The organism is Streptomyces sp. NPDC051921, from assembly GCF_040680975.1.
GTDB lineage: Bacteria > Actinomycetota > Actinomycetes > Streptomycetales > Streptomycetaceae > Streptomyces.
Map to the genome: position 1 here is coordinate 1 of NZ_JBFAXU010000015.1, position 55,546 is coordinate 55,546.

Annotated in this window: 52 protein-coding genes, 1 tRNA gene, 2 pseudogenes and 1 riboswitch (1 of these 56 cut by a window edge); of the genes and pseudogenes, 18 read left to right on the forward strand and 37 right to left on the reverse strand. The window is 72.9% G+C overall.

Annotated features, from left to right (window positions below; translation table 11 throughout):
* Positions 1-174 precede the first annotated feature (174 nt).
* The 5 genes and pseudogenes from AB0M16_RS20490 to AB0M16_RS20510 form a co-directional block, all read right to left on the reverse strand.
* Positions 175-3,693: a CHAT domain-containing protein gene (locus AB0M16_RS20490; protein WP_365344800.1), complete on the reverse strand. Its 3,519-nt coding sequence runs from the start codon at positions 3,691-3,693 to the stop codon at positions 175-177.
* Positions 3,694-3,696: 3 nt separating this feature from the next.
* Positions 3,697-3,846 carry a hypothetical protein gene (locus AB0M16_RS20495; protein ID WP_365344802.1) on the reverse strand — a complete coding sequence of 50 codons (150 nt, stop codon included), beginning with the start codon at positions 3,844-3,846 and terminating at the stop codon, positions 3,697-3,699.
* Positions 3,843-4,490, reverse strand: a complete 648-nt coding sequence (locus AB0M16_RS20500; RefSeq protein WP_365344804.1) for a DUF6338 family protein — start codon at positions 4,488-4,490, stop codon at positions 3,843-3,845. The genes AB0M16_RS20495 and AB0M16_RS20500 overlap by 4 nt, the downstream gene beginning before the upstream one ends.
* 119 nt (positions 4,491-4,609) lie before the next feature.
* Positions 4,610-4,774, reverse strand: a pseudogene (locus AB0M16_RS20505) (FAD-dependent oxidoreductase); the annotation flags it as partial.
* The gene (locus AB0M16_RS20510) at positions 4,771-5,187 is read right to left on the reverse strand and encodes an arsenate reductase ArsC (protein WP_365344806.1); all 417 of its coding nucleotides are present in this window, start codon (positions 5,185-5,187) and stop codon (positions 4,771-4,773) included. The gene AB0M16_RS20510 and the pseudogene AB0M16_RS20505, both read right to left, overlap by 4 nt.
* A gap of 109 nt (positions 5,188-5,296) precedes the next feature.
* Between AB0M16_RS20510 and AB0M16_RS20515 the strand changes: the two genes are divergently transcribed.
* The 3 genes from AB0M16_RS20515 to AB0M16_RS20525 are packed head-to-tail and all read left to right on the forward strand — an operon-like array spanning position 5,297 to position 7,468.
* Positions 5,297-5,605, forward strand: a complete 309-nt coding sequence (locus AB0M16_RS20515) for a metalloregulator ArsR/SmtB family transcription factor (RefSeq protein ID WP_150504754.1) — start codon at positions 5,297-5,299, stop codon at positions 5,603-5,605.
* Positions 5,606-5,639: 34 nt separating this feature from the next.
* Entirely contained in the window at positions 5,640-6,410 is a 771-nt protein-coding gene (locus AB0M16_RS20520) for an MIP/aquaporin family protein (RefSeq protein ID WP_365344808.1), read from the forward strand.
* Positions 6,407-7,468: an ArsO family NAD(P)H-dependent flavin-containing monooxygenase gene (locus tag AB0M16_RS20525; protein ID WP_365344809.1), complete on the forward strand. Its 1,062-nt coding sequence runs from the start codon at positions 6,407-6,409 to the stop codon at positions 7,466-7,468. Before AB0M16_RS20520 ends, AB0M16_RS20525 begins: the two co-directional genes overlap by 4 nt.
* An 87-nt stretch (positions 7,469-7,555) precedes the next feature.
* Here AB0M16_RS20525 and AB0M16_RS20530 read toward each other — a convergent pair whose 3' ends face one another.
* Entirely contained in the window at positions 7,556-7,918 is a 363-nt protein-coding gene (locus AB0M16_RS20530) for a metalloregulator ArsR/SmtB family transcription factor (RefSeq protein ID WP_365344811.1), read from the reverse strand.
* 252 nt (positions 7,919-8,170) lie between these two features.
* On the opposite strand from AB0M16_RS20530, the gene AB0M16_RS20535 reads away from it, so the two are divergent.
* Both AB0M16_RS20535 and AB0M16_RS20540 read left to right on the forward strand, forming a co-directional pair.
* A complete protein-coding gene (locus AB0M16_RS20535; RefSeq protein WP_365344813.1) occupies positions 8,171-9,550 on the forward strand; it encodes an NAD(P)-binding domain-containing protein in 1,380 nt (459 codons plus the stop codon).
* Positions 9,551-9,587: 37 nt separating this feature from the next.
* The gene (locus AB0M16_RS20540; protein ID WP_365344815.1) at positions 9,588-10,058 is read left to right on the forward strand and encodes an ArsI/CadI family heavy metal resistance metalloenzyme; all 471 of its coding nucleotides are present in this window, start codon (positions 9,588-9,590) and stop codon (positions 10,056-10,058) included.
* A gap of 177 nt (positions 10,059-10,235) precedes the next feature.
* Here the strand turns inward: AB0M16_RS20540 and AB0M16_RS20545 are convergent.
* Positions 10,236-10,309, reverse strand: a tRNA-Pro gene (locus AB0M16_RS20545).
* Between the two features lie 125 nt (positions 10,310-10,434).
* Here AB0M16_RS20545 and AB0M16_RS20550 point away from each other — a divergent pair.
* Positions 10,435-11,154 carry a transketolase gene (locus AB0M16_RS20550; protein WP_365344817.1) on the forward strand — a complete coding sequence of 240 codons (720 nt, stop codon included), beginning with the start codon at positions 10,435-10,437 and terminating at the stop codon, positions 11,152-11,154.
* 61 nt (positions 11,155-11,215) lie between these two features.
* Complete coding sequence (locus AB0M16_RS20555) at positions 11,216-12,109, forward strand: transketolase C-terminal domain-containing protein (protein WP_365344819.1); 894 nt, start codon at positions 11,216-11,218, stop codon at positions 12,107-12,109.
* A 19-nt stretch (positions 12,110-12,128) separates the two neighbouring features.
* Here the strand turns inward: AB0M16_RS20555 and AB0M16_RS20560 are convergent, their stop codons facing one another.
* Entirely contained in the window at positions 12,129-12,500 is a 372-nt protein-coding gene (locus AB0M16_RS20560; RefSeq protein ID WP_365344821.1) for an MmcQ/YjbR family DNA-binding protein, read from the reverse strand.
* 563 nt (positions 12,501-13,063) lie between these two features.
* Here AB0M16_RS20560 and AB0M16_RS20565 point away from each other — a divergent pair.
* On the forward strand, positions 13,064-14,263 hold the full coding sequence (locus AB0M16_RS20565) for an acyl-CoA dehydrogenase family protein (RefSeq protein WP_365344823.1): 1,200 nt from the start codon (positions 13,064-13,066) through the stop codon (positions 14,261-14,263).
* A 233-nt stretch (positions 14,264-14,496) separates the two neighbouring features.
* Here AB0M16_RS20565 and AB0M16_RS20570 read toward each other — a convergent pair whose 3' ends face one another.
* From AB0M16_RS20570 to AB0M16_RS20605, 8 genes are all read right to left on the reverse strand, one after another.
* The gene (locus AB0M16_RS20570) at positions 14,497-15,066 is read right to left on the reverse strand and encodes a GAF domain-containing protein (protein ID WP_365344825.1); all 570 of its coding nucleotides are present in this window, start codon (positions 15,064-15,066) and stop codon (positions 14,497-14,499) included.
* Positions 15,063-15,698: an ATP/GTP-binding protein gene (locus AB0M16_RS20575; protein ID WP_365344827.1), complete on the reverse strand. Its 636-nt coding sequence runs from the start codon at positions 15,696-15,698 to the stop codon at positions 15,063-15,065. The genes AB0M16_RS20570 and AB0M16_RS20575 overlap by 4 nt, the downstream gene beginning before the upstream one ends.
* A complete protein-coding gene (locus AB0M16_RS20580) occupies positions 15,676-16,047 on the reverse strand; it encodes a DUF742 domain-containing protein (protein WP_365344829.1) in 372 nt (123 codons plus the stop codon). The genes AB0M16_RS20575 and AB0M16_RS20580 overlap by 23 nt, the downstream gene beginning before the upstream one ends.
* A 2-nt stretch (positions 16,048-16,049) precedes the next feature.
* Complete coding sequence (locus AB0M16_RS20585) at positions 16,050-16,484, reverse strand: roadblock/LC7 domain-containing protein (protein ID WP_365344831.1); 435 nt, start codon at positions 16,482-16,484, stop codon at positions 16,050-16,052.
* Positions 16,485-16,490: 6 nt separating this feature from the next.
* Positions 16,491-18,494, reverse strand: a complete 2,004-nt coding sequence (locus AB0M16_RS20590) for an ATP-binding protein (protein ID WP_365344833.1) — start codon at positions 18,492-18,494, stop codon at positions 16,491-16,493.
* A 484-nt stretch (positions 18,495-18,978) separates the two neighbouring features.
* Positions 18,979-20,178, reverse strand: coding sequence for an MBL fold metallo-hydrolase (locus AB0M16_RS20595; RefSeq protein WP_365344835.1), 1,200 nt, complete (start codon positions 20,176-20,178; stop codon positions 18,979-18,981).
* Between the two features lie 1,054 nt (positions 20,179-21,232).
* Positions 21,233-22,063, reverse strand: a complete 831-nt coding sequence (locus AB0M16_RS20600; protein WP_365344837.1) for an SIMPL domain-containing protein — start codon at positions 22,061-22,063, stop codon at positions 21,233-21,235.
* A gap of 119 nt (positions 22,064-22,182) precedes the next feature.
* Positions 22,183-23,328, reverse strand: coding sequence for a hypothetical protein (locus tag AB0M16_RS20605; protein WP_365344839.1), 1,146 nt, complete (start codon positions 23,326-23,328; stop codon positions 22,183-22,185).
* 193 nt (positions 23,329-23,521) lie between these two features.
* Between AB0M16_RS20605 and AB0M16_RS20610 the strand changes: the two genes are divergently transcribed.
* The 5 genes from AB0M16_RS20610 (at position 23,522) to AB0M16_RS20630 (ending at position 28,875) form a co-directional block, all read left to right on the forward strand.
* Positions 23,522-24,478 (forward strand): STM4015 family protein, encoded by a 957-nt coding sequence (locus AB0M16_RS20610; RefSeq protein WP_365344841.1) that lies wholly within the window; start codon positions 23,522-23,524, stop codon positions 24,476-24,478.
* On the forward strand, positions 24,475-25,605 hold the full coding sequence (locus AB0M16_RS20615; protein ID WP_365344843.1) for an STM4014 family protein: 1,131 nt from the start codon (positions 24,475-24,477) through the stop codon (positions 25,603-25,605). Before AB0M16_RS20610 ends, AB0M16_RS20615 begins: the two co-directional genes overlap by 4 nt.
* 182 nt (positions 25,606-25,787) lie before the next feature.
* Entirely contained in the window at positions 25,788-26,648 is an 861-nt protein-coding gene (locus AB0M16_RS20620; RefSeq protein ID WP_365345139.1) for an STM4013/SEN3800 family hydrolase, read from the forward strand.
* Positions 26,645-28,003 (forward strand): STM4012 family radical SAM protein, encoded by a 1,359-nt coding sequence (locus AB0M16_RS20625; RefSeq protein ID WP_365344845.1) that lies wholly within the window; start codon positions 26,645-26,647, stop codon positions 28,001-28,003. Before AB0M16_RS20620 ends, AB0M16_RS20625 begins: the two co-directional genes overlap by 4 nt.
* Positions 28,004-28,014: 11 nt before the next feature.
* The gene (locus AB0M16_RS20630) at positions 28,015-28,875 is read left to right on the forward strand and encodes an STM4011 family radical SAM protein (protein WP_365344847.1); all 861 of its coding nucleotides are present in this window, start codon (positions 28,015-28,017) and stop codon (positions 28,873-28,875) included.
* A 52-nt stretch (positions 28,876-28,927) separates the two neighbouring features.
* Here the strand turns inward: AB0M16_RS20630 and AB0M16_RS20635 are convergent, their stop codons facing one another.
* Positions 28,928-29,722, reverse strand: coding sequence for an SGNH/GDSL hydrolase family protein (locus AB0M16_RS20635; RefSeq protein ID WP_365344849.1), 795 nt, complete (start codon positions 29,720-29,722; stop codon positions 28,928-28,930).
* Between the two features lie 177 nt (positions 29,723-29,899).
* Positions 29,900-30,847 (reverse strand): LysM peptidoglycan-binding domain-containing M23 family metallopeptidase, encoded by a 948-nt coding sequence (locus tag AB0M16_RS20640; RefSeq protein WP_365344851.1) that lies wholly within the window; start codon positions 30,845-30,847, stop codon positions 29,900-29,902.
* A gap of 4 nt (positions 30,848-30,851) precedes the next feature.
* A riboswitch (cyclic di-AMP (ydaO/yuaA leader) is annotated at positions 30,852-31,005 on the reverse strand.
* Positions 31,006-31,377: 372 nt separating this feature from the next.
* On the opposite strand from AB0M16_RS20640, the gene AB0M16_RS20645 reads away from it, so the two are divergent.
* Entirely contained in the window at positions 31,378-32,175 is a 798-nt protein-coding gene (locus tag AB0M16_RS20645) for a tyrosine-protein phosphatase (protein ID WP_365344853.1), read from the forward strand.
* A 204-nt stretch (positions 32,176-32,379) separates the two neighbouring features.
* Here AB0M16_RS20645 and AB0M16_RS20650 read toward each other — a convergent pair whose 3' ends face one another.
* From AB0M16_RS20650 to AB0M16_RS20735, 18 genes are all read right to left on the reverse strand, one after another.
* Complete coding sequence (locus AB0M16_RS20650) at positions 32,380-32,535, reverse strand: DUF6126 family protein (RefSeq protein ID WP_356729994.1); 156 nt, start codon at positions 32,533-32,535, stop codon at positions 32,380-32,382.
* Positions 32,536-32,554: 19 nt separating this feature from the next.
* Complete coding sequence (locus AB0M16_RS20655; RefSeq protein WP_365344856.1) at positions 32,555-33,202, reverse strand: helix-turn-helix domain-containing protein; 648 nt, start codon at positions 33,200-33,202, stop codon at positions 32,555-32,557.
* Positions 33,203-33,288: 86 nt separating this feature from the next.
* The gene (locus AB0M16_RS20660; RefSeq protein WP_365345141.1) at positions 33,289-34,674 is read right to left on the reverse strand and encodes an aspartate aminotransferase family protein; all 1,386 of its coding nucleotides are present in this window, start codon (positions 34,672-34,674) and stop codon (positions 33,289-33,291) included.
* 11 nt (positions 34,675-34,685) lie between these two features.
* Complete coding sequence (gene hpnH / locus AB0M16_RS20665) at positions 34,686-35,708, reverse strand: adenosyl-hopene transferase HpnH (protein ID WP_365344858.1); 1,023 nt, start codon at positions 35,706-35,708, stop codon at positions 34,686-34,688.
* A gap of 7 nt (positions 35,709-35,715) precedes the next feature.
* Entirely contained in the window at positions 35,716-36,369 is a 654-nt protein-coding gene (locus AB0M16_RS20670; RefSeq protein WP_365344860.1) for a 1-hydroxy-2-methyl-2-butenyl 4-diphosphate reductase, read from the reverse strand.
* Positions 36,369-38,354, reverse strand: a complete 1,986-nt coding sequence (shc, locus tag AB0M16_RS20675) for a squalene--hopene cyclase (protein WP_365344862.1) — start codon at positions 38,352-38,354, stop codon at positions 36,369-36,371. The genes AB0M16_RS20670 and shc overlap by 1 nt, the downstream gene beginning before the upstream one ends.
* 108 nt (positions 38,355-38,462) lie before the next feature.
* Positions 38,463-39,563 (reverse strand): polyprenyl synthetase family protein, encoded by a 1,101-nt coding sequence (locus tag AB0M16_RS20680; protein WP_365344864.1) that lies wholly within the window; start codon positions 39,561-39,563, stop codon positions 38,463-38,465.
* The gene (gene hpnE, locus AB0M16_RS20685; RefSeq protein WP_365344866.1) at positions 39,560-40,990 is read right to left on the reverse strand and encodes a hydroxysqualene dehydroxylase HpnE; all 1,431 of its coding nucleotides are present in this window, start codon (positions 40,988-40,990) and stop codon (positions 39,560-39,562) included. The genes AB0M16_RS20680 and hpnE overlap by 4 nt, the downstream gene beginning before the upstream one ends.
* A gap of 148 nt (positions 40,991-41,138) precedes the next feature.
* On the reverse strand, positions 41,139-42,089 hold the full coding sequence (gene hpnD / locus AB0M16_RS20690; protein WP_365344868.1) for a presqualene diphosphate synthase HpnD: 951 nt from the start codon (positions 42,087-42,089) through the stop codon (positions 41,139-41,141).
* Positions 42,086-43,006: a squalene synthase HpnC gene (gene hpnC / locus AB0M16_RS20695; protein ID WP_365344870.1), complete on the reverse strand. Its 921-nt coding sequence runs from the start codon at positions 43,004-43,006 to the stop codon at positions 42,086-42,088. Before hpnC ends, hpnD begins: the two co-directional genes overlap by 4 nt.
* Positions 43,007-43,353: 347 nt before the next feature.
* A complete protein-coding gene (locus AB0M16_RS20700) occupies positions 43,354-43,998 on the reverse strand; it encodes a TetR/AcrR family transcriptional regulator (protein ID WP_365344872.1) in 645 nt (214 codons plus the stop codon).
* A 139-nt stretch (positions 43,999-44,137) separates the two neighbouring features.
* Positions 44,138-44,926, reverse strand: a complete 789-nt coding sequence (locus AB0M16_RS20705; protein WP_365344874.1) for an ABC transporter ATP-binding protein — start codon at positions 44,924-44,926, stop codon at positions 44,138-44,140.
* Complete coding sequence (locus tag AB0M16_RS20710) at positions 44,919-45,848, reverse strand: ABC transporter permease (protein WP_365344876.1); 930 nt, start codon at positions 45,846-45,848, stop codon at positions 44,919-44,921. The genes AB0M16_RS20705 and AB0M16_RS20710 overlap by 8 nt, the downstream gene beginning before the upstream one ends.
* 51 nt (positions 45,849-45,899) lie before the next feature.
* Entirely contained in the window at positions 45,900-46,784 is an 885-nt protein-coding gene (locus AB0M16_RS20715; protein WP_365344878.1) for a glycosyltransferase, read from the reverse strand.
* Positions 46,785-46,795: 11 nt separating this feature from the next.
* Entirely contained in the window at positions 46,796-47,611 is an 816-nt protein-coding gene (locus tag AB0M16_RS20720; RefSeq protein WP_365344880.1) for a CDP-alcohol phosphatidyltransferase family protein, read from the reverse strand.
* Complete coding sequence (locus AB0M16_RS20725; protein ID WP_365344882.1) at positions 47,589-48,650, reverse strand: iron-containing alcohol dehydrogenase family protein; 1,062 nt, start codon at positions 48,648-48,650, stop codon at positions 47,589-47,591. Before AB0M16_RS20725 ends, AB0M16_RS20720 begins: the two co-directional genes overlap by 23 nt.
* Positions 48,638-49,387, reverse strand: a complete 750-nt coding sequence (locus tag AB0M16_RS20730; protein WP_365344884.1) for a phosphocholine cytidylyltransferase family protein — start codon at positions 49,385-49,387, stop codon at positions 48,638-48,640. The genes AB0M16_RS20725 and AB0M16_RS20730 overlap by 13 nt, the downstream gene beginning before the upstream one ends.
* Positions 49,384-51,210, reverse strand: coding sequence for a DUF5941 domain-containing protein (locus AB0M16_RS20735; RefSeq protein ID WP_365345143.1), 1,827 nt, complete (start codon positions 51,208-51,210; stop codon positions 49,384-49,386). The genes AB0M16_RS20730 and AB0M16_RS20735 overlap by 4 nt, the downstream gene beginning before the upstream one ends.
* A 416-nt stretch (positions 51,211-51,626) precedes the next feature.
* On the opposite strand from AB0M16_RS20735, the gene AB0M16_RS20740 reads away from it, so the two are divergent.
* The 3 genes from AB0M16_RS20740 (at position 51,627) to idi (ending at position 54,758) form a co-directional block, all read left to right on the forward strand.
* Positions 51,627-52,568 (forward strand): cation diffusion facilitator family transporter, encoded by a 942-nt coding sequence (locus AB0M16_RS20740; protein ID WP_365344886.1) that lies wholly within the window; start codon positions 51,627-51,629, stop codon positions 52,566-52,568.
* Between the two features lie 186 nt (positions 52,569-52,754).
* On the forward strand, positions 52,755-54,008 hold the full coding sequence (locus AB0M16_RS20745) for a bifunctional class I SAM-dependent methyltransferase/N-acetyltransferase (RefSeq protein WP_365344888.1): 1,254 nt from the start codon (positions 52,755-52,757) through the stop codon (positions 54,006-54,008).
* A 141-nt stretch (positions 54,009-54,149) separates the two neighbouring features.
* A complete protein-coding gene (gene idi / locus AB0M16_RS20750) occupies positions 54,150-54,758 on the forward strand; it encodes an isopentenyl-diphosphate Delta-isomerase (RefSeq protein ID WP_365344890.1) in 609 nt (202 codons plus the stop codon).
* Between the two features lie 88 nt (positions 54,759-54,846).
* On the opposite strand, the pseudogene AB0M16_RS20755 reads toward idi, so the two are convergent.
* Positions 54,847-55,293, reverse strand: a pseudogene (locus AB0M16_RS20755) (ATP-binding protein); the annotation flags it as partial.
* A 236-nt stretch (positions 55,294-55,529) separates the two neighbouring features.
* Here AB0M16_RS20755 and AB0M16_RS20760 point away from each other — a divergent pair.
* Positions 55,530-55,546 carry the 5' portion of an enoyl-CoA hydratase-related protein gene (locus AB0M16_RS20760; RefSeq protein WP_365344892.1) on the forward strand. The gene runs 727 nt beyond the window's last position, so only the first 17 of its 744 coding nucleotides appear in the window; the start codon lies at positions 55,530-55,532; its stop codon lies beyond the right edge, outside the window.

Below are 55,546 nucleotides of genomic sequence, written 5' to 3' on the forward strand. Positions count from 1 at the left end.
CCCCCCAGGTCATCCGTTCGACAGGGGGCAACAGTCATGCCGGGCCCGGAGGCCAGCGGCCCCATTGCAGGACCGCGAAAAACATAACGGGGGCGTCGGTGCGCGAGGGCCGTGGGCCGGCTCGCCGAGGAGCCGCGGCTCGCATCGGCCTCCGGTACGACGGAGGGTGCGTCGTCAGGCGCCCGCGTGGACGTGTGCGGCCCACACCGACGGCAGGTTCGGATACCTCGTCCTGAGCTGCCTGACCGCGCGGTGGACCGCCGTCGACGCGCGCAACGCCCCGGATCGATCCGCGATCAGCTCGCCGTAGATCTGCCGGCTGAAGGCCGGCGCCACGACGTCGTCGACGCGCCAGAGCGTGCCGACCACCTGGGAGAACCCGGCTATCTGAAAAGCGGCCAACGGGTGGATCGCCTCGTCGGACAGGCGTGCGGTGGTGCGGGCCGTGTCGCAGGCCGACAGGAACGCGAACTCCGCGTTCCGCAGGCGCAGCCGGGAAAGGTCCACCACCCGAAAGGGCGCACGGTCGTGGTCGTGCAGCGCGAGGTGGCTGTCCGAAGGGTTGTCCGGGTCGCTGTACCCGTGGCAGGCGAAGTGCGCCCAGCCGCTGGCCGGCAGGGCGTCGAGAACGGCGTCACGCGTCGCGTCCGCGCCGACCAGGACCGTGGCGCCGGGTACGAGGGCGGCCAGGTGGTCGGCTTCGGCCCGTGCCCCGGGCAGGTCCGGGGCGTCCGGAGTGTGCGGCATCGCGACCACCAGCAGCCGCGGCTCTTGACGGTCGTCGCGGCGGCCCGTGCGGGCGTGGCGCAGAGCGCGGATCGTCGGCGTCGTCGACGAGATGACACGGTCGAGGAGCACGGGTCCGCCGTCGCGGTGATGCCCCGCCGCGTGCAGGGGGAGCAGGCTGAGCGCCCCGACCGGGGCCCACCAGACCCGTGGCCACGGCTCGTCCGCCGCCGGTTGCGCCGTCAGCCCCAGTTCGCCGAGCACCGGGCCCACGACGGTGTCCCACAGCCACTCGAGCGTGTCGTGGATCGCCTGCTCGGCGGCCGGCCGCCCCTCCGTGAACGCGGTGTGCAGAGCGCGTACGCGGTGACTCACGGTCTCTTCGCTCAACCGGTCCAGTGCGCGTGACCGGACCCCGGCCGGAGTGACGACGAGCGCGTCACACCGGTGCCGGCTGACGTTGACGTACACGATCGGGCCCTCGTGCGCCTGCGCGGTGAGGTCGGTGAGCAGCGGGGGTCGGAGGAACCGCTCCATCCCGGGCAGCGCGCGGATCCGGTCGGTCACCGCGTCGAGCTCGTCGGCGAGGGCCACGCGGTCGCTCGTGGTGTCGGTTTCGAACTCCGCGGTGAGCGTCCGGAAGCGTTCGGCCAGCTCGGGCGCCCGCTCACGCAGGTCGGACAGATCGCCGCGGCTGTCGAGCGCCTGGGCGGCGAGCACGCACCGTCCGGATTCGAGCAGGGTCACCGCGCTCACCTCGTCGCCGGCGGCCAGCGCGCACGCGGCCGCGTCGGCGGCGACCCCGGCGAACCGGCCGAGCCAGTACTGGGCGTCCTCACGGCCCAGGCGGCGCCCGGCGAGCCGGGGCAGCAGCCGGACCGCGGCGGCGTACCCCTCGGCGGCGGCGTCGAACTGCCCGGCTTCGGCGGCCAGATCTCCCCACCGGTCCGCCGCTTCCGCCCGGATCGCCGTCGGCGATCCGGCGGACTCCGCGGCCTCCCGGTAGCAGCCGAGCGCCTCGGTCAGCGCGTCGCCGTCGCCGAGGTGCCGGAAGCCGAGGGCCAGGACGTTGGCGACGCGGGTCAGCAAACCCGCCCGGGAGTAGGCGTCCTGCCCGGGCCTGCGCGCCGCACTCCGGGCCAGGCCGATCGCCTCGGCGAGGAGTTGCTGATCCGGCGGCTCCCGTCGCGCGACGGCGGGTGCGACGGGGTTCGTGCACCAGTCGGCGAGCGCGGCGGCCAGGCTCGCGGTGTAGCCGGGCCAGTGCGGGCTGTCCTGTGGAGTCGCGGCCACGGACGCCCGGCGCGCGATGATCGCGTCCCGCAGCGCGTCCCGGTCGCCGAACCTCTCGTACGCCATCCCCAGCACACCGCCGAGATTGGCGAGCCGCAGGGCCCGGTCCGGGTCGTCGTCCGCCGTCACGTCCACGGCCGCGCGGTGCGCGGCGATCGCCTCGTCGAGCACGCTCGCCTCGCCCGTCCTGGTGAACCAGTCGGACAGCATGGCGCCGAGGTTGGAGAGCCGCTGGGCCTGCTCGGCCACCAGGCTCGCGCCGAGGCGGACGGACTCCCGCGCGCGGTCGACCGCCTCCGACAACACCTGCAGCTCGCCGGTCACCCGGAACCGGTTGTGCAGCACGACGGCGAGGATCCCGAGCGACCGCGGGTGGTCGCCCTGCCCGGCCGTGGCCTCAGCGGCACGGCGGGCGACGTCGATCGCGTCCACGACGTGGGCCAGGTCTCCGGTCGCGTGGAACAACGCGTTCAGGTTGACGGCGAGGTTGCCCAGGAACCGGATCCGCAGCGGATGGCCCGCCGGCGTGCACGCGACCGCCTCCCGCTCGATGCTGACGGCCTCCGCGAGTGCGGCGTGGTCCCCCAACTCTTCACCCCGGGTGGCCAGCGCCGTGGCCAAGTGGTCCAGCCGTACGCCTCGATGGGGGTGGTCGGCGGGGGTCGCCGCCGCCGCCGAACGCCCGAGCTCGATCGCGCGGTCGAGCAGGGTCGGGTCCCTGGTCTGCTTGAACTCGGCAGCGTACCGTCCGCACACTTCGGCTTCGGTATCGGCGCGTTCCCAGCGACGGTTCGACGTCGGGCGCTCGCCGGTGAGCGCGGCCCAGTCCCGTTCCGTGGTCGTCAGCTCGGCAAGGTTCTGCGAGTGCCGTGGATCGGTGACCGGGGTGTGGGCCACCAGCGTCTGGCGGACCCGAAGCAGTTCGGCCAGGTCGTCCCGCGCTCCGCGAGCCCGGTGGCGGTCGTCAAGGAGGTACGCGAGGTTCTTCAAACGGTCGAGCACGTCGGACGACCCGGCGGGCGTGAGCCCCACCGCTCGCCGCGCGGCGTCGACGGCTTCCTCCACGACACCGGTCTCCCCGGTCTCATCGGACCAGTCGCGCAGGACGACGGCGAGGAAGTGCAGACTCCTGGAGGTGGACACGTCGTCGGGGGAGCATGCGACGGCGGCCCGCGCGTGCTCGACGGCTTCCGCCAGGTGGGCGAGGTCTTCCGTGACGGTGAACGCCGTCCGCAGCGCGACGACGAGGTTGCCCAGGTAGAACGCCTTCTTCGTGGACGGTTCTTCGTCGACGGCCGCCCGGCTCCAGTCCAGCGCTTCGGCCAGGGTTCCGTGGTCCTGGTTCCGCCGGAAGGCGGTGTGCAGGAGCATGCCGATGTTGTTGGCGTAGCCCGCCGAATCCTCCGGGCTTCCGTAGGCCAGGAAGTAGGCCTCCGTGACGGCCCGGACGGCTTCCTGCAGCAACGCGAAGTCGCCGGTCTGGTGGTAGCGGGTCTGCAGCAGACCTCCGAGGTTCGACAGGACCGAGCGGCGCTCGGCCACGTCCTCGGCGCCCAGCAGGGCGCGGCCGAGGTCGATCGCGTTCTCGACCGACGCGGGGTCCGCGCTGTGCCGGGCCACCTGGAACGCCTCCCAGAACCGCTCGGCCAGGCCGCTCGCGGGCCCGCCACCCACGCGTCAGTCCTCGTTGCCGTTCGAGGTTCCGGCCGGGCCGCCGGGCGCCTCGTCCGGCTCGGCGACCGTGCGTTTCGGGGTGTAGCCGCGTTCCGCGGCCTCCTGCAGCAGCACCGCCTCTTCGGGCGAGAGTTCGGGTTCGTTCGTCATCATCGCTCCTCCCCCGGCACCGCCGCCGGTTCTCCGGCTTCGACGAACTCCAGCACGTCGAAGTCTTCCGCCCGCAGCAGCAGGCCCGCCGTTCCGTGCACACGCGCGCCGAACGAGCCGTCGGCACCCATCACGCGCGCCGATTCGAGGTACAGCTCGGTCGGGTGGGGGTACGAGGAGGCGTACGACCGGTCGCCGTACCAACCGCCCGTCCAGTTGCCGTCCTTGAGCCGCACGCGCACGAAGCACGCTTCGCGGTCGCGGAACGCGTGGTCCCAGGCGCTGGGCGTGCGCAGGAAGCGAGCCCTGCGCCGCTGCCGATCCACCTGGGAAACGGTGACCGCCGCGACGGCCGGCACGACGAGGAACAGCACCACGGCGACGAAGCCGACCACGCGCGGCCGCTCCGCGAAGCCGTCCCAGCCGCCGGTGCCTTGAGCCAGGCGAACCAGCGCCGGCCCCGCCACCACGGCGTACAGGGCGTCCAGTGCGATCGAGGCGACGACCGCCCGCAGCACCCGCTCACCCAGATCGCGTTCACCGGGCACCGGCCCACGGCGGCGTTCCCGGACGAACTGATAGGTGACCCCGGGCAGCACCAGAAGGACGAGCAGAACGAGCTGCACGACGGTCGCAGGCGCCTGCACTCACCACCCCCATGCCGCACGGGCTCCGTCCGGTCAGGCTACCGGCTTGCATCCCTGAACGCGAACAACAGCCGGAGCCACGGAAGTTGGGCCGGACAGCTCGTCCTCGTCCGGCAGGCCGAGCGGGTGGTCAGGAAGCCGCCGACGACGATCGAGCTGCCGAAGAGCAGGGGCTTGAGCTGGGCGCGGGCGGTGGAGAGGGCGGCGGTGCATCCGGCGGGGCCGGAGCCTGTGACGATGACCTCACGGACGTCGTCGGCGGAGGGCTCGGCCCCTTCGGTCACGCCTCCTGCTTCGCGTCGATCTCGGCGATGAGGCCCTCGATCAGGCCCTTGATCTCGTCGCGGATGGGGCGGACGGCCTCGACGCCCTGGCCGGCCGGGTCCTCCAGGGCCCAGTCGAGGTACTTCTTGCCGGGGAAGATCGGGCAGGCGTCGCCGCAGCCCATGGTGATGACGTAGTCCGACGCCTGGACGGCCTCGGCGGTGAGGACCTTCGGCTTCTGGTGGGAGATGTCGATGCCGAGCTCGGCCATGGCCGACACGGCGGAGGGATTGATCCGGTCGCCCGGCAGGGAGCCGGCGGAGCGGACCTCGACGCGGTCTCCGGCGAGGTGGCGCAGGAATCCGGCGGCCATCTGGGAGCGGCCGGCGTTGTGGACGCAGACGAAGAGCACGGAGGCGAGCGGAGCGGTCATCTGTTTCGTCCTCGGAGGGCAGTGCGGGGCGGTGGAAGGGCCGGCCGCGCGGAGAGTTGAGGTCACCCCAGGCTGGTATCAGCCCTGGATGATGTGACAGTATCAGTCCATGATGACGTCAGTCGATACTGATCTGATCCGGGTGCTGGGTGATCCCCTGCGCCTCCAGATCGTGACCCTGCTCGCCCGCGAGACGCTGTGCACCACCCACCTGGTGGAGGAGACCGGTGCCAAGCAGACGAACCTCTCCAACCACCTGAGAGTGCTGCGCGAGGCCGGGGTCGTGGAGACGGAGCCGTGCGGCCGGTTCACCTACTACCGGCTCAAGCCGGACGTCATCGAGGCCCTGGCCGGTCGGTTCGCCGACCTGGCCGCGGCTGCCCGCGCCAACGCCGACACCAAGAGAGCGTGCCCGTAACGCTCTCGCCTCACCTGCCGAGGAGTACCCGCCCGTGACCGCCACCGAGCCCGCTGCGAGCGACGCCACAGCCACCGCTACGTCGCCGCGGCCCGCGCCCGGGGCCACCCCGCCCCGGACCCCGCTCGCCGCCCGCGCCGCCGCCGAGCTCGTCGGCACCGCCGCCCTGGTGGCGATCGTCGTCGGCTCCGGCATCCAGGCCACCGACCTCACCGACGACGTCGCGCTGCAGCTCCTCGCCAACTCCACGGCCACCGTCTTCGGCCTCGGCGTGCTCATCGCCCTCCTCGGCCCGGTCTCCGGCGCCCACTTCAACCCGGCCGTCAGCCTCGCCGAGTGGTGGACCGCCTGCCGCGGCGGCGCGGGTGTGACGGGGAGCGAGCTCGCCGTCTACGTCCCCTCCCAGATCGTCGGCGGGATCCTCGGCGCCATCCTGGCGGACGCGATGTTCGGCGAGCCGCTGGTGCAGTGGTCCACGCACGACCGCTCGGCCGGCAACCTGCTCCTCGGCGAGGTCGTGGCGACGGCCGGCCTGATCCTGCTGATCTTCGGCCTGGCCCGTACCGACCGGCTCCGCTTCGCGCCCGTCGCGGTCGCCTCGTACATCGGCGCGGCCTACTGGTTCACCTCGTCGACCTCGTTCGCGAACCCGGCGGTGACGATCGGACGCGCGTTCACCGACACCTTCGCGGGCATCGCGCCCGCCTCCGTGCCCGCGTTCGTCGGGATGCAGGTCATCGGCGTGGTCGCGGGTCTCGCCCTGGTCGCGGTCATCTTCATGCGCGGGAAGACGGACGCCGAGTGACCCAGGTCGTGGACGTGGTGGTGATCGGCGGCGGCCAGGCCGGGCTCGCCGCCGGCTACCACCTGCGCCGCCTCGGCCTGGACTTCGTCGTCCTCGACGCCCGGGCCACCCCCGGCGGCGCCTGGCAGCACACCTGGGACTCCCTCCACCTCTTCTCCCCGGCCGCGTACTCCTCCCTCCCGGGCCGACTCATGCCGCCGCAACCGGGCGAGACATACCCGGACGCCGCCCATGTCGTCTCGTACCTCTCCGACTACGAGCAGCGCTATGAGCTCCCCCTCATGCGCCCCGTCCGCGTCGAATCGGTCCACCGCGACGGCGAGTTCCTGCGCGTCGAGGCCGATGCCGGGACCTGGCGCGCCCGTACGGTCATCAGCGCGACGGGCACCTGGTGGCGCCCCTTCGTTCCCGCCGTCCCCGGGCGTACGGAGTTCAAGGGCGCCCAGCTGCACACGGTCGAGTACCGACGCCCGGCCGACTTCGTCGGACAGCGGGTCGTGGTGGTGGGCGGCGGGAACTCCGGCGCCCAGATCGCCGCCGACCTCGCGTACGACTCCGAGCTGACGTGGGTCACGCTTCGCGAACCCCGCTACCTCGCCGACGACATCGACGGCCGCGCCCTCTTCGACCACGCCACCGCCCGCCGCCGCGCCCTCGACGAAGGCCTCGCCGACACCGGCGGCGTCGCCTCGCTCGGCGACATCGTCGCCGTCCCACCCGTACGCCAAGCCCGGGACGCCGGACTCCTCAAGGCCCAGCCGATGTTCACCCGCCTCACCACGACCGGCGTGGACTGGGCCGACGGCATGACGGCCGAGGCCGACGCGGTCATCTGGTGCACCGGCTTCCGCCCCGCCCTCTCCCACCTGGCACCCCTCGGCCTGCGAGGCTCCCGCGGTCACATCCCCACCCACGGCACCCAGGCCCTCGGCGAGCCCCGCCTCCACCTGCTCGGCTACGGCGACTGGACCGGCCCCGCCTCCGCCACCCTCATCGGCGTCGGCCGCTCCGCTCGGGAAGCCGCCCGGCAGATCGCCGGCCTGCTCGGCGCCGCCTGAGCCGAGGGGGCGCGTGAGGATGGTACAGATGTCGCCGTCCGTGCGGTTCCACGGCGATATGGGGCTGTGCCCGAGCTCCTGCGGGGACTACGCGGCGGCGGCCTTGGTGAGGAGCGCACCCATGGCTGCGAGTACGGCGGGCTCGACGCGGTAGTAGACCCAGGTGCCGCGCCTTTCGGAGGAGAGCAGCCCGGCCTCCTTGAGCTTCTTCAGGTGGTGGGAGACCGTGGGCTGGGAGACGCCGACGTCGGAGATGTCGCAGACGCATGCCTCGCCACCCTCGTGCGAGGCGACGGACGAGAACAGGCGCAGGCGGACCGGGTCACCCAGCGCCTTGAACATGACCGCGGTCCGCTCGGCCTCTTCGGCCGTCAGCGGGCGCTCGTTCAGCGGCGGGCAGCAGGGCTCGACGGCGGGCTCCAGCAGCGGCAGCGCCTTCACATTCGACATACGCCTATGTTGACACACGTCGAACCAGGCGCCCAGGGGCCGCATGCCGCACCACCAGCGGACCACCCGCCGGCGGCCCGGCCTGGTCCGACCGGGTCCGACCGGGTCCGACCGAGAGAGTGCCTGCGACCTTGCCGCGCTCCGCGAGCGAACCGACCAATTCGATGAATGTCTATGTTGACGCCCGTCGATACAGGTGCCATGCTGAAGGCGCAAGAGATCGACGGACGTCGAAGCACAAGGGGAATCGCCATGAACGTCACCGCCACCGAGCAGCTGCCCGTCGTGGTCATCGGGGCCGGCCCTGCCGGCCTGGCCGCCGCTGCTCACCTCGTCCACCGCAGCCTGGAGCCGCTGGTCCTGGAGGCGGGTGCGCGGGCCGGCGCGGCGGTGCGTGAGTGGTCGCACGTGCGGCTCTTCTCCACCTGGGGCGAGGCCACCGACCCGGCCGCCGAGAAGCTGCTCGCCCCCACCGGCTGGGTGAAGCCTGACGCGGGCACCTATCCGACCGGCGGTGACTGGGCGGCCGACTACCTGCAGCCTCTCGCCGACGTCCTCGGCGACAAGGTCCGGCTCGGCGCCCAGGTCACCGGCGTCTCCCGCGTCGGCCGAGACCGGATCGTCGACGCCGACCGCGAGACCCAGCCCTTCACCGTCCACGTCCGGTACGCCGACGGGCGCGAAGACCGGATCCTCGCCCGCGCCGTCATCGACGCCTCCGGCACCTGGGCGGTCCCGGGCCCGGCGGGCGGCGACGGCCTCCCCGCGCTCGGCGAGCGCGCGGCGGCCGACCGGATCTCCTACCGCGTCCCCGACCTCAACGACCCCGCCGTACGAGGCCGGTACGCGGGCAAGCGCACCGCCGTCATCGGCTCCGGCGCCTCCGCCTTCACGGCACTGGCCACCCTCGCCGACCTCGCGAAGTCCGAGGACGGCACGGGCACGCACGCCACCTGGATCCTCCGCCGGGGCATCTCCGGCTCCACCTTCGGCGGCGGCACCGCCGACCAGCTCCCCGCCCGCGGCGCCCTCGGCCTCGCCGCCAAGGCCGCCGTCGACGAGGGCCACGCCGACGCCGTCACCGGCTTCCGTACGGACGCGATCGAGCGCGACGGCGAGCAGCTCGTGCTGGTGGCCGAGGACGGCCGCCGACTCGACCCCGTCGACGAGGTCATCGTCCTGACCGGCTTCCGCCCCGACCTGTCCTTCCTCTCCGAGCTCCGCCTCGGCCTGGACGAGCGCCTCCAGGCCCCGGTCGAACTGGCCCCGCTCATCGACCCGAACCAGCACTCCTGCGGCACCGTCTACCCGCACGGCGTGAAGGAGCTGTCGCACCCGGAGGGCGGGGTGTACCTGGTCGGCATGAAGTCGTACGGCCGCGCGCCCACGTTCCTCGCCCTCACCGGCTACGAGCAGGTCCGCTCCGTCGTCGCCGCCATCGCCGGCGACCACGAGTCCGCCGAGCGGGTCGAACTCGTCCTCCCGGAGACCGGGGTCTGCGGCGGCGCCGGCCTCTTCGACCAGCCGCAGAGCGACGAGACGGGTGACGGCGGCGGCTGCTGCGCCCCCGCCCCCGGCCCCGCACTCATCCAGCTCGGCGGCGGCTCCCCGGCCGCCTCCGGCGGCTGCTGACCGGCCCGACCACCCGCTCACGAACAGGAGGACCGTCATGTCTCGCGTACAGCTCGCCCTGCGCGTCCCCGATCTCTCGGCATCCGTCGCCTTCTACAGCAAGCTCTTCGGCACCGAGCCGGCGAAGCTCCGCGACGGCTACGCCAACTTCGCCATCACCGAACCGCCGCTCAAGCTCGTCCTCATCGAGGGCGTCGACGGCGAGGACACGCGCCTGGACCACCTCGGCGTCGAGGTCGACAGCACCGAAGCCGTCCGCGCGGCCACCACCAGGCTGGCCCACGAAGGTCTCGCCACCACGGAGGAGAGCGACACCACCTGCTGCTACGCGCTCCAGGACAAGGTGTGGGTCCACGGCCCCGGCCGCGAGCCGTGGGAGGTGTACGTCGTCAAGGCCGACGCCGACACTCTGGCCGAGCAGCAGGCCGGCACGTGCTGCGCCGGCCCGGCCACCGGCGGCGCCCAGGCGAGCGGACCGGTCGGCGCCACCGCCGGCGGCTGCTGCTGATCGACTGTTTTCCCGGCACCACCTCAGCGTGCTGTGTGCCCCCGGTCCCTGCCGAGCCCGGTCGTGGTCGCCCGCTGACGCGGTCACGACAGGTCGGCCCCCGACGGGGCCCCGGAAACGAGTCAGAGGCCGTTTCAGATCTCTCTGAAACGGCCTCTGATCTACGACTCTTTCGAGTCGGGACGACAGGATTTGAACCTGCGACCCCTTGACCCCCAGTCAAGTGCGCTACCAAGCTGCGCCACGTCCCGATGCCCGTCTGACCTGGGGTTTCCCCGGCCGAACGCGCATGAGAACCATACCGCACTTCCGCGTGTGCTCACGAACCCTTTGACGGGTTGACCTCAAGCGCACTTGAGGTTGCACGGTGTGTGTCATGACGAACACGACGTATGTGACGGGCACGGCGGACGCGCGAGGCGACATCGAGCGGCTGCAGCGCCTGATGGGGCTGATGACCGGGGACGAGAAGCACTCCCCCGCTGCCACCTCCACGCTCGACGCGCTCTGGGTGCTCCACGACCGGGTGCTGCGGGTGTCGCCGGGAACGGTCGACGATCCCGGGCGGGACCGGTTCCTGCTGTCCAAGGGGCACGGGCCCATGGCGTACTACGCCGTCCTCGCCGACAAGGGCTTCGTCGGGGAGGACGTGCTGACCGGGTTCGGCGGTTACGACTCGCCGCTCGGGCACCACCCGGACCGGACGCTCGTGCCGGGCGTCGAGATCGGGAGCGGGTCGCTCGGGCACGGGCTGCCGCTGGCCGTGGGGAGCGTGCTCGGCCTGCGGGCGCAGGGGCTGCCCGAGCCGAAGGTGTGGGTGCTGATCGGGGACGCCGAACTGGACGAGGGGAGCAATCACGAGGCGCTCGCCTACGCCGGGCCGGCCGGTCTCGAGCAGCTGCACACGGTGGTGATCGACAACAGCTCCGCCACGTACGGCTGGCCCGGCGGGATCGCCTCGCGGTTCGAGGCGGCCGGCTGGTCCGCCGAGACCGTGGACGGCCGGGACCACGAGGCGCTGTACGCCGCCTACACCGCGCCGCACCCGGGCCGGCCGCGGGCCGTCGTCGCCCGCGTCGAGCCCAAGAACCCCTGAGTCCCCTTCCTTCTTTTCCGTTCCCGACCTGCGCCGACAGCACCTTCGAGGAGATCCTTCCGTGGACACCATGCGTGACCGCTTCATCGCCACCACCAGCCGCCTGCTCGACGCCGACCCCCGCCTCGCGCTCCTGCTCGCCGAGATCAGCAAGGACGGCTTCCAGGAGGCGCTGCGGCGCCATCCGGACCGCGTGATCAACGTCGGGATCCGGGAGCAGCTCCTCGTCGGGGCGGGCGGCGGGATGGCGCTGACCGGGATGCGCCCGATCATGCACACCTTCGCCAGCTTCCTGGTGGAGCGGCCCTTCGAGCAGCTGAAGCTGGACTTCGGGCACCAGGGCGTGCACGGCGTCCTGGTCAGCGCGGGCGGCTCGTACGACTGGCCGGCCGGCGGTTTCACCCACATGTCGCCCGGTGACGTGGCCCTCATGGACACCCTGGACGGCTGGACCGTGCACGTGCCGGGGCACCCGGACGAGGCGGAGACCCTGCTGCGGCAGGCCGCCGCGGGCGACGGGTCGGTGTACGTGCGCCTCTCGGTGCACGCCAACGCCTCGGCGTACCCGCTGGCCCGGAGCGGTTTCACCGTGGTGCGCGAGGGCTCTCGGGGAGTCGTCGTCGCGGTGGGGCCGATGCTCGACAACGTGCTGGCCGCGACGGAGGGCCTGGACGTGACGGTGCTGTACGCGACGACCGTGCGGCCCTTCGACGGCGCGACGCTGCGCCGGGCGGCGGCCGGGGCGCGCCCGGACGTCGTCCTGGTGGAGCCCTATCTCGCCGGGACCTCGACGGGCGCCGCCAACGACGCGCTCGCCGAGGTGCCGCACCGGGTGCTGGGGCTCGGGATCGGGCGCGCCGAGCTGCGTCGTTACGGCACGATCGAGGAGCACCTGGCCGGGCAGGGGCTCGACCCGGCGGCCCTGCGGGCGAGGATCTCCACCTTCCTGGGGTGAACGCCGGCCGTCGGCGCGTTCACTCGTCCGCGGCCGGCCGGCCCAGGTCGGGGTGCTGGGCGAGGAGTCGGCGCGGGGCGGCCTGCCGCCAGGAGTCGGCCAGGATCGCGCGCAGCTCCTCCTCGTCCTCCAGGGCGCCGAGCCGGACCCGTATCCAGGCCCAGGCGTCGTCGTGCCCTTCGCGCAGGAAGAACTTGTCCGGCTCGGCCGCGATCAGTTCCGCCCGCTCCTCCTTGGGGCACTTGACGCCCATCACCTGGTCGTCGTCGTCCAGCGACGCGAAGACGCGCCCACCCTGGCCGGCCCGGAAGGTGGGCATGCCCCAGGCGAGCTTCTCGAACGCCCCGGGCAGCGAGAGGGCGATCCTGCGCATGTCGTCCGCGGTTGCCATGCGTCCGACGCTACGGCCCCCCTCTGACATCGCGCCTCCGGACGGAGAGCGACGGAGGGAGCGGCCTCGGGCGCATGCGCCCGCGCACGCTCCGTGACGAGCCCCCTTCACTCCGTGTGACCCCCTGTGCGCCCTACCGCGTCCGCGCATCCCCCCGGCGCGCCCTCCGAACGGGGTCCGCGGAGCCGGGTGCCACGTGGCTCCGGTGCCGCTCGGTCCGGCGGACGGTTCCGGAATGCCGCTTCTTCGGTGACGAAGTGACGCATGAGGCGATCCGCACCTCCTCGTCGCCATATGCCCGCAGTTCTCATGCCGTTGGCAAGTGGCAGAAACACGCCCCCGGGGGATGGCGCACAAGTCTGACCCGAAACGCCGAGACCACGCGAAACACAGTCAGAAACGAACGTCAACCATTCCGGTTTCGGCCAAACTTGGTGGCGATATTGATCCGCCCCAGAAAGATCAACACCATGAAGTGGTCGGCCTGTTCGGGACGGGACCACTGCCGATGCACCACCTGCTCGGACCACTCGACGAGCAGGCGTTCGCAGAGGAGGACTCGGATGGACGGCTACTTCAGCAGTCGACTGCATCATCAACTCCGTGAGGCGGTCCGGAGCTTCGCAGAGCGTGAGGTCCGGCCGCGCATAGCGGAGATGGAAGCGTCGCGCTCCGTGCACCACGAGCTGTCCCGACTGATCGCCGAACAGGGGTGGCTGGGGGCGACTATCGGCCACGAGTACGGCGGCATGGGCGCCGGACACCTGGCCAAGACGATCATCATCGAGGAGCTCTCGCGGGTCAGCGGCGCGATGGGTGCCATGGTGCAGGCCTCGCAGCTCGGCACCGCCAAGATCGTCCACTTCGGCAGCGACGAACAGCGGAAGACCTGGCTTCCGGCCATCGCCGCCGGCGAGTGCCTGCCCACCATCGCGGTGACCGAGCCCGAGTCCGGCGGGCATGTCCTCGGCATGTCCGCGAGCGCGGTGCGCGACGGCGACGACTACGTGCTCAACGGCAGCAAGGTCTACGTCGGCAACAGCCACGTCGGCGACCTCCACGGCGTCGTGGTCCGAACCGGTCCGGGATCCAAGGGGCTTACCGCCTTCCTGGTCGAATCCGATCGCCCGGGGTTCAGGACCGGTCCGCAGCAGTCGGCGATGGGCCTGCACGGCTTCAGCTTCGGCGAGCTCATCTTCGAGAACTGCCGCGTTCCGGCCGCGAACCGGCTCGGAGACGAGGGCGACGGTCTGGCCGTCGCGTACTCCTCCAGCGTGCTCTACGGCCGCGCCAACCTCACCGCGGTGTCGCTCGGCATCCACCAGGCCATCCTGGAGGAGACCACCCGTTTCGCCACCGAGCGCATCCGCTACGGCAAGCCGCTCGCCGAACTCCCCACCGTCAAGCTGAAGCTGGGGCAGATGCAGTCGCGCCTGATGACGGCCCGGCTCGCCGCCTACCACGCCGTTCACCTGCTCGACCAGGGCATGTCCTGCGACACCGAGCTCATGAACGCCAAGCTGGTCAACGTCGAGTCCGCCATCGACTCCGGGCGCAACGCCATGGAGATCCACGCGGCGGCCGGCCTCTTCACCGATCGGCCCATCGAGCGCTACCTCCGCGACGCGCACCACATCTTCGCCCCCGCGGGCACCTCCGACATCCAGCTCCTCCGGCTCGCCGAGGTCGCCCTCGGCCAGGACAAGGGCAGCTGGTCGGAGCGGCTCTCCGAAGTGGTCCGCATGGAGCCGGCCCACGTCTGACGCCCCACCACCGGAAGAACCGCGCCCCGGCGTCCGGCAGGGAAGCCGAACACCGGGGCAACGTCACGCCCGGACGCGGGGCGCGACACAAGGACCGTCCGATCACGGGACCGTCCGATCACAGGTCCCTCCGATCACAGGCGATGCGATCGCAGGCCCTGCGACCACGGGCCGCCCGAGGGAAAGGCCGTCACACCGCAGGTCCGTGAGGGCCCGTCAGGGCCCCTCAGGCGTCAGAACAGGCCGTCCTCACGGCGGTGGATCTGCTCCACCAGCTCCGCCGCCATCGCCTTGATCGTCTCCAGGCCGGCGCGACCCCAGGGCCGCACGTCCGTGTCGACGACGCAGATCGTGCCGAGGGCCACCCCGGTGCGGTCGATCAGCGGGGCGCCCATGTACGAGCGGATGCCGATCTCGTCCACGACCGGGTTGCCCGCGAAGCGCGGGTAGTCGCAGACGTCCTCCAGCACGAGGGCCTTGCGGCGCACCACCACGTGCGGGCAGTAGCCGTGGTCGCGGGCCATGAAGCGGCCGACGCCGCCACCGGCGGCGTTCGCCCCGAGGTCGGTGCCCGAGTGGCTGCCGGCCGGGGTGTGCAGGCCCGCGAAGAACTGCCGGTTCTCGTCGATGAAGTTGACCATCGAGAACGGGGCACCGGTCACGTCCGCGAGCCGGTGGGCGAACTCGTCGAAGGCCGGGTCGGGCTGCTCGCCGAGGCCCAGTTCGCGCAGGCGGCGCACCCGGGCGGGCGCCTCATGGTCGACGGGGGTGAGCAGCAGATGACCGGTCGGGTCGTAGGTCATGTCGTGGCTCCGTAGGTCGGCACGGCGGCCGGGATGTTGGTGAGCAGATGCTGGACGAGGGTCAGCAGGGTGCGGATGCCCGAGCTGGAGATCCGGGCGTCGCAGAGCACGACCGGCACCGTCGGCTTGAGGTCCAGGGCCGCCCGCACCTCGTCCGGGTCGTAGTGGAAGGCGCCGTCGAACTCGTTCACCGCCACCACGAAGTTGATGCCTCGCCGCTCGAAGAAGTCGACGGCGGAGAAGCACTCCTGGAGGCGGCGGGTGTCGGCCAGGACGACCGCGCCGAGGGCGCCCTCGGAGAGTTCGTCCCACATGAACCAGAAGCGCTCCTGGCCCGGGGTGCCGAACAGGTACAGCACGTTGCGGTCGTCGAGGGTGATGCGCCCGAAGTCCATCGCGACCGTGGTCGTGGTCTTGGACTCCACGCCCTCCAGGCTGTCGGTGGCCGCGCTGACGGAGGTGAGCAGCTCTTCGGTGCTCAGCGGTTCGATCTCGCTGACCGCGCCCACGAAGGTGGTCTTGCCCACGCCGAACCCCCCGGCCACCAGGATCTTCAGCGCGGTGGGGAAGGGGTCGGTCGCGAAGCTGTCGTGACCACGGTCGTGGCGCTCAGAGCCGTTGTCGTAGGCCATCGAGCACTGCCTCCAGCAAGGAACGGTCGGTTGGGTTGGCGTGGAAACGGGGCGCTCGGGCGGTGAGCGCCCCGCAGTCCACGAGGTCGGAGAGCAGGACCTTGGTGACGACGGCCGGGAGCCGTAAGTGCGCCGCGATCTCCGCCACCGAGGTGGGGCCGTCGCACAGCCCGAGAGCCAGGCTGTGCTCGGGACCCATGTGCGCCTGCGGGGCCGAGCCGGTCGCCATCACCATCGAGAGCAGGTCGAGCGCGGCAGTGGGCTTGGTCCGACCGCCACTCACGGTGTACGGACGGATCAGCCGGCCTGCCGCGTCGTCGAGCCAGGGCCCTTCGTGGTGAGCGCCCATGGTCACTGGACCGCACTGCCCGCCGCGCCGGCGGCCTGTCTGGCCGGGGTGACCAGGTACGGCCGCACGCTCTTGACGAGCATGGCCATCTCGTAGCCGAGGACGGCGGCGTCCGCCTCGCGGCCGGCGAGGACCGCGAGGCAGGTGCCGGAGCCGGCGGTGGAGACGAACAGCAGGGTGGAGTCCAGTTCGACCACGACCTGGCGGACCTCGCCGCCGTCGCCGAAGCGCGCGCCGGCGCTGCGGCCGAGCGAGTACAGGCCGGACGCCAGCGCGGCCATGTGGTCGGCCGCGTCGGGGTCGAGGCCGTGGACGGACTTCACGAGGCCGTCGGAGGAGAGCAGTACGGCGTTACGGGTGTACGGGACACGCTGGACCAGGCCGCTCAGCAGCCAGTCGAGATCCGAGGAATGGCCGTGCGGCACATTGCTCGCCATGGTGATCTACTCCTTGTGCGCGTCGCCGGGACGCAGCGATTCACGGGGGGCGGGCTGGGATTCTGCGAGACCGATGCCGCGCTGGAAGGCGGCCATCAGCCCCGGGTCGTGCAGGGCGTGCTCCTCGGGCTTGCGGGCCACCGGCTCGTCACGCAACTGCGGGACGAGGTGTTCCTGGGCGCGCCGCTTGGGGAGGTCGGGCCTGCCCGGCACTCCGGGGCGCGAGGCCGGGGGGACCTCGGCGGCCGGAGCGAAGTGAGCGGTGCCGGGCCGTACGGGCTCGGCGGGGGCGGGCTGGTGCGGGACACCGGGCAGACCGGATGCACCGGGCAGACCCGGTGCGCCGGGGCCGCCCGCGGGGGCTCCCGCGCCGGGCAGGCCGGGCGGGGTGGAGCCGGCGGGGACGCCCGGCAGGCCGGGCAGGGCGGCACCGGCGGGGGCACCGGCCGCGCCGGGCGCGGTGCCGTTGTGGGCCACGGGTCGCGGTACTGCGGGGGCAGCCGGGGCGACGGGGGCCGACGGAGCCGGAATGTGTGCCTGCGGGTACGGCTGGGTGTGCGTCGGTGCCTGCGCCGCTACCGGGGTGGGCGCGGGCGCGACGGGAGCCGACGGCATCGGGGCCGGGGCCGGCGGGGCGGCCGTGACCTGGGGCGGCGTCGGCGCGGCGGGCTGGGGGGCCACCGGGGCGTGGGCCGGGGCCTGGACCTCTGCCGTGGCCTGCGGCTGCCCCGGGGTCCGCGCCTCAGTGCGGGCCAGCCCCTCGGGGTCGGCGCCGAGCAGGCCCTGCGGCAGCACGAGCACGGCCTGGACTCCGCCGTAGATGTTCGACTGGAGACGTACGGCGATGCCGTGGCGCCGGGCGAGGGCGGAGACGACGAAGAGTCCGATGCGGCCGTCCTGGAGCAGGTGCGCGACGTTGACCTGGTCGGGGTCGGCCAGCAGCGCGTTCATCTTGTTCTGCTCGCCGACCGGCATGCCGAGTCCGCGGTCCTCGACCTCGATGGCCAGACCCGCCGTGACGTACTGGGCGCGCAGCAGCACGGTGGTGTGCGGCGCGGAGAACAGCGTGGCGTTCTCGACCAGTTCGGCGAGGAGGTGGATGACGTCGGCCACGGCGTGGCCGCGCAGCGTTCCGTCGATCGGCGGGACCAGCTTCACCCGCGGGTACTGCTCGACCTCGGCGATGGAGGAGCGCAGCACCTCCGTCATGGTGACCGGATTCGACCACTGGCGACGGGAGATGGCGCCGCCGAGGACGGCGAGGTTCTCGGCGTGCCGGCGGATGCGGGTGGCGAGGTGGTCGACGTGGAAGAGGCCCTTGAGCAGCTCGGGGTCCTCGACCTCGTTCTCCAGCTCGTCGAGGAGCTGGATCTCGCGGTGGACGAGGGACTGGAGCCGGCGGGCGAGGTTGACGAAGACCTCGACCTTCTGTTCGTTCCCGACGCTGCTGGAGAGCTGCGAGGCGGCCACGACGGCGGCCACGGCGGCCTCGTGAGACTGCGTCAGCTCTCGTGACAGCAGGTCGAACTCGTCGCCCGAGGGGGAGCCGGCGGGGGCGGCGGGACGGGGCTGCGGGGACTCGCCCCTGCGCAACTGTTCGACGACCTCGCGCAGTTCGCTCTGGTCGCGGGCGCTGCTGCGGCGCAGCGCGTTGGCGCGGTCGAGAACCGCCTTGGCCGCCCGGTCGGCGCCGAGGGCGGCGGCGGTCACCGAGGCGACCGTGAGCGCCGCGGCGCCGGTGAGCGCGGCCCACAGGCCGGGAGTCACGTGGGCGCCGGTGGAGCGGATCGTGAACAGCACGGCGGCGGCGCCGCCCAGCGCCACGGCAATGGCCGGAAGGACGGAGGTACGCAGGAGTTGGGGGCGTATGCGGGCCTCGTTCGGGAGGGGCGCGGGGGACTGAGCGGGGCCGGCGCCGGTCGTGCCGACGGCGGTGCGGGCGCCTGACCGGCCGTGCCGCCCGCCCTCGCGGCGGTCGGACCGCGCGGCGGGTGCGCGAAGTTGAGACATGAGTGTCCTTGGTACGTGCCCAGGAATCGGCGTACTACGGGGGTGCACTACGGGGGGTGTGCTACGGGGGTTTCCTACGTGGGTGAGATGAGCCTACCGATGATCACCAAGCACCCACTGTAGTCGTCAACCGTTCATGTGCGGTGCGCAGTTGGCAAACTTACCCGTAGACCGCCTCGGTCTGGTATCACCCCTCACGCGACAGGCCGAGAACACTTGGCCGAAACTCGCCGTACGGGCGGAGCGGAACGGGAACGGAGCGCGGCGGATGCCGACGCGGGCCGCCGCTCCGTTGCCGGAACCACCCCTGACCGGAATCCCGTCGCGGGCGTGCGGGCCGGGCGGCGCGGAGACACTCGGGCGCCGGCCGCCCGGCGTCTCCACGTCGCTGTCGGCACGGACCGGACCGGTCCGGATTCGCGTTCGCGTGGGTGCGCGCGTCGCCGTGGGACCGCGCGCGTCTCCGAGAGCGGTGGGGGCGGCGTCAGCGACCGCCGGCGGGAGCCGGTTCGCCGCTGCGGTCCTCGGGCGCCGTGCGCGGGGGCAGGGAGCGGCGCCAGTGGCGTGCGATCGGGTGGGAGACCTCGGACCACCAGGGCTCGGCCGGTACGGCGCCCGCGGGCTCGAAGGGCTGGCCGGGGCGCGGCAGGGCCACGTCCTGGCCGGCCTCCTCGGCGGCGTCCTTCGTCCAGGCGCCGGGCTCGGCCCACGGGTGCGGGGCCAGGTTGAAGGTGCCCCAGTGGATCGGCAGCAGCACGCCGTGCGGACGGCCGCCCTGGAGGTCGAGATGCGCGCGCAGGCCCTCGGCGGGCGTCATGTGGATGTCGGGCCAGTACTCGGAGTAGGCGCCGATCTGGATCATGGTGGCGTCGAAGGGGCCGTGGGCGGCGCCGATCTCCTTGAAGCCGGAGAAGTAGCCGGTGTCGCCGCTGTGGTAGATCCGGTGCTCGGGGCCTTCGACCACCCAGGAGGCCCACAGGGTGTGCTGCTGGTTGCGCAGCCCTCGGCCGCAGAAGTGGCGGGCGGGTGTCGCGGTGAGCCGCAGGTCGCCGAGCTCGGTGGACTCGGTCCAGTCGAGCTCGCGGATCCGGGAGGCGGACACGCCCCAGTGCTCCAAGTGGGCGCCGACGCCGAGCGGGACGGCGAAGAGGGTCCCGGTGCCGGCGAGCGCCTTGATCGTCGGCAGGTCGAGGTGGTCGTAGTGGTCGTGGGAGATCACGACGACGTCGACCGGACCGAGGGTCGTGAGGGGTGCGGGGACCGGATGGAGCCGCTTGGGACCGACGAAGGCGAAGGGCGAGCAGCGGTCGCCCCACACGGGGTCGAAGAGCACCCGCCGGCCGTCGATCTCGGCGAGGACGCTGGAGTGCCCCATCCAGGTGAGGCGGAGCCCGGTGGCCGGAGTACGGGCCAGGTCGGCGACGGTGGTCGGGTGGACCGGGATCGTGCCGAGGGGGGCCCGGCGCGCCCGAGCCTCCTTCTCGAAGTAGATCTTCGCGAACTCGACGGTGGAACCGGACGGCCGGTGCCGGGCCTGCTCGGGGTTCTGGAAGACCCCGTCGGCGAAATTCGGGGAGCGGCGGATGCGCTCCATGCGCTCCCCCGCCGGGTCGGCGCCGAAGGCCGCGGGGCGCAGCGCGCGCAGCCGTGCCCGCAGCGTGTGGTCGGAGCCAGTGCCGGTCACAGGACCTCCTGAAGTCGACGGTCCCTTCATTATGGGCGGCCCGGCGACCGGACGGCCGGTGACGTCCTCCCGGGGCCCTCTTTGCGACAGCACGCACATGCCATGCGCTGGGGAGCGGTCGGGCCGTGGCGAGAGCGCGGTCGAGCGCGCCCGAGCGGCGGGAGGCCCTGCTGCGGGCGGCCGTGCCCCAGCGACAGGAGGCCCGCTGCGGGCGGCCGTGGGCCAGATCGGGGCGCGGGGGTGTCGGGGCGCTGCGGATCTCCGACGCGGCGGCCGAGCCCGGGGTGGGCACCGCCCTGGTCCCGTACCCCTTCGCCACCAAGGAACAGCTGGTCACGGCCGCCTTCGCACGAGTCCGCCGAGCAGCACCCGGCCCGGCTGCGCAGGCTCCCGGGCCGCCGGACCACGGCCGTACGGCGGCGGCCCGGCTGCGCGCCCTCCTGGGCCGCCGGACCCGGCCGTACGGCGGTCCGCGCGGCAGGTGGGCAGCCGGTACGCCCGGCCGGCCAGGCCGAGGGCCGGCTGCTGCGGACGAGAGCTGGGCGGCGGCGCCCGGGAAACGGCGCTGCGCGAGCTCTCCGGCTCGCTGGACCGCGCCCGGAAAGAGGCGCTGACCTCGGCGATCTCCGAGGGCGCGGCGGCCGGCGCGTTCCCCCTGCGCCGACCCGGCCGCCGCTGCCCGGCGGCTCACCGCGTCCCTGGCCGGCCCGGCCGTCCGGACGACCCCGCATCCCAGCGCCCTCCCCCGCGCCACCGCCGGAGCGGGCGGAGGCGGCCCCATCCCGTGAGCTCAGTGCCCTCGGCGGCCCGGCCCGTGAGCCCGGGCCGCCCTCCGCGGCCCGGCGTCGCTCACGACGGCCCCGGCGTCGCCCACCGCGCCGCCCCGCCGCCCATCGCCCCCGCGCCACCACGTCGGAGCGGGCGGACGCGGCCCCGGCCCCGTGAGCCCAGGCCCCCCCGCGGCCCGGCGTCACCCGCGACGGCCCGGATGTCCCCGGGCGGCCCCGGCGGCCCCCACCGTCCCCGCGGCTCCCGGCGGCGCGCCGGGCGCGCCTCAGAGCAGCTCGTAGACCGCCACCACCGTCACGTGCTCCTCGATCTCCCCCGGGGCGAGCGGCAGGTCCCCGCCCCCGTCCGCGGGCGCGCTCGGGGCGGTCCCGGGCGCCGGGCGGACGCTCTCGCCCTCGGTGAGCGAGATCAGGCGTCCGAGCTTGCGGCCGCTGAGCTCGGCGTACTGGGTGGCCTTGTCCTGCGCGTTGTGGTGGGCGGCCGTGCGGGCCCTGGCGCGCAGCGAGGTCGGATCGGACACGTCGAAGGTGACGCCGTTGATGCGGCCCGCGTCGCCCGTGGCGTCGCTGACGGCGCCGACGACCTGCCCCGCCCTGTCGATGTCGCGGACCTTCGCGGAGAAGCTCTGCCCGGCCTGGTAGCCGGTCACCTTGCTCTCCCCCTCCCGGGTCTGCGTGTAGACCGGAGAGAGGGACAGGCTCTCGGTGCGGATGTCACGGTCCTCGATGCCCTGCGCGTCCAGCGCGTCCAGGAGCGCCTGGGCCGCGGTCTTCTGCGCGGTCATCGCCTCCTTCGCGGTCTTGCGGGTCGCCTCGACGCCGACCGAGAGCACGGCCAGGTCGGGCGCGGCGGACGCGCTGCCGCTCCCGGTCACCGTGACGGTGGCCTGCGTGTCCTGCCGTACGGCGGCGGGCCGCGCCTCGGGGCCGGGGTCGGCGGCCACGGCGGGCGCGGCGGCGCCGAGCAGCAGACCGCCGAGCGCGGCGCCGGCGGCGAGGGCGCGCAGGCGGCCGGGGCGCGGCTGGCCGGACCGCCGTCCGGCCTGGCGCACGAGCCGGCTCTCGCGGTGGTCCTCAGGGTGGTGACGGGGCGTCATGGGCGTTCCCTTCAGGGGTGGGGCCGGTGCTCCGGCGGGCACATCCCACCAGGCCCGCCCCGCCGTACCCCCTCGCCACTCCTGGGCGGGCCGGTCCTTCACCTCTCCGTACCAGGCCGTCAGCAGTTCAGGGCGAGCGGCGGGCGCCAGACGTGACCGTCGCCGGGGGTGCCCGGGGTGGGGGTGTAGCCCAGCGGCACGAGGTGGGTGGGCGCCGCGGCCTCGTTGCGGGTGCCGAGCCAGAGGTCGATGATCTGCCAGGGCTGCCCGTCGAGGACGGTGACGGTCCTGGGCTGGCCTCCGCAGCTGTTGGCGTTGAAGACGCGGCGCCCGGACGCGGGGGCGCTCCAGCCGACGTTGCCGGGCGCGGTCCAGCCGGAGTAGAGGGACGGCGCGGTGGCGTAGCCGATCGGGGTGCCGGAGCAGTAGCCGCAGGCGGGGTCGGCGTAGGTGAGGACGTACCTCCGCAGCACCGGGTCCCAGTAGCCGCCCGGCCCCTCGACGTTCCTGAGCCCGGCGACCTTGCGCACGCCGACGCCGTGCCCGCCGCTCCCCCAGCCGTCGAGCTCCTCGATGTTGAGCTGGACGGCGCCGGGCAGGGTGCAGACGAGGGCGGGCCCGCCGCCGGGAGTGCCGGAGGCGATGAAGCCGAAGTCTCCGTTGCCGGTGCAGAAGGAGAGGCCGGGTTTGCGGTACGAGCCGTTCGGTTGCGCCCCGGGCCCGCAGGGTCCGGCGGCGGAGGCGCAGCCCATGACGTTGTAGGCGTTCGACCCGTCGATCGAGTAGTGCCGGGGGCTGTTGAACCAGAGGAGGAAGACCCCGTCGTCGCGGCCCCAGCCGGTGCGGCGGATCATGCGCGGGTTGAAGCAGCCCTGTGCGGTGCCACCGCACGTGTCCTGCCAGGAGTTGTCGGTCCACGGGTCGACGGTGGTGGGGTCGAAGAGCGGCTTGGGGGTGCTCCACGGCCCCTGCGGCGCGGGGGCCGTGGAGACCCCGAACCCGCACCAGGGGGTGGGCGCCATGTACCACTCGAAGCCGCAGCCGTACATCGAGCCGTACATGTAGTAGGTGTCGCCGAACTTGACCACGTGGCCGTCGTGGAGGTCGAGCCCCGAGATGGTGAACGAGGCCGGGAGGGCGGACCGCCCGGTCGCCTCGCCGGTCGGTGGGGTGTCCCCGCCCGTGGGGGCGTCGGCGCCGGCGGCCGGGAGGGCCACGAGGAGCGTGGCCACGGCGAGCAGAAGCGCGGTGAGAGTGCGACGCATGAGCACGAGTGATGATTATCAGACAAGTCATCAGATACCTGAACGGACACGCACGGGAGGCGCCGCACCCGGCGCTCCCCCGCCCGGTGCCGGGCCCGGGCCCGGCACCGGCGTTGTCGGTCGCGCTTGGTAGAACTGCGGACATCAGCCGGTCGACGTCGTCCGGTGTCACGTCCGGGTGTCTGGAGCATTCATGACCATTGGGGTTCACCTGCAGGAGTTCCACGGCCTGCCCGTGTTCGAGTTCCCGGCGCCCGGTGCGGCGGCCGAGCTGCCCGACGCCGCCGCCGTGGCCTGGCGGCTGTCCGCCCCGACGTATGCCGACCCCGAGGACGAGCAGTGGCAGCCGCTCTTCGAGCGCTTCCTCGCGACCGTGGACACCGCGCGGGTGCGGGCCGTGGTCGTGGGCGGCTGGGACGAGCCGTACGAGACCTCGTCGGCCGGCATCGTCACCGCGCTGATGGGCGCCAACGACCGGCTCACCGGACTGGAGGCGGTGTTCCTCGGCGACATGACCTTCGAGGACTGCGAGATCTCGTGGATCGTCCAGTCCGACGTGACCCCGCTGCTCGCCGCCTATCCCGGGCTGCACACGCTCGCCGTCCGCGGCGCCACCGGTCTGGAGTTCCCGCCCGTCCGGCACGAGGGGCTGCGCCGCCTGGTGCTGCAGACCGGCGGGCTGCCCGGCCGCCTGGTACGGAACGTCGCCGCGTGCCCCCTGCCCGCCCTGGAGTACCTGGAGCTGTGGCTCGGCCGGGACGAGTACGGCAACGACAGCACGCCGGACGACCTGGAGCCGATCCTGGCCGGCATCCGGCTGCCCGCGCTGCGGCATCTGGGGCTGCGCAACAGCGACCACCAGGACGACGTGGCGGCCGCCGTCGCGAACGCGCCCGTGGTCCGGCGCCTGGCCGAACTCGACCTGTCCATGGGCGTGCTCACCGACAAGGGCGTCGAGGCGCTGCTGGCCGGGCAGCCGCTCACCCATCTGAAGCGGCTCGACCTGTCGCACCACTACCTCTCCGAGGAGACGGGTGACAGGGTCGTGAAGGCGCTCGCGCCGCACGGGGTCGACGTGGACGTCAGCGACCGGCAGGTCCCGGACGAGTACGACGGCACGCTCTACCGCTACACCGCGGTCGGCGAATGAGCCCCGTCGCGAGCCTCCACACGGCCGTCGTCGGCAATCCCGGCTCCCGCCGGGTCCGCCTCTTCCAGGACGCCGTGCGCGCCGGCGGCCTGCCCGGAGCACGCGTCGTGCCCTGGCTCGACGTGCTGCAGGGCCGGGCCGAGTTCCGGGCCGGGGAGACCGTCCGGGTCGACACGCCCGGCGAGGACGAGTCGGTCGACCGACTGCTGCGCGGCGCGGACGACCCGGCCCGCGTGGAGGGCTCGCGGCGCTGGTACGAGCGGTTCACCGGCGCCCTTTCGGGACTCGCCGCCCGGGTGGGCGAGGCCGGAGCGGCCCTGGTGGACGACCCGGCCGAGACGGCCGTCCTCTTCGACAAGCGGCTGACCCACGGGCGGCTGCGGGCCGCCGGGGTTCCGGTGCCGGACTCGCCCACCTCGGGCCCGTCGGCGCCGGCCGTCCGCGGCTGGGCGGACGTGCGGACGCTGATGGCCGGGACCGGGCTGCGCAGGGTGTTCGTGAAGCTCGCGCACGGCTCGTCGGCCTCGGGCGTCCTGGCGGTGGAGACGGCCGGCGGCGGCCGGGTGCAGGCCACCACCTCGGTGGAACGCACGACGGACGGCCGCCTGTTCAACTCTCTGCGGGTGCGGCGCTACCGCACCGAGGGCGAGGTCGCCGCCCTGGTGGACGCCCTCGCACCCGACGGCCTGCACATCGAGCGCTGGCTGCCGAAGGCCTCGGTCGGCGGACACGCCGCCGACCTGCGGGTGGTGGTGGTCGACGGAAGGGCCACCCACGCCGTCGTCCGCACCAGCCGCTCCCCCATGACCAATCTCCATCTCGGCGGGGCCCGGGGCGATCTTGACGCCGTGCGGGCCGCGATCACCGCGACGGGCGGGCGGTTCACCGACGCGCTCGCGGTGTGCGAGCGGGCCGCCGCGGCCTTCCCCGGCACCCGCTGCGTGGGGGTCGACCTGCTGCCCGCGACCGGCTGGCGCCGTTTCTCGGTCGGCGAGGTCAACGCCTTCGGCGACCTGCTGCCCGGGCTCACCGGCCTGCCGGGCGGCGGCGCCGAGGGCCTGGACACCTACGCGGCCCAGGTCGCCGCCCTCCTCCGTACGCGCACCACAGGAACGAGCACGTCGTGAACCCCCCGATCCCAGCCGTCCCGGACCTCCCGGACTCGCCGGACCTCCCGGACTCCCCGGACCTCGCGCCCGCGCCGGCCGCACAGGCCGCGCCACAGGCCGCGCCGGCCGCACAGGCCGCACAGGCCGCACAGGCCGCACGGGCCGCACAGGCCGCACCCGTGGTCCCGGCCGCACCCGACATGAACGAGATCGTCGGCAGCCACGACCTGCTCCTCGTCACCCTCGACACCTTGCGGTACGACGTGGCGGCCGAGCTCGCCGCCGCGGGCCGCATCCCGCACCTGGCCCGGCACCTGCCCGGCGGGGTATGGGAGCGCCGGCACGCGCCCGGCAGCTTCACGTACGCCTCCCACCAGGCCATCTTCGCCGGTTTCCTGCCCACCCCGGCGACGCCCGGCCCGCACCCGAGGCTCTTCGCCGCCTCGTTCGCGGGCAGTGAGACCACCGCGACCGGCACGTTCGTCTACCAGACCCCCGACCTGGTCTCGGCGCTCGCGCACGAGGGGTACCGGACGGTGTGCGTCGGCGGCGTCGGCTTCTTCAACCGGCAGCCGCCGCTCGGAACGGTGCTGCCCGGTCTGTTCCAGGAGAGCCACTGGGAGCCCTCGTTCGGGGTGGCGTCGCCGACCTCCTTCGAGTCCCAGGTGGCCCGCGCCGAGGAGGTGGTCGCCGGGCTCCCCCGCGCGCGCCGGCTCTTCCTCTTCGTCAACGTCTCGGCCCTGCACCAGCCCAACTGGTTCCACCAGCCGGGCGCGAGCCGCGAGGCGGGCGACACCAGGGCCACCCACGCCGCCGCCCTGGAGTACGTCGACCGGCACATCGGGCGCCTCTTCGCCGCGATGAGCAGCCGTCGCGCCTGCTTCGCGATCGTCTGCTCCGATCACGGCACCGCGTACGGGGACGACGGTTTCACCGGCCACCGGCTCGGCCACGAGGTGGTGTGGACGGTGCCCTACGCACAGTTCGTCCTGCCGGGCCCGGACGCGTCGGACGCCCGGAGCGCGCCCGACGCCCGGAGCGCCGGGGAGGCGGCCGCGTGACCACGTCGCCGCTCGTGACCGACGCCCCGCGCCCGTACCGGAGTTACGTCTACGCCTATCCGCACAAGACCGCGTACCGCCCGCTGCCCGAGCGCCCGTCCCTCGCCGCCCTGTGGGCGGACGAGCCGAAGGACGCCCTGTCGCTCTACGCGCACATACCGTTCTGCGAGGTCCGCTGCGGCTTCTGCAACCTCTTCACCCGGATCGGCGCGCCGGACGAGCTGACCACCCGCTACCTCGACGCGCTCGACCGGCAGGCGGTCGCCGTGCGGGAGGCGCTGGGCGACGCCGCGCCGGTCCGGTTCGCGACGGCGGCGTTCGGCGGCGGCACGCCCACCTTCCTCACCGCGGGCGAGCTGGAGCGGCTCTGCGACATCGCCGAGCGGCGCATGGGGGCCGACCTGCGGGCGGTGCCGCTGTCCGTGGAGACCTCGCCCGCGACCGCGACGGCCGACCGGCTCGCGGTCCTCGCCGAGCGGGGCGCGACCCGGCTGAGCATCGGGGTGCAGTCCTTCGTCGAGGCGGAGGCCAGGGCGGCGGTGCGGCCGCAGCGCCGGGCCGACGTCGAGGCCGCTCTCGGCCGGATCCGCGAGACCGGAGTCCCGGTCCTCAACATCGACCTGATCTACGGCATCGACGGCCAGACCGAGGAGTCCTGGCGCCGCTCGCTCGACGCGGCCCTGGCCTGGCGCCCCGAGGAGCTGTACCTCTACCCGCTGTACGTCCGCCCGCTCACCGGCCTCGGCCGGCAGGCCGCCACCTCCGGAGCGACCGCCGACCGGGAGTGGGACGAGCAGCGTCTGCGGCTCTACCGGTACGGCCGTGACCACCTCCTCGCGCAGGGGTACGCGCAGGTGTCGATGCGCATGTTCCGCCGGGCGGACGCGCCGCCGCTGGGTCCCGACGACCACGCCTGCCAGACGGACGGCATGATCGGCCTGGGCTGCGGGGCCCGCTCGTACACCGCGGAGCTGCACTACTCCTTCGACTACGCGGTCGGGATGCCGGAGATCCGGGGGATCATCGACGCCTACACCCGGGCCGGGGACTTCTCCCGGGCCGAGGTGGGCCGCCGGGTCGACGTCGGCGAGGCCCGCCGCCGGCATCTCCTGCAGTCGCTGCTCCAGGCGGAGGGCATGCCGCTCGCCGACTACGCGGCCCGCTTCGGCGGCTCGCCGTTCGCGCACTTCGGCGACGAGCTCGCCCGCTTCGAGAGCTGGGGCTGGCTGGACACCGGCGCCCCGGCCGGTCTGCTCCGGCTGTCCCCGGAGGGCCTGGCGCACTCGGACGGGCTCGGCCCGGAGCTGTTCTCGCCGGCGGTGAGCGCGGCGATGGCCGCGTACGAGGCGAAGTAGGCGGGCCCGGCATGGATCTGACCCTCCTGTACCGGGGGCCGCTCGCCTCCTGCGACTACGCCTGTCCCTACTGTCCGTTCGCCAAGCGCCGCGACAGCCCGGAGCGGCTGCGGGCCGACCGGGCGGCCCTGGAGCGCTTCACGGGATGGGCGGCCGGGCAGACGGGTGACCGGCTGCGGATCCTGTTCACCCCGTGGGGCGAGGGCCTGGTGCGGTCCTGGTACCGGCGGGCGATGGCCGAGCTGTCCCGGCTGCCGCACGTGGAGCGGGTGGCGATCCAGACGAACCTGAGCTGCCGTACGAGCTGGCTGGACGGGGCCGACCTCGACACGCTGGCGCTGTGGTGCACGTACCACCCGGGCGAGACGCCGTACGAGCGTTTTCTCGGCAAGTGCCGTGAGCTCGCCGCCCGTGGCGTCCGCTTCAGCGTCGGGATCGTCGGCCTGCCCGAGCACCTGGAGCACGCGCGGCGGCTGCGCGAGGCCCTGCCGGACCACGTCTACCTGTGGGTGAACGCGGCCGAGGGCCACACCTACACGGATCCGGAGGCCGCCCGGTGGACGGCCCTGGACCCGCTCTTCCCGTACAGCCGGCACCCGCACCCCTCGGCGGGCCTGCCGTGCCGCACGGGCGAGTCGGTGATCTCGGTGGACGGCGACGGGACGGTGCGCCGCTGCCACTTCGTGAGGGCCGAGCTGGGCAATCTGTACGACGGCTCGTACCGCGCCGCGCTGCGCCCCCGCGCCTGCCCGCTCGCCGTCTGCGACTGTCACATCGGTTATGTCCACCTGGAGACGCTGCCGCTGTACGACGTGTTCGCCGGCGGCGTCCTGGAGCGGGTCCCGGCGGGCCGGTCCTGGGCCCTGCCCTAGGACGGGCTCCGGGGCCCGTCCGGACCTGATCCGCCGGGCAGGCCCCGGAACGCTAGAGCGGCATGAGGTCGGGGCGCTTGGCCTCGACGTGGTCGCCGGAGCTCTCGCCCCGCAGCCGGCGCCCGATCCACGGGACCAGGTACTCCTTGGCCCAGTGGATGTCGTCCTTGCGGACCTCCAGGGTCCCCCGCACCGGCAGCGGCGGCCACGGCTGCTCCGGGTCGGCCGGCACGGTCATGCCGAGGACCTGGGCGGCGCGCAGCGCGACCCGGGTGTGCCCCTCGGGCGAGAGGTGGAGCCGGTCGTCGTCCCAGGCGCGCCGGTCCTGGACGGACCTCAGCGACCACAGGTCGAGCACCGGGCAGCCGTACCGGTCGGCGACGGCCCGCACGTGTCCGTTGTAGGTCGCGATCTTGCCCCGCAGGTGCTTCAGCAGGGTCACGTCGCGGGTGTCGAAGCCGGTGGTCACCATCACGGTGCCGACGGCGGAGGTGAGGTCGGCCACGGCACGTTCGAAGCGCTCGGCCACGTCGTCGGGGTCGGTACCGGGGCGGATGATGTCGTTGCCGCCCGCGCAGAAGGTCACCAGGTCGGGGGCGAGTTCCTTGGCCCGCGGGACCTGCTCCGCGACGATCTGGTCCAGAAGGCGCCCCCGTACGGCGAGATTGGCGTACCGGAAGTCGTCGTGCTCCGGCAGCTGGTCGGCGAGCAGGACCGCGAACCGGTCCGCCCAGCCGACGTACGCCCCGTCGGGCCCGGGATCTCCGACGCCCTCGGTGAAGCTGTCACCGATCGCCGCGTACGACCCGAATGCGTTCTTGTCTGTTGATCTCGAATCGTCTGCCACGGGAGCACATCTTTCCCCGCGCGGTGTGACCTACGCGACCGTAAGGAGGGGTTGACGCAGGGTGACATATGCCACCGATAAAGATTCTGCCAAGCCGGAATACGCCGGAGGCCCGGCACGGGGTGCCGGGCCTGCGGTGGCGCGCCGACCGTACGCCGACGCGGTGCTGACGCTACGTCAGATGCTGACGCCGTGCTGGCGCAGGGCCGCCAGCGGGTCGATGTCGGAGCCGTAGTCCGGACCGGTGCGGATCTCGAAGTGCAGGTGCGGGCCGGTGACGTTGCCGGTCGCGCCGGACAGGCCGATCTCCTGGCCGCCGGTGACGGTCTGCCCCGCGGAGACGGAGATCGAGGAGAGGTGCGCGTACTGCGAGAAGGTGCCGTCGGCGTGCTGGATGACGACCTGGTTGCCGTAGGCGCCGCCGTCGCCGGCGGAGTAGACGGTGCCGGGGCCGACCGCGTGGACGGTGGTGCCGGTGGAGGCGATGAAGTCGACGCCGGTGTGGTAGCCGGAGGACCACATCGCGCCCGAGGCGCGGTAGGGGGTGGAGATGCCGCCGCCGAGGGGGGCGACCCAGCCGGAGGCGGAGGTCGTGCCGGCCGAGGAGGACGACGGGGCGGAGGAGCTCGCGGTAGAGGCCGGGGCCGAGGAGCGCTCGCTGCCGCGCGAGGCGCGGGTCGAGGCGTCGCCGGAACCCTTCTGGGTGCGCTCGGCGGCGGCCTTCTTGTGGTGCGCGGCCTTGGCGGGGTTCTTGGCGCCGAGGGTGAGCTTCATGCCCGGCAGGATCAGCGACGGGTTGCCGCCGACGACCTGGCGGTTGTCGCGGTAGAGCTTCTGCCAGCCGCCGGCCAGGTGGTGCTCGGTGGCGATCTTGGACAGGTAGTCGCCGCGGACGACGGTGTACGTCTTCGGGGCGGCCGGGGTCTTGGCGGGGGTCACGGCGGCGGGCGCGACGGCGGCGACGGCCTGCTGCGGGGTGACGGTCGGGGCGGCCTTCTCGGCGGCGTGCGCGCCGGTCGCGCCGATGAGCGGGAGGGCGACGACGGCGCCTCCGGTACCGGCTGCCACGAACCCGCGGGTGATCGGGTTGGCCTTGGGACGGCGGTGCTTACCCTTCGCGGGCATGGCGAATTCCTCTCCGTCGCCTGCGAGGTGAGCTGTCGGGTTCGGACTGGAGATGTCCGGCCGCTGGTCGCGCGGCTTCACCCCGAGCCGTCCTTCTCCGAGGGATCGGCGTACTACCTGGGTCCCCCGCTCCTGCCATGTACGGGTGGGTGCGGATTCCGGTCGGCGGCAGGATTAGGCGGTCCGTCCGGATTGAGCGCGACGCTAGACGAGCGAGGTCGGCACGAACAAGCCACTGATTTCCCGCCACTACGGATTCCGGGAAATCCAGCGGGAATTCCCGTCACCCTCCGTCGATGACGGCCCCTCGATTTCCCTTTCCAGAAGGGAATTTGGGAAAGACGATCAGGCACGGTCCGTCACGCGTATGACGCTGCTCACGCCCGGCTTCCTATCTGACAAGGAACCAGGGCGCGTTACCCCTAAACCCTCAATTCGGACAGAAACCCCATTCCATCCCGAGGGGGTGCGTGCGGGGCCTCTCATCTGGATGATTGCCCCAGGAACCGATCTCGACAGCAGGAGCAACCGTGACGCAAGCGATGACCGAGCCCGAGCTCACCGGCGTACGCAACTTCCGCGACCTGGGCGGGCTGCCGACCGTGGACGGCCGGTCCGTGCGCCCCGGACGCCTCTTCCGCAGCGGCCACCTGGCCCACGCCACCGCCGAGGACGCCGCCTTCCTCGCCACCCTGGGCCTGCACACGGTCTTCGACTTCCGCAACGACGCCGACCGGCGCTTCGAAGGGGAGGACGTGAGCCTCCCGGGCGTGCGGAACGTGAACATACCCCTGAGCGACCCGGCCGACGGCAAGGAGTTCTGGGAGATGGTGCGCCAGGGCGACCTGGCGCAGCTGCGCGACCTCCTGGCCGACGGCAAGGCCGCCGCCCGTATGTCCGGTTCCTACCGGAAGATGATGGTCGAGCGCACGGCGGAGCACAGCCGCATCCTGCACGCGATGGCCGAGGACAGCGTCCCCGCCCTGATGCACTGCGCCGCCGGCAAGGACCGGGCCGGCCTGTCCGTCGCGGTCTCGCTGCTGGCCGTCGGCGTCGAGCGCGAGGCCGTCGAGGCCGACTACCTGAAGTCGAACGCCCCGCACCGCCGCTACAAGGTGCAGCGCAGCTCCACCGCCCCGGACGGCATGGCACCCGAGGTGATGGAGCTGCTGAGCCCGCTCTTCGACGCGCGGGTGGAGTACCTGCGGGCCGCCTTCGCGACGATCGACGAGACGTGGGGGTCGGTGGACGCCTACCTCACCCAGGGCCTCGCACTCTCCCCGGAGACCCGGGAGCGGCTCCGCGAGCGCCTGCTCTCGGAGTCCTAGCCCCGGCGGCCGGGAAGGCTGGGGAGGTCCGGGCCGGTCCGGGAAGGCCCGGGCCGGTCCGGGAGGTCCGGGAGGTCCGGGCCGGTCCGGGAAGGTCCGGGCCGGTCCAGGAAGGCCACGGCGATCCGGGCGATCCCGGCGGCCCTCGGCGGGCCCGGGCTGTCCGGGCAGGCCCGGAGGCCCCGGGCGGCCCGGCGGCCCCGGCTACTGGTTCTGCCCGCCGAGCATGAAGAGCAGGTAGAGGAAGCCGGCGAAGAGGTGCCCCGCGATCAGGTACGCGAAGAGGCGGAGCACCAGCCCCTTGGGGAACTTGCCGCCGCCGCGCTCCTCGCCGGTGACCGGTACGGACTTCTCGGACATAGCACTACCTTTCGGGTTGTCAGCGCCGGTGCGGGGTGCCGTCGCCGAGACACAGCTCGGCGACGGGGCTCTGCAGCAGGGTGTGGACGAAGAGCAGCTCGGCCCCGGCTCGGGTGGCGGCGCCGATCCGGTGCGGGGTGAGCGAGTCGAAGTGCGCGCTGTCGCCCGGGTCGAGGACGTGCACGGCCTCACCGAGCGCGAGCCGTACACGGCCCTCGATGACGTGGATCCACTCCTCGCCGGGGTGGACCCGCACGATGTCCGCGCTGGTGGCGTAGGGCACGTGCACGCGCAGGCACTGCATCGCGCGCCCGGCGCCGCCGACCTGGCGGTAGATCCAGCCGTCGGCCTCGACCGGCTCGGAGCGGCCGGCCCGGACGACCGGGTCGCGCTCGGGCGGCACCTCGCCGAGGAGCTCGGACACCGTCGTACCGTAGATACGGGCGAGGGCGAGCAGCATCGGCAGCGAAGGCTGCCGGTTCCCGGTCTCCAGCCGGGAGAGGTGGGCCGGGGAGAGCCCGGCCCGCTGCGCGGCGGCCTCCAGGGTGAGTCCCCTGCGGCGGCGCAGCGCCCGCAGCTGCGGGGCGACGTCCGGCGGTACGTCGAGCTCGCTGCGAGCGGCGCGGGCGGCGGTTTCCGGGGCGGGTCCCCCGGGGACGTGGTCCATGCGTCCATTGCGCCAGGATCATGCCTCTGAGGCAACTTTCTTGCCTCAGAGGCAAGACCCGTGGGGCTGATCCGGGCAGCCCGCCGTCAGCGCTGTGCGACGGCCTGTTTGACCAGCGTCTTCCCGAAGTCCCACATCAGTCCGCCGCCCCCGTGGGCGTCGTCCATCACCGCCGTGAAGGCGGTCACGAAGCGGTCCACGTCCGCCTCGTCGATGACCAGCGGCGGGATCAGCTTGATCACCTCCAGATGGTCCCCCGACACCTGGGTCAGGATGCGGTGGCGCTGGAGCAGCGGCACCACGACCATCTGGGCGAAGAGTCCCTTGCGGGCCGCCTGGAGCATCGTCCAGCGGCTGCGCAGGCCGAGCGAGGACGGCCGGCCGAACTCGATGCCGATCATCAGCCCCCGGCCCCGGATCTCCTTCAGGAGCTCGTAGCGCGGCACGAGCTCGCGCAGCCTCCCGGCGAGCAGGTCGCCGACACGGCGTACGTGCGCGACCGTGCCCTCGGACTCCATCACCGACAGCACCGCGAGCCCGGCCGCCATGGCCTGCGCGTTCGACCCGAAGCTGGCCGAGTGGACGAGCACCCGGTCCATCGACGAGTAGACCTTCTTGAAGATCCAGTCCTTGCCGAGGGTCGCCCCGACCGGCACGTAGCCGCCGGAGAGCGCCTTGGCGACGCACACCAGGTCGGGCTCGACCCCCTCCTCGTGCTGGTACGCGTAGAAGTCGCCGGTCCGTCCGAGGCCGGTCTGCACCTCGTCGGCGATGAGCAGGGCGCCGTGCCGGCGGAGCAGCTCCTGGGCGGCGCGCAGGAAGCCCGGCGGCGCCTCGTGGACGCCCTTGCCCTGGACGGGCTCGACGACGAAGGCGGCCACGTCCCCCCGGCGAAGCTCCCGCTCCAGGGCGTCGAGGTCGCCGAGCTCGATCGGCGTGTCGGGCAGCAGCGGCGCGAAGCCCTCCCGGAAGCCCTGCTCGCCGTTGACCGACAGGGAGCCGGTGGTCAGCCCGTGGAAGGCGTGGGAGCAGTAGACGATCCTCGGCCGTCCGGTGGCGTACCGGGCGAACTTGAGCGCGGTCTCGACGGCCTCGGTGCCGCTGTTGCCGAAGAAGACCCGGTCGAGATGCGGGCTGTGCGCGAGCAGCCGCTCGGCGAGCAGCCCGGGCAGCGGCTGGCAGTCGAAGCGGGTGAGGTCGGCGAGCTGCGCGTCGAGGACGTCGTGCAGCGCCTTGCGCACGACGGGGTGGTGCCGGCCGAGGCCCATGACACCGAAGCCGGCCAGCATGTCGAGGTAGTCGGCGCCGTCGGCGTCCCAGAAGTGGGCGCCCTCGGCCCGCTCGTACACCTTGTCGAAGCCGAGGGTGTGGAGCATCCGCGGCAGCTGGTGGTTGAGGTGGCGGGCGTGCAGCTCGTAGCGCTCGCCACCGCGCTCGGCGAGGAGCGCCCGCAGGTCGAACTCACCGGTCATGACGCGCTCGCTCACCCGTTGTTCCCGTTGACGGTCTCGCGGACCGCGCGCAGCGACTCCTTGAGCGAGCCCATGGTCGCCAGGACGGCGGTGGGCTCGTAGCCGCAGTGCGCCATGCAGTTGGCGCAGCGCGGGTCCTTGCCGCGGCCGTACTTGTCCCAGTCCGTCTCCTCGATGAGCTCGCGGTACGTCGGGACGTAGCCGTCACTCATCAGATAGCAGGGGCGCTGCCACCCGAAGAGGGAGTAGTTGGGGATCGCCCACGCGGTGCACGGGAAATCGGCCTTGCCTTCGAGGAAGTCGAGGAAGAGCGGCGAGTGGTTGAGCCGCCAGCGACGCCGGTTTCCGCCCGCGAACGCCTTCTTGAAGAGTTCCCTGGTCTGCTCGACGCCGAGGAAGTGCTCCTGGTCGGGTGCCTTTTCGTAGGCATAGGCGGGCGAGATCATCATTTCGTCGACCTGGAGGTCGTCGTTGAGGAAGTTGAGCACCTCGATGACCGTCTGCGGGGTGTCGGTGTTGAAGAAGGTCGAATTGGTGGTGACCCGGAAACCGCGCCGCTTGGCCTCCTTGATCGCCGCCACGGCCTCGTCGAAGACGCCTTCCTTGGCGACGGATTCGTCATGCCGTTCGCGCAGTCCGTCGATGTGCACGGCGAAGGCGAAGTACGGGGAGGGGGTGAAGTCGTCGAGCTTCTTGCGCAGCAGCATCGCGTTGGTGCACAGGAAGACGTACTTCCGTTTGGCCACGAGCTGGCGCACGATCTCGTCGATCTGAGGATGCATCAACGGTTCGCCGCCGGCGATGGAGACCATCGGCGCCCCGGACTCCAGGACGGCGCCGACCGCCTGGGCGACCGGCATGCGCTGCTTGAGCACGCCCGCCGGGTGCTGGATCTTGCCGCAGCCCTCGCACTTGAGGTTGCAGGCGAACAGCGGCTCCAGCTCGACGATCAGCGGAAACTTGTCCCGCTTGCGGAGCTTCTGTTCGAAGAGATAGGTCCCGACCCGGATGGACTGACGGAGCGGCATGGCCATAACTCGCTCACCTCCTGGGGAGCAGCAAAGAACGGTGCCATTCGAAGAATGCGGGAAGGACGGCACGAAGGACGCGGAAGGCCGATATTCCCCCGCGTACCGTGCCGATCCGGACCAGTTCATGTTCCGGAGCGTCCACGACCACCCGGACGGCCGCAACCGGACGCGGTCCGGCGGTGGTGGCCGTGCGCAGAGTGGCGGCGGACTCCATGTCGACGGCGATGGCCCCGTCGGCCAGCAGCGCGGCCCGCTCGGGGCCGCGCACCACGTGGTCGGAGCCGGTCAGCAGGCCGGTGTGCACGGTGCGCTCGGGCAGCGCGCGGGTGAGCGCCTTGACGAGCAGCTCGGTGCCCACGCAGGGGATGGTGCCCTCGGCGTCCCGGGTCTCCTCGGCGACGATCAGGTCGCCGGGGTGCATCCCGGGCGCGAGGCCCGCGCAGAAGCCGGAGGCGATGACGGCCGCGTCCCGCCAGGGCTCGCGGTCGAGAGCGCGGGCGACGGCCCGCCGCGCGTGCGCCGGGCCCATCCCGGTCCGTACCACCGTCACGGGCGCGGGCGCCCCGTCGCGGTCGCCGCTGCGCAGGGCGAGCTTCTCGATGCCGAGCGCGCAGGCGACGAGGAGCGGCGGGACGGCGGCCGCTCTGGCCGGCTCCCGGGCCATCAGCCGCCCTCCCGGCCGTGGAGCACCGGCTCGCCGTTGACGTAGCGGCCGAGCGCGGTGAGCGGGAAGACCTGGCGGTAGAGGTGGTAGTTGATGGAGAAGTCCCAAGGAAAGCCGGTGCCGGTGAAGTACGGCTCGTCCCAGGAGCCGTCCGCCCGCTGGGTCTCCACGAGCCAGGCCACGCCCCGGCGGACCGCCTCGGACGACCGTTCTCCGGCCGCGAGCAGCGCGATCAGCGCCCAGGCGGTCTGTGAGGCGGTGGACACGCCGGGCCCCGCCCACTGGCGCGGCCGGTACGAGCGCAGGTCCTCGCCCCAGCCGCCGTCCTCGTTCTGCACGGACTCCAGCCAGCCGACGGCCCGCCGGATCGCCGGGTGGCCCTGGGGGATCCCGGCCGCGGTGAGGGCCGGGACGACCGAGCCGGTGCCGTAGACGTAGTTGACGCCCCAGCGGCCGAACCACGCACCGCTGGGCTCCTGTTCGGCGAGGAGCCATGCGACGCCCCGGAGGGTGCGGGGGTGCGCGGCCTTGCCCTCGTGGGCGAGCATCTCCACCACGTGGGCGGTGACGTCGGCCGAGGGCGGGTCGATGACCTCGCCGAAGTCGCAGAAGGGGAGCCGGTTGGGCAGGGCGCTGGTGTTGTCGGCGTCGAAGGCGCCCCAGGCACCGTTCTTCGACTGCATGCCGGCGGTCCACCGGGCGCCGCGGCGGACGGCCGCCTCGACCCGCTCCGGTTCGGGGTGCTTCACCCGACGCAGCGCGAGGATGACCTCCGCGGTGTCGTCGATGTCGGGGTAGTTGTCGTTGTGGAACTCGAACGCCCATCCGCCCGGCGGGAGTTGGGGCCTGCGTACGGCCCAGTCGCCCTTGCGGATGATCTCCTCGCCCAGCATCCAGTCGACGGCCCGCACCAGCGCCGGGTGGTCGGGCCGGACGCCGGCGTCGGCGAGCGCGATGGTGGCGAGGCAGGTGTCCCAGACCGGGGACTGGCAGGCCTCGATCATGCGGGCGCCGTCCTCGCGCCACACGGCGAACCGGTCGAGGGACTCCAGACCGGCCCGCATCACGGGGTGCTGGAGGTCGTAGCCGAGGAGATGGAGCGCGATGAGCGAGTAGACGGCCGGCGGCTGGATCCCGCCCCAGCAGCCGTCGTTCTCCTGCCGCTCGACGATCCAACGGGCGGCGACGTCCATGGCGGTCTTCCGCAGCCGGCGCGGGGCCACCTTGCGGTACAGGTGCAGGCCCCTGTCGACGCGCTGGAAGAAGCCGTCCCAACTCACCTTCGGAGCAAGGGGTTTGACGGGGTTCGGCCGGGCCGGGTCGGTGTGCAGCTCGTCCAGCGCGAAGGGGGCCGGGCGCACCGGGCGCTTGGCGGAGACGACGGTGAGCGGCACGATCGTCTGCCGGGCCCAGCACCCGAAGTCGTAGATGTTGAGCGGGAACCAGCTGGGCAGGAAGATCAGTTCGGGCGGCAGCTCGGGCAGGTCGTCCCAGCTCCACCAGCCGAAGAGGGCGAGCCAGATCCGGGTGAAGACGCGGGCCTCGGCGATGCCGCCCTGCTCGCGGACCCAGGCGGAGGCTCGGGCCATGTGCGGGGCACCGGGAAGGTCTCCGGCGAGCCGCAGGGCGACGTAGGCCTCGATGGTGGCGGAGAGTTCGCCGGGCCCGCCGTAGAAGGTGGCCCAGGTGCCGTCCTCGCGTTGTGCGCCGCGGATGTGGAGGGCGGCGGCGCGGGTGGTGTCCGGGTCGAGGATCCCGAGGAACTGGCGGAGCAGCAGGTCCTCGGCGTCCATGGTGACGTTGGTCTCCAGGTCGCCCTTCCACCAGCCCTCGGCGTCCTGGCGGCCGAGGAGGTGGTCGACGGAGCGTTCCGCCGCCTTCGCGGCGGCCTCGTCGAGCGCTCCGGTGCTGTCGGTGGTCGTTTCGCTGGCCGCGGCTGCTCGGGGGCCCACGGCCCCGGCGCTTCCGTCGGTCGTCGCTGTCATGGCGTCCCCTTCGTGCAGTAGGTCTACTTCTGCTTCTTCGGGTCTGCCGTCGGCCGGTGCCGGGTGGCACCGGCCGGCGACTGCGAACTCATATCAGAGTGATGGTGATCATCTCTTCCGTACGACGACGAAATCGGCCAGTGCCGTGAGCTGGGCGCGGACGTGAGCGGGCAGATCCACCTCGTGCAGTGCCTCGATGGCGACGGCGTGCTGACGACGGGCCTCCTGGGAGGTCCACTCGCGACCGCCGGCCTCCTCGATGAGGGCCGCGCGGAAGGCGAACTCCTCCTCCGAGAAGGTGTCGAAGTCGGCGCTCTTGGCGTCGGCGGCGAGCAGTTCGCCGAGCCGCTCGGAGGCCGGGCCGCCGGCCGCGAGGGCGGCGACGACGGGCAGCGACTTCTTGCGCTGACGCAGGTCGCTCCAGGTCTGCTTCCCGGTGGCCTCCGGGTCGCCCCAGATGCCGAGGAGGTCGTCCACGGCCTGGAAGGCGAGGCCCAGGTGGTAGCCGTACTCCTCCAGCTTGTCGGCGGTGCGGTCGTCCGCGCCGCCGAGGACGGCGCCGATCGAGACGGCGCAGGCGAGGAGGGCGCCGGTCTTGTTGCCCTCCATCTCCAGGCACTCCTCGACGGTGACCCGCTCCCGGTGCTCGTAGGAGATGTCCTGGGCCTGGCCGTCGATGAGCTTGCGGGTCGCGGTGGTCAGCCGGCGGGTGGCGCGGCCGGCCTCGACGGTGCCCAGCTCCAGCAGCAGCTCGTTGGCGAGGGCGAAGAGGGCGTCGCCGACCAGGATGGCCTGGGCGGGGCCGTGCACCTTCCACACGGTGTCGCGGTGGCGGCGCTGCTCGTCGCCGTCCATCAGGTCGTCGTGGAGCAGCGAGAAGTTGTGCACGAGCTCCACGGCGACGGCGCCGGGGATGCCGACCTCGGGGGCGGCGCCCGCCGCCTCGGCGGAGATCAGCGCGAGCGCGGGGCGGACCGCCTTGCCGCTGTCGCCCTCGGTCGGGTTGCCCTGGGCGTCGATCCAGCCGAAGTGGTAGGCGGCGACGGTGTCCATGGGCGCCGCGAGGCGGTCGACGGCCGCCCGCATGACGGGCGTGGACAGCGTCCGGCCCCGTTCCAGCAGCGCGGCGACGTCCGCGGTGTCGACGGCCGGATTTCCCGGGGGCGCAGTCGGCACGGTCTCTCCTCTAGTTCCGGTACTCACACTCATGCCGCCTCCTGCAGCGGATGTTCGTAGCGGCGGCCGAGGGCGGAGAGCGCGGCGCCCGCGGCGCTGAAGCCGCTGCGGACCGCACCCTCCATGGTCGCGGGCCAGCCGGTGGCGGTCCACGCGCCGGCCAGGTAGAGGCCGGGGGCGTGGGTGCGGGCGCCGGGGCGGAGCCGGCCGACGCCAGGGGTCGGGGCAAACGTGGCGGTCCGCTCGCGGGTGACGAAGAAGTCCCGGATCCCGGCGCCGCGGGCGGCGGGCAGCAGCCGCTCCAGTTCGGGGAGGTAGCGCTCGCGGAGTGCGGCGACGGGCTCGTCGATCTCGTCCTGCGCGGCGGACTGGGAGACGGCGAGGTACTGGCCCGCCCCGGTCAGACCGGAGGAGTCGGTGCGGTCGAAGACCCACTGGACCGGGGTGCCGAGCGCGGCGAAGAACGGCTGCCGCAGCACCTTGCGGTCGTAGACCACGTGCAGGTTGAGGATGGGGGCGGTGCCGATGTCGAGGAGCCGGTCGGGGTCGTCGAGGGCGCCGTCGGGCAGCAGCTCGCGGGTCTCCCGCTGCGGTACGGCGAGGACGACGGCGTCGGCCTCCATCGTCTCCCCCGGCACCTGGACGGTCCAGCGCCCGTCGTCGGTGCGGCTGATCCGTTCGGCCTTGGTGCGCAGTTCGGTGCGCACGCCGAGGGAGTCGAGGGCCTTGCGGGCCCGGGTGTCGTGCAGCTCGCCGAGCGGGACGTGCGCCCAGCCGATGTCGGCGGCGCCCTTCTCGGAGAGCAGCCCGGTCTTGAACACCATCGCGGCGAGGCCCATGGAGGCGTGCGGGGCGGGGGCGTTGAGGGTGGGGATGCCGACCAGGTCCCACAGGGCCTCGACGGCGCGGGCGGACTGCCCGTGGCGGCCGAGCCAGGTGGCGAAGTCGATGCCGTCGAGCGCCGGGTCGGCGGGGTCCAGCTTCTTCAGGGCGAGCGCGGCACGCCCGACGCTCGCCCGCTCGGCGGGCGAGAGGTGCGGGTAGGTGGCGAGGCTGCGCGCCAGGTGCAGCGGCACGGGCAGGCCGGTGCGGCGCAGGCGGCCCAGCCTGGGCCCCCGCGGATGCCCGACGTCGAGCACGGGCACGTCGAGCCGGGGCTGCAGGGGCGCGAGGTGCGCGCCCTCGACCCGGTCGAGGAACCAGCGGTAGGCGGTGCAGCAGCGCAGGTAGACGTGCTGTCCGTTGTCGACGGTCAGGTCGCCGCGCCGGAAGGAGAAGGCGAGGCCGCCGAGCCGGGGGCGCCCTTCGAGCAGGGTGACCCGCACGCCGCTCTCGGCGAGCTGCAGCGCGCTGGTCACGCCGGCGAGGCCGCCGCCGACCACGACGGCGTGCGGCCGGCGGCCGCCGTGCCCGGTGCGGGTCGCGGCGGCGCCGGTGGGCCGGCTGTCGTCGGCGGTCATGCGGCCTCCCCTCGGGACGTCGTGCTCAGGGACGCCGAACGGGCGCCCTGGGTTGTCCCGACCGCCCGACCCGCGCACGGCGACGGCGGGAAGGGGGCCGCGGCCCGCAGGCCCCGGGCCCCGCGGACCGCATCGGCACGTGGCGACGTCACGCGGGCCTCCTGACCGTACGGCGGGAGATGTGGCGGGCGTCGAGGCCGGAGAGGCCGCGGACGGCGACGTAGGCCTTCTCCCGGCCGGGGAGCGACACGCGACCGCGCAGGACGGCTTCCGGGTCGCGCTCGATCCGGTCGAGGAGGCGGCGGTAGATGCCCGCCATGGCGGCGACGCAGGCGCCGCTGCGCCGGTCGAGCATCGGCAGCAGCCGGTATCCCTCGGCGAAGAGGGCACGGGCCCGGCGCACCTCGAAGTGGACGAGGCCGGCGAAGTCGGCGCCGGCGGGCGGGCGGTCGCCGCCGAAGCCGTCGGAGCAGCCGAACTTCGCGAGGTCGTCGGCCGGGAGGTAGGTGCGCCCGTTGCCGGCGTCCTCGCGGACGTCCCGGAGGATGTTGGTGAGCTGCAGGGCGAGGCCGAGGGTGTCGGCGTACTCGGAGGCCCGCTCGGCGCCGTGCGCGCCGGGCTGGGTGCCGAAGACGCCGAGCGAGAGCCGGCCGATGGCACCGGCCACGCAGCGGCAGTAGACCTTGAGCTCGTCCCAGGTCTCGTAGTTCTCGCCGCGCACGTCCATGAGGACGCCGTCGATGAGCTCGTCGAGCCCGCCGAGGGGGATCGGGAAGCGGCGGGCGGCGTCGGCGAGGGCGACGGCCACCGGGTCGGTGTCGTCCTCGGCGACCTGCCCGGCGTCGATGCGGCCGAGGACCGCGCGGGTGGCCTCCAGGCGTTCCTTCTTCTCGGCGGGCGGGAGCTGCCCGTCGCCGATGTCGTCGACGCGCCGCGAGAAGGCGTACAGGGCCGACATGGCCTGCCGCTTCTCGGTCGGCAGGAGCCGGATCCCGTAGGCGAAGTTGCGCGCCTGCTGTCCGGTCACGGTCTCGCAGTAGCTGTACGCGGCCTGGACCGGCGCGGACGGCTGCGGCTGTCCCTCCACTGTCCGGCTCACCCCTCTCTCCGCGCCGCGAGCAGGACGGCACCCGCCCGGCGCATCAGACTCGGTTTGGCGGCCTTCGGCGGCCCGGGCAGCACGTCGAAGCCCGCGGCGGCGATCGCGTCGAGCGCCGCGTACCCGCCGGCGGTGAAGCCGGCGAGCAGCATCCGCAGTCGGCCGTGGACGCTGCCGACGAGCGGCAGTCCGGCGTCGAGCAGGGCACGGGCCCGGTCGGCCTCGAAGGCGATCAGCGCGCGCACCGAGGCGCCGGCGGTGGGCCGGGCGAGGTCGTCCTCGGTGACGTGGAAGCGCTTGAGGTCCTCGGCGGGCAGGTAGATCCGGTCGCGGGCGAGGTCCTCGGCGACGTCCTGGAGGTGCTCGACGATCTGCAGCGCCGTGCAGATCTCGTCGGAGCGGCGGATCCGCTCCGGGGTGGCGGTGCCGGTGATGCCGAGGACGAGCCGGCCCACGGGGTCGGCGGAGAGCTCGCAGTACGCGAGGAGGTCGTCGTAGGTCTCGTAGCGGCGGACCAGCTGGTCCTGCCGGTTGGCCGCGAGGAGGCCGAGGAACGGCTCCCGGGTGAGGCCGCGGCGCTCGACGGTGGGTCCGAGGGCGCGCAGCAGGGGGTGCCGGGGCGGGCCGTCGGCGGGGTCGAAGACGCGCAGGAGATCGGTCTCGAAGGCGTCGAGGAGCACGAGCCGGTCGGCGGCCCGCTCGGGGGGCACGCCGAGGTGGCGCGCGTCGGCGCCGCCGGGGGCGAGGTCGCCGTCGCCGATGTCGTCGACGAGCCGGGCGAAGCCGTAGACGGCCATGAGGTCGTCGCGCCAGGAGCGCGGCAGGAAGAAGGGGGCCACGGGGAAGTTCTCGTCCGCGGCCTTGCCGAGCGTGGCGTGTGAGGCGGCGTCGCGGCGCGCCTGCCGGGTTCCCGTCACCGGCCGCTGCCCGACGCGGGGACGGCTACACCCTCGTGGAGCTGGAGATTCTGCGTCATGGCCGTCACATCTCCCGTTCTACACTGCGGATCCAATCCATCCTATTTCGGACACGCCGCCGACCCCTGCCCGTGGCTCACCGCCCGGTGGCCGGGCGCCGAGGGGTATCGCCCCACTTGCCGCGAAACAGACCGGTACAGCTTACGTTGCAGGGGGCCGTGTGCCGCGCCGGGGGCCCCGGCGCGTGGGGTGAACACCGGGGGGCGGGTCAACCTTCCCGTGACGGAGGGAAGTTCACGCTTTCCTGACCTTCTCCGGGACCTGCGCGGCGGCCTTCGCCGCGCCCGTCACGGGACGCGGGTGCCGGAGACCACCATGGCGAGGGTGGATTCGACGACGTCGTCCCTGCGCTGGGCCGGCAGGCGCTGCAGCGGGCCCTCGAGCAGCAGCAGTGACAGTCCGTGCACGGCCGACCACGCGGCGGCCTCGGCGGCGGGGCGGGCGGCGCGCGGCGGCCGGGAGGTGGCGGCGAGGGCGGTGAGCGCGTCGGTGAGCAGGGTGAAGGCCCGCACCTCGCCGGCGGGGGTCCCGTCCTCGGTGTCGAGGTCCGTGGCCTCGGTACGGGGGGCTCCGAAGGCGGAGCGGTAGAGGCCGGGCTGCTCGACGGCGAAGGCCACGTAGCCGCGGCAGAGGGCGGCGAGCCGGGCCTCGGCGGCGAGGGCGGGGTCGTCGGCGCCGGGGGCCCGGGCCGCGGTCCGCTCCATGGAGTCGGCGAGCGCCCGCCGGGCGTGGTCGCGGACGGCCGCGAGGAGCTCACCGCGGCCCTCGAAGTGCCGGTACGCGGCGGTGGGCGAGACGCCGACGCGGCGGGCCGCCTCGCGCAGCACGACCCGTTCCGGGCCCCCTTCGGTGGCGAGGCCGACGGCCGCGCAGATGAGGGCGTTGCGCAGATCGCCGTGATGGTAGGTCTTTCCTCCGGAGATCGCTGCCATGCGCTCATCCTGCCCGATGTTGACCGCATGAACATTCCGGGCGGGCACCCGACGCGCGAAAACCGGACGCTCTCGGACACGAAACCGCCCCCGCCGATCGCGTCGGCGGGGGCGGCGGAAAAGCCGGGTCTCCCGGGGGCTACTTGCCGGTCTCGCGCTCGTAGGCGGCGATGACCTCGTCGGTCGGGCCGTCCATGAGCAGCTCGCCCTTCTCCAGCCAGAGCACCCGGTCGCAGGTGTCGCGGATCGACTTGTTGCTGTGGCTGACCAGGAAGACCGTGCCGGCCTCCTTGCGCAGCTCGCGGATGCGCTCCTCGGAGCGGATCTGGAACTTGCGGTCGCCGGTCGCGAGCGCCTCGTCGATCATGAGGACGTCGTGCTGCTTGGCGGCGGCGATGGCGAAGCGGAGCCGGGCGCCCATGCCGGACGAGTAGGTCCGCATCGGCAGCGAGATGAAGTCGCCCTTCTCGTTGATGCCGGAGAAGTCGACGATGTCCTGATACCGGCTCTTGATCTCGTCGCGGCTCATGCCCATCGCGAGGCCGCCGAGGATCACGTTGCGCTCACCGGTCAGGTCGCTCATCAGTGCCGCGTTGACGCCGAGCAGCGAGGGCTGCCCGTCGGTGTAGACCTTGCCGCTCTCGGTGGGCAGCAGGCCCGCGATGGCGCGCAGCAGGGTCGACTTGCCGGAGCCGTTGGTGCCGATCAGCCCGATGGCCTCGCCGCGGTACGCGGTGAAGGACACCCCGCGCACGGCGTGCACCTTGCGCACACCGCGCTCGGCGTCGCCCTTGCGGCGGCGGACGATCCGGCTCAGGGCCGCGGTGGCGCTGCCCTTTCCGCCGGCGGCGCCGTTGACCCGGTAGACGATGTGGACGTTGTCCGCGATGACGGTGGGCACGCGGCCCTGGGAGTCGTGGTCAGCCACGGCCGTACCTCTCCTCGGCCTTCCAGAAGTAGACGAAGCCGCCCACCCCGGCCACCAGGGACCAGGCCAGGGTGACGAACCAGACGTGCGGCGGGAGGTTCGAGCCTCCGTAGCCGTCGATCAGGGCGAACCGGATCAGGTCCATGTGGAGCGCGGCCGGGTTGTACTGGAGCAGGTCGGCGATCCAGGCCGGCTGCTCCTCCAGCATCACGGGGATCGAGAACATGACGCCCGAGGCGTACATCCAGGTGCGCATGATGAACGGCATCAGCTGTGCCAGGTCGGGCGTCTTGGCGCCCATCCGCGCCACGACCATGGCGAGGCCGGCGTTGAAGACGAACTGCAGCACCAGGGCCGGGAGCATCAGCAGCCAGCTGAGCGAGGGGTAGCTGCCGAAGGCCACCGCGATGGCGATGAGCACGACCATCGAGAACAGCAGCTGCTGGAGCTGCTGGAGCGCGAAGGAGATGGGCAGCGAGGCCCGGGGGAAGTGCAGCGCCCGCACCAGGCCGAGGTTGCCCGAGATCGCGCGGACGCCCGCCATCACCGAGCTCTGGGTGAAGGTGAACACGAACACACCGGTCACCAGGAACGGGACGTACACCGACCGCGACATGCCCCGGTCCGCGTCGAGGATCAGACCGAAGATCAGGAAGTAGACCAGCGCGTTCAGCAGCGGCGTCACCACCTGCCACAGCTGGCCGAGCTTCGCCTGGCTGTACTGGGCGGTGAGCTTCGCCTGGGAGAAGGCCAGGATGAAGTGGCGTCGTCCCCACAGCTGGCGGATGTAGTCCACGAGCCCCGGCCGGGCGCCGCTGACGGCGAGACCGTACTTCGCGGCCAGCTCGGCCGGGCTCAGGCCGTCGTCGGCGGACGGTCGGGCGCTCGTCACGACCCCACCGTCCTGGGATGTGTCACTCACAAGTCGAAAACTTTCGTGTTCAAGATGCGCGGCAAGTCGGGTACCACGATGTCAGACGACGGGCGGGCGTCCCAGTCGGGTCAGCCGCCACACCGTACGCCACCTCATGGGGTGCCGAGGTCCGCAGGGGGCCGTCCAGCCCTCCCGGAAACCGCCGAACCAGGCCTTGAGAGCGGGTACGGAGGGTCGCCGTGCCAGGGTGAGCAGGAGCCAGACGCCGAGATAGACCGGCACCAGGGGTGCGGGAAGATTGCGGCGCGCCAGCCACACTCGGTTGCGGGCCACGTTGAAGTGGTACGTCGCGTGCCGGGACGGCGGGGTGGTGGGGTGCAGCAGCACCATGTCGGAACGGTAGTCGATCATCCAGTCGGCGTCGAGGGCCCGCCAGGCGAGATCGGTCTCCTCGTGCGCGTAGAAGAAGTCGTCCGGCAGGCCGCCGACCTCGGCGAACACCTTGGTGCGCACGGCGTTGGCGCCACCCAGGAAGGTGGTCACGCGCGAGGAGCGCATGGGGTCCGCGGCGCGCAGCCGCGGCACGTGCCGGCGCTGGGTGAGACCGGTGTCCGGGTCGGCGATCCGGAAGCTGATGATGCCGAGCCGCGGGTCGGCGGTGAAGGCCTGGCGGACCAGGTCCGCGGTGTCCGTGTTGGCGAGCAGGCCGTCGTCGTCCAGGAAGAGCAGGGCGTCGACGTCGGAGCCGCCGGGGCCGAAGGCCTCGATGCCGGCATTGCGCCCGGCGGGGATGCCCACGTTCTCCGGGAGCGTCACCGAGCGGACGCCCTCGGGCAGGTCGGTGATCTCGACGCCCTGGCCCACCACGACGGTCTCGACGGGCTCGCCCTGCTGCCGGGCGACCGAGTCGAGCAGGGCGCGCAGATCGTCGGGCCGGTTGCCCATGGTGATGATCACCGCGCCGAGCTTCAGGGAGGCGGTCATGGTGGGCGTCCTCACTTCAGCCTGCTGGAGGCGAGGATCGACACGAGGTGCAGCACGGTCTGGAGCATCGCGATGCCCGCGAGCACGGCGACGCCGAGCCGGGTGAAGAACAGGTCGCCGTTGATCTGGTCGACGATCGCGAGGACCAGGATCAGCAGGGAGGCCTCGATCCCCAGGATCAGGCGGTGGAACTTCAGCGCGGCGGCGGCACGGCGGGCCAGGGCCATGCCGGAGGAGCGCGGCTCGGAGGCGGCCTCCTTGACCGGCGGCAGTCCGCCCTGGTGGCGGGCGACGCCGACGAGGTCGGTCTCGGCCTTGATCAGGATGGCGCCGAGCGCGGCGAGGGTGCCGAGGAAGGCCCACAGCCAGTCGATCCGGCCGCTGCCCCACAGGTCGGCGGCGCGCAGGCCGAGGCCGACGAGGACGGCCGCGTCGCACAGGTAGGCGCCGACCCGGTCGAGGTAGACGCCGCCGAGCGAGAACTGCTTCTTCCAGCGGGCGACCTCGCCGTCGACGCAGTCGAGCAGCAGGTAGAGCTGGACCATGACCACGCCGAGGACCGCGCCCCAGATGCCGGGCACGAGGAGCGCGGGGGCGGCGAGGACGCCGCACACCGTCATCAGGTAGGTCAGCTGGTTGGGCGTGACCCGGGTGGTCACCAGCTGCCGGGTGATGCGCAGCGAGATCTCGCGCATGTAGAGCCGGCCGCCCCAGTGCTCACCGCTGCGCCGGTCCTTCACACCCGGCGGGTGGACGACGGGGCGCAGCTCGGCCACCGACGGCTTCTGCGTGGACGGGCGGAGCTCAGCTACCGATGGCTTTTGCATAGTCGGCGTACGCGTCCCTGATCTGGTCTGTGGACAGGTCGAGGTGCTCGAGGATGGTGAAGCGGCCCGGCCGGGTCTGCGGGGCGAACTCCACCGCGCGGACGAACTCGTCGACGGTGAAGCCCATCTCCTCGGGCAGGACGGGCAGGCCGTGCCGGCGCAGCGTGGCGACCATCTGCGCGGCCTCGTCACGGGCACCGCGCAGGTGCATGGCGAAGGCGGCGCCGAGGCCGCACTGCTCGCCGTGGCTGGCCGCGCGGGTCGGGAAGAGCAGGTCGAAGGCGTGGCTGATCTCGTGGCAGGCACCCGAGGAGGGGCGGCTGTCGCCGCTGATCGACATGGCGATGCCGGACATGACCAGGCCCTCGGAGAGGGTGACGAGGAAGTCGTCGTCGCCGACGCCGCCGGGGTGCCGGAGGACCGCCTCGCCCGCGCTGCGGGCCATGGCGGCGGCCAGGCCGTCGACCTTCTCGCCGGTCTCGCGGTGGGAGAGCTCCCAGTCCGCGATGGCGGAGAGGTTGGAGATCGCGTCGCCGATGCCGGAACGGACGAAGCGGATCGGCGCGTCCCGGATCACGTCGAGGTCGATGACCAGCGCGATCGGGGTCGGCACGCCGTAGGAGCCGCGCCCGTTGTCGTTGTCCAGCGTCGAGATCGGCGAGCAGATGCCGTCGTGCGACAAATTGGTGGCGATGGCGACCAGCGGCAGGCCGACCCGGGCCGCCGCGTACTTCGTCACGTCGATGATCTTGCCGCCGCCGAGCGCGACGACCGCGTCGTAGCGCTTGCCGCGCATGGCGTCGGCGAGCTTGACGGCCTCGTCGATCGTGCCGCCCACGACCGGGTACCAGTCGGCGTCCGGGAGCTCGGGGGCGAAGCGGTCACGCAGCTTCAGGCCGGAGCCGCCGCTGATGGCGACGGCGATCCGTCCGTTGCTGGAGATCCGCTGGTCCGCGAGGAGCGCGGACAGGTCGTCCAGCGCTCCTCCGCGGATGTCGACGACGACCGGCGACGGGATCAGCCGGGTCAGTACTGGCACGCGATGTCACGGCCCTTCGCCAGGTCGTCGTGGTTGTCGATCTCGACCCACTTGACGTCGCCGATGGGGGTCACGTCGACGGTGAAGCCGCGGTTGACCAGCTCCTGGTAGCCGTCCTCGTAGTAGAGGTCCGGGTCGCGCTCGAAGGTGGTCTTCAGGGCGTCGGCGAGCTCCTCGGCGGCCTCGGCCTCGATGAGGGTGACACCGATGTACTCGCCGGTGGCGTCGGCCGGGTCCATCAGCTTGGTGATCTTCTGGACGCCCTTGCCGTCGGCGGTGACGACCTTCATCTCCTCGTCGGCGAGGCTCTTCACCGTGTCGAGGGCGAGGATGATCTTCTGGCCGTTGCCGCGGGCGGCGAGCAGGGTCTTCTCGACGGAGACCGGGTGGACGGTGTCGCCGTTGGCGAGGATGACGCCCTTCTTCAGGACCTCACGCGCGCACCACAGGGAGTAGGCGTTGTTCCACTCCTCGGCCTTGTCGTTGTCGATGAGGGTCAGCTCGAGGCCGTACTTCGCCTCCAGGGCCTCCTTGCGCGCGTACACGGCCTCCTTGCGGTAGCCGACGACGATCGCGGCCTCGGTGAGGCCGACCTCGGCGAAGTTCTTCAGCGTGAGGTCGAGGACGGTCAGCGAGCCGTCCCCCGCGGGGTCCACGGGCACGAGGGCCTTCGGAAGGGTGTCGGTGTAGGGGCGCAGACGCCGTCCGGCACCGGCTGCCAGTACGAGGCCGATCATGCTGTCTCTCCTTCGTCGTGTACGGCGGGTGCTCCGGAGGACACCCAGAAGCGGATGGACTCCACGAGCACCACGAGGCCCACGGCGACCGCGAGGGCCGTGAGGGCCGAGGTGAAGTCGTTGCCGCGGTTCGCCAGCAGGGCGGCGAGTACGGTCACCACGAGCGTGCGTCCCTCGTGGCCGCCGATGGTGCGCACCAGCCAGGCGGGCGGCGCGCCGGTGCCGCCGCGAATGCGGTACACCGTGTCGTAGTGATGGTAGGCGACCGCCGCGACCAGCCCGAATGCGGCGGGCAGGGCGTGGGCGGAGTCGGCCTTGGCGGCGAGCGCGAGCACGGTGACGTACTCGGCGGCGCGGAAGAAGGGCGGGACGAGCCAGTCGAGGGCGCCCTTGAGGGGGCGTGCCACGGCGAGGCCCGCGGTCATCACGTAGATCACGGCGACCGGGATGAGACGTACGTCTCCGAACGGCAGGGTCACCGCGCCGGCGATCATCGCGGCGGCGCCGAGGGCCGCCACGAAGACGGGGGCGACGGCCCCGGTCCGGCCGCGCAGCAGACGCGCCTGGAGCTCGGCGAGCGGGCCGGAGTCGGTGAGGTCGGCGAGCGCCCGGGCGGCCCTGTCGGTACGGGTCCCCTTGCGGGTGACCGAGCGCAGGACGCGGCCGGCGCTGGTGTAGCAGGCGCCGAAGGCGCAGCCGACGATCAGCGCCCAGAAGACGATCCGGGGGGTGGTGGTCGCGGTGAGGACGGCGATCATCGCCCAGCGCTCGCCGATCGGCAGGATGATCATGCGCCGGGCCCAGACGGTCCAGCCGACGCTGTCCAGCCGGTTGGAGAGGGCCAGGCTGGTCTTCGCCGTCGCGCCCGCCCCCTCGGCCTCGCCGAGGTTCGCCTCGTTGAAGGAGAAGTCCACGACGTGCCGGCACGTCATGATCACCATCGCGCCGAGCGCGAGGGCCCAGACGTCGTCGCCGTCGCGGGCGGCGCCGAGGGCGAGACCGGCGTAGAAGGAGTACTCCTTGGCGCGGTCGAAGGTGGCGTCGAGCCAGGCCCCCATCGTCGAGTACTGCAGGGAGTAGCGGGCGAGCTGCCCGTCGGTGCAGTCGAGGACGAAGGAGAGGAGGAGCAGGACACCGGCGGCCACGTAACCGGCGCGGTCGCCGGTGGCGGCGCAGCCGGCCGCGACCAGCGCGGTGAGCAGCGAGGCGGTGGTGACCTGGTTCGGGGTCAGGCCGCGGCGCGCGCACCAGCGGGCGATGTATCGCGAGTACGGGCTGATGAAGAACGTGGTGAAGAAGCCGTCGTGCGCCTTGACCGCCGAGCGGAGCCGTACGGCCTCCTCGTCGACCGCCTCGACGGCGGCGCGCGCCTCGTGGCGTGCCTCGGGGTCGGCGGGCACGGCGGCCACGAGGGTGCCGAGCTGCGGCCGGTGGACGGCGACGCCCTCGGCGTCGAGCGCCTCGGCGAGGGAGTCCGGGAGGTTGTCGACCACCGCGTGCGGGGCGCCGGCGCCGCCGGGCGCGGCGGCGGCCGTGTCGAGCGCGCGGGCCAGCGCCGGGCGGGCCTCGGGCTGCGCGGTGAGCGCGCCGGGCGCGGCGGCGGCCGGGAAGCGCGGGTCGGTGAGGGCCAGCCGCAGGGCGTGGAGGTGGCCGACGAAGCGCGGGTCCACGACGGCGACGCGCTGCCCGGCCGGCACGCGGGCGAGCAGGGTGCCCGTCTCGTGGGGGCCGGAGGCGACCTCGACGTCGAAGCCGAGGGACCGCAGATCGACGTCGAGCGACGATCCGGGTACCGGCGGGCCGGTGAGGATGGCGGTCGACAGGGCGAACTCACTCCTTGGAGCTGACGGACGGGCCGGTGGGGCCCACGGCACGGCCCCGGGCGCGGTGATGCGGCCCGGCACCGGGCGGCGGCACGTCGGCTGAGGCTATCGGATGACGGAAGCGCGAGTTCACCGAGGTTTCGCGGGACGGCCTCCCCCGGGCAGCCTCGCGTCCGCGCGGGTGCGCCACGCGCTGCGGAGATCATCATGGGCGATCGGCGGCCCGGCTCACAAACCGCCAGGGGCGGGGCTCGGGTCCAGGGTTGTGGGTCCGCATGTGCCGGTCCACATATGCGCAGGTCAGAGCATATGACAACGGTGTTCAGTGCCGTGTTGCACATACCCCCCACCCGTAGTTCACTGGCGAATCGGGGACACCATCGAGAACGCTGTCGACACGACCGGGAGGCCTTGTCATGGGGGCTGGACACGACCACGGGCACAGCCACGGCGGCCCTCCGCCGACCGGCACCGCTGCCCTGGCGTACCGGAACCGCTTGCGGATCGCACTCGGCATCACGCTCTCCGTGATGGTGGTGGAGATCGTGGGCGGCGTCCTCTCCGACTCGCTCGCCCTGATCGCCGACGCGGCGCACATGGCGACCGACGCCCTCGGCCTCGGGATGGCACTGCTCGCCATCCACTTCGCCAACCGGCCGGCGGCCGGCAACCGCACCTTCGGCTTCGCGCGGGCCGAGATCCTGGCCGCGCTCGCCAACTGTCTGCTGCTGCTCGGCGTCGGCGGCTACGTGCTCTACGAGGCCGTCCAGCGCTTCCTCGAACCGGCCGAGACCCGCGGCGGACTGGCCATCGCCTTCGCCCTGATCGGTCTGGTCGCCAACATCGTCTCCCTGTCGCTGCTGATGCGCGGCCAGAAGGAGAGCCTGAACGTGCGCGGCGCCTACCTGGAGGTGCTCGCCGACGCGCTCGGCTCGGTGACGGTGATCGTCTCCGCCGGAATCATCCTGCTCACGGGCTGGCAGTACGCCGACCCGATCGCCTCGATCCTGATCGGCCTGATGATCGTGCCGCGCACGGTGAAGCTGCTGCGGGAGACCCTGGACGTGCTCCTGGAGTCCGCGCCCAAGGGCGTCGACATGGCGGAGGTGCGGGCGCACATCCTCGCGCTGCCGGGCGTCGAGGACGTGCACGACCTGCACGCCTGGACGATCACCTCGGGCATGCCGGTGCTCTCGGCGCACGTCGTCGTCGCGCAGGACGTGCTGGACGCCGTCGGTCACGAGAAGCTGCTGCACGACCTCCAAGGATGCCTGGGCTCGCACTTCGACGTGGAGCACTGCACCTTCCAGCTGGAGCCGGCCGGGCACGCCGCGCACGAGGCGAAGCTCTGCCTCTGAAGGAGTTGCTAGCCTGGTGACCCGAGAACGTGCGTGTGGAGAGGAGCTGAGGTTGATGACCGTCGCGATGGAGGCTGCCCGCAGCGGCAGCGCCCGGTCGTCCCTCAGCTTCCGGGTCTCCGGCTGACCTGACGCTTCGCACGTCCGTCGTCGGCCGGGACCCCTCACACCCAAGGGTTTCCCACGTTGTCCGACAACACCCAGGCACTTCACGACGCCTTCTTCTCCCTCCACCACGGCCTGCCGCGGCAGGGCCCTGGTTCCGACACCACGACCCGTCGGCTGCTCGCGCTCGCGGGCCCGCTTCCCGCGCGTCCGCGCGTGCTCGACCTCGGCTGCGGCCCCGGCCGCTCCGCGCTGCTGCTCGCCGCCGAGGCCGGCGCCGAGGTGACCGCCGTCGACCTGCACGAGCCGTTCCTGGCCGAGCTGCGGGAGGCGGCGGCCGCCCGCGGGCTCGACGACCGTGTCCGCACCCTGCGCGCCGACATGGGCGCGCCGGGGCTGCCCGACGCCTCCTTCGACCTGATCTGGGCGGAGAGCTCGGTGTTCGCGATCGGCTTCGACCGGGCGCTCGCCGAGTGGCGCCGGCTGCTCGCACCCGGCGGAACCCTCGTCCTCACCGAGTGCGTGTGGACCACCGAGCGGCCCTCCGCCGAGGCACGGGCCTTCTGGGAGGACCACTACCGGCTCCGTTCCGTCACCGAGAACGCGGCGGCGGCCGTCGCGGCCGGCTACCACGTCCTCGGCACCGTCCTCCAGCCTGAGGGTGACTGGGACGAGTACTACGGCCCGCTCGGCGAGCGGGCCGAGGCGGCCGACACCTCGGTGCCCGGCATGGCCGAGGCGGTCGCCGGGGCCCGCACCGAGATCGCGCTGCGCCGGGCGCACGGCGGCGACTACGGCTACGCCGGCTTCGTCCTGCGGCCGGCCGACCCGCGCTGGCGCACCCGCGAGGAGACCGCCGCGGACGTCCCCGTCGTACGGGAGATCAACGCGACCGCCTTCCCGACCCCCGAGGAGGCGGGCCTGGTCGACGCCCTGCGGGCCGACCAGGAGGCCTGGCTGCCGGGTCTCTCCTACGTGGCGGAGGCGCCGGACGGCACGGTCGCCGCGTACGCGCTGATCACCCGCTGCCACGTGGACGGGGTCCCGGCGGCGGCGCTCGCGCCGGTCGCGGTGGCTCCCGCCCACCAGCGGACCGGCGCCGGGCAGGCCGTCGTACGGGCGGTGCTCGACGCGGCGCGGCTGCGCGGGGAGCGGCTCGTGCTGGTGCTCGGCCATCCGGACTACTACCCGCGGTTCGGATTCGTACGGGCGTCCGCGTATGGGATCAAGCCAGCCTTCGAGGTTCCGGACGAAGCCATGATGGCGCTCGACCTGGACGGTTCCGGGTCCGTGACCAGGGGCACGATCTCGTATCCGGCGGCATTCGGGGTCTGACGCGAGGCCCGCTCCCACCGCCCCGGGTGTACTCCGGGGCGGTGGGAGCGGCCATGTCCGGCCGCCGAAGTACGGACAAGCCGCTTTTGTACGGCAGACTGAGGTGGCCCCTCAGGGCGAGGACCGAAGCGAAGGATGGGTATGCCGACCACATCAGCCACCGTGGCCCAGAGCTCGTCGAACGGCGTGCGGCCGGTCGAGGACGAGGCGCCGATCATGCTCGAACTGGTCGACGAGAACGGCGTCACGATCGGTACGGCGGAGAAGCTCGCGGCGCACCAGGCGCCGGGACAGCTGCACCGCGCCTTCTCGGTGTTCCTCTTCGACGAGGCGGGCCGGCTGCTGCTCCAGCGGCGGGCGCTCGGCAAGTACCACTCCCCCGGCGTCTGGTCGAACACCTGCTGCGGCCACCCCTACCCGGGCGAGGCGCCCTTCGCGGCGGCCGCCCGGCGCACCTTCGAGGAGCTGGGCGTCTCGCCCTCGCTGCTCGCCGAGGCGGGGACCGTCCGCTACAACCACCCGGACCCGGCCTCGGGCCTGGTGGAGCAGGAGTTCAACCACCTGTTCGTCGGCCTGGTGCAGGCGGCACCGAAGCCGGACCCCGAGGAGGTCGAGGAGACCGCCTTCGTGACCGCCGCGGAGCTCGCCGAGCGCCACGCGGCCGCGCCGTTCTCCGCCTGGTTCATGACGGTGCTCGACGCGGCGCGTCCGGCCGTCAAGGAGCTGACGGGTCCGTCCGGGGGCTGGTGATCCCGGCGCCTTCCGGCGCGGTGCCGGGCATCGGCCCCGGCACCGCGCTCGGCACCACCGGTCCGGTCGGCGCCTGACCCGGTACGAACGGGTTCATGGGCAGCGCCGCCCAGATGATCTTGCCGCCGCTCGCGGTGTGCTCGACGTCGCAGGCGCCGCCGGACTCCAGGGCGATCTCCCGGACCAGCAGGAGGCCGCGGCCGCCGGTCTGGCCCCAGTCGGCCTCCAGCGCCTTCGGGCGATAGGGATGGTTGTCCTCGACGGACACACGGATCCACTCCGTCCCGATCGCCACCTCCACCGCTATCTCCGGGGAGAGCAGCGCGGCGTGCTTGACCGCGTTGGTGACCAGTTCGGAGACGATGAGAAGCAGGCCCTGGACGGTGTCGTCGTGGACCGGGACGCGCTGCCGGATCAGCAGGTCGCGAACGGCGTGCCGGGCCTGCGGCACGGACACGTCCACCGCGGGAGCGGTGAAGCGCCAGACCCCTTCGTAGGACGGGGGCCGGGCGGGGACGCTCCCGCGGCTCTCCATAGTCCGGCTCCCACCCTCGTGCTCGATTGTCGCCACAGGTCGAGTCTTGGGAATACCTTGGTGCGTCTCGGGATACTGACCAGAAGTCGACACTTATCGACCGACTTCTGATCGGGTGAGTATGCCAACGTCAGTTGTTCGACCGGTCCTGATCCTCCCGTGACCATGAACACAGACGCCCGCTCCCCGCACCCTCCGTGATCGTACGGAAGGGGTGCCCGGATAGCATCCGGCGCATGGAGCCGCAGCTGTC

Excerpts from the sequence above, each read along its gene's own strand:
- AB0M16_RS20495 (WP_365344802.1), bottom strand. The coding sequence starts at position 3,846 with ATGATGACGAACGAACCCGAACTCTCGCCCGAAGAGGCGGTGCTGCTG.
- AB0M16_RS20510 (WP_365344806.1), bottom strand. The coding sequence starts at position 5,187 with ATGACCGCTCCGCTCGCCTCCGTGCTCTTCGTCTGCGTCCACAACGCC.
- AB0M16_RS20515 (WP_150504754.1), top strand. The coding sequence starts at position 5,297 with ATGATGACGTCAGTCGATACTGATCTGATCCGGGTGCTGGGTGATCCC.
- AB0M16_RS20530 (WP_365344811.1), bottom strand. The coding sequence starts at position 7,918 with ATGTCGAATGTGAAGGCGCTGCCGCTGCTGGAGCCCGCCGTCGAGCCC.
- AB0M16_RS20535 (WP_365344813.1), top strand. The coding sequence starts at position 8,171 with ATGAACGTCACCGCCACCGAGCAGCTGCCCGTCGTGGTCATCGGGGCC.
- AB0M16_RS20540 (WP_365344815.1), top strand. The coding sequence starts at position 9,588 with ATGTCTCGCGTACAGCTCGCCCTGCGCGTCCCCGATCTCTCGGCATCC.
- AB0M16_RS20550 (WP_365344817.1), top strand. The coding sequence starts at position 10,435 with ATGACGAACACGACGTATGTGACGGGCACGGCGGACGCGCGAGGCGAC.
- AB0M16_RS20560 (WP_365344821.1), bottom strand. The coding sequence starts at position 12,500 with ATGGCAACCGCGGACGACATGCGCAGGATCGCCCTCTCGCTGCCCGGG.
- AB0M16_RS20565 (WP_365344823.1), top strand. The coding sequence starts at position 13,064 with ATGGACGGCTACTTCAGCAGTCGACTGCATCATCAACTCCGTGAGGCG.
- AB0M16_RS20570 (WP_365344825.1), bottom strand. The coding sequence starts at position 15,066 with ATGACCTACGACCCGACCGGTCATCTGCTGCTCACCCCCGTCGACCAT.
- AB0M16_RS20575 (WP_365344827.1), bottom strand. The coding sequence starts at position 15,698 with ATGGCCTACGACAACGGCTCTGAGCGCCACGACCGTGGTCACGACAGC.
- AB0M16_RS20580 (WP_365344829.1), bottom strand. The coding sequence starts at position 16,047 with ATGGGCGCTCACCACGAAGGGCCCTGGCTCGACGACGCGGCAGGCCGG.
- AB0M16_RS20585 (WP_365344831.1), bottom strand. The coding sequence starts at position 16,484 with ATGGCGAGCAATGTGCCGCACGGCCATTCCTCGGATCTCGACTGGCTG.
- AB0M16_RS20590 (WP_365344833.1), bottom strand. The coding sequence starts at position 18,494 with ATGTCTCAACTTCGCGCACCCGCCGCGCGGTCCGACCGCCGCGAGGGC.
- AB0M16_RS20600 (WP_365344837.1), bottom strand. The coding sequence starts at position 22,063 with ATGACGCCCCGTCACCACCCTGAGGACCACCGCGAGAGCCGGCTCGTG.
- AB0M16_RS20605 (WP_365344839.1), bottom strand. The coding sequence starts at position 23,328 with ATGCGTCGCACTCTCACCGCGCTTCTGCTCGCCGTGGCCACGCTCCTC.
- AB0M16_RS20610 (WP_365344841.1), top strand. The coding sequence starts at position 23,522 with ATGACCATTGGGGTTCACCTGCAGGAGTTCCACGGCCTGCCCGTGTTC.
- AB0M16_RS20615 (WP_365344843.1), top strand. The coding sequence starts at position 24,475 with ATGAGCCCCGTCGCGAGCCTCCACACGGCCGTCGTCGGCAATCCCGGC.
- AB0M16_RS20620 (WP_365345139.1), top strand. The coding sequence starts at position 25,788 with ATGAACGAGATCGTCGGCAGCCACGACCTGCTCCTCGTCACCCTCGAC.
- AB0M16_RS20630 (WP_365344847.1), top strand. The coding sequence starts at position 28,015 with ATGGATCTGACCCTCCTGTACCGGGGGCCGCTCGCCTCCTGCGACTAC.
- AB0M16_RS20640 (WP_365344851.1), bottom strand. The coding sequence starts at position 30,847 with ATGCCCGCGAAGGGTAAGCACCGCCGTCCCAAGGCCAACCCGATCACC.
- AB0M16_RS20650 (WP_356729994.1), bottom strand. The coding sequence starts at position 32,535 with ATGTCCGAGAAGTCCGTACCGGTCACCGGCGAGGAGCGCGGCGGCGGC.
- AB0M16_RS20655 (WP_365344856.1), bottom strand. The coding sequence starts at position 33,202 with ATGGACCACGTCCCCGGGGGACCCGCCCCGGAAACCGCCGCCCGCGCC.
- AB0M16_RS20660 (WP_365345141.1), bottom strand. The coding sequence starts at position 34,674 with ATGACCGGTGAGTTCGACCTGCGGGCGCTCCTCGCCGAGCGCGGTGGC.
- hpnH (WP_365344858.1), bottom strand. The coding sequence starts at position 35,708 with ATGGCCATGCCGCTCCGTCAGTCCATCCGGGTCGGGACCTATCTCTTC.
- AB0M16_RS20670 (WP_365344860.1), bottom strand. The coding sequence starts at position 36,369 with ATGGCCCGGGAGCCGGCCAGAGCGGCCGCCGTCCCGCCGCTCCTCGTC.
- shc (WP_365344862.1), bottom strand. The coding sequence starts at position 38,354 with ATGACAGCGACGACCGACGGAAGCGCCGGGGCCGTGGGCCCCCGAGCA.
- AB0M16_RS20680 (WP_365344864.1), bottom strand. The coding sequence starts at position 39,563 with ATGAGTGTGAGTACCGGAACTAGAGGAGAGACCGTGCCGACTGCGCCC.
- hpnE (WP_365344866.1), bottom strand. The coding sequence starts at position 40,990 with ATGACCGCCGACGACAGCCGGCCCACCGGCGCCGCCGCGACCCGCACC.
- AB0M16_RS20700 (WP_365344872.1), bottom strand. The coding sequence starts at position 43,998 with ATGGCAGCGATCTCCGGAGGAAAGACCTACCATCACGGCGATCTGCGC.
- AB0M16_RS20715 (WP_365344878.1), bottom strand. The coding sequence starts at position 46,784 with ATGACCGCCTCCCTGAAGCTCGGCGCGGTGATCATCACCATGGGCAAC.
- AB0M16_RS20720 (WP_365344880.1), bottom strand. The coding sequence starts at position 47,611 with ATGCAAAAGCCATCGGTAGCTGAGCTCCGCCCGTCCACGCAGAAGCCG.
- AB0M16_RS20730 (WP_365344884.1), bottom strand. The coding sequence starts at position 49,387 with ATGATCGGCCTCGTACTGGCAGCCGGTGCCGGACGGCGTCTGCGCCCC.
- AB0M16_RS20740 (WP_365344886.1), top strand. The coding sequence starts at position 51,627 with ATGGGGGCTGGACACGACCACGGGCACAGCCACGGCGGCCCTCCGCCG.
- idi (WP_365344890.1), top strand. The coding sequence starts at position 54,150 with ATGCCGACCACATCAGCCACCGTGGCCCAGAGCTCGTCGAACGGCGTG.